This window comes from Curtobacterium sp. GC_Cur_3 (genome assembly GCF_026544205.1).
Taxonomy (GTDB): domain Bacteria; phylum Actinomycetota; class Actinomycetes; order Actinomycetales; family Microbacteriaceae; genus Curtobacterium.
Window position 1 is genome coordinate 1 of record NZ_JALNUI010000028.1, and the last position, 45,030, is coordinate 45,030.

At 70.1% G+C, this 45,030-nt stretch carries 39 protein-coding genes and 1 pseudogene; 16 read left to right on the forward strand and 24 right to left on the reverse strand.

What is annotated here, in order from left to right; translation table 11 throughout:
- Window positions 1-217: 217 nt before the first annotated feature.
- Together OXR63_RS14360 and OXR63_RS14365 are read right to left on the reverse strand one after the other, a co-directional pair.
- Window positions 218-778 carry a sortase gene (locus OXR63_RS14360; protein WP_267424370.1) on the reverse strand — a complete coding sequence of 187 codons (561 nt, stop codon included), beginning with the start codon at window positions 776-778 and terminating at the stop codon, window positions 218-220.
- 387 nt (window positions 779-1,165) lie between these two features.
- A complete protein-coding gene (locus OXR63_RS14365) occupies window positions 1,166-2,920 on the reverse strand; it encodes a DUF4012 domain-containing protein (RefSeq protein WP_267424371.1) in 1,755 nt (584 codons plus the stop codon).
- Between the two features lie 659 nt (window positions 2,921-3,579).
- On the opposite strand from OXR63_RS14365, the pseudogene OXR63_RS18560 reads away from it, so the two are divergent.
- Window positions 3,580-3,723: pseudogene (locus OXR63_RS18560) on the forward strand (DapH/DapD/GlmU-related protein); the annotation flags it as partial.
- A 15-nt stretch (window positions 3,724-3,738) separates the two neighbouring features.
- On the opposite strand, the gene OXR63_RS14375 reads toward OXR63_RS18560, so the two are convergent.
- The 8 genes from OXR63_RS14375 to OXR63_RS14410 form a co-directional block, all read right to left on the reverse strand.
- The gene (locus OXR63_RS14375) at window positions 3,739-4,926 is read right to left on the reverse strand and encodes a hypothetical protein (RefSeq protein WP_267424372.1); all 1,188 of its coding nucleotides are present in this window, start codon (window positions 4,924-4,926) and stop codon (window positions 3,739-3,741) included.
- Window positions 4,927-5,040: 114 nt separating this feature from the next.
- A complete protein-coding gene (locus OXR63_RS14380) occupies window positions 5,041-6,252 on the reverse strand; it encodes a hypothetical protein (protein WP_267424373.1) in 1,212 nt (403 codons plus the stop codon).
- The gene (locus OXR63_RS14385) at window positions 6,249-7,517 is read right to left on the reverse strand and encodes a hypothetical protein (RefSeq protein WP_267424374.1); all 1,269 of its coding nucleotides are present in this window, start codon (window positions 7,515-7,517) and stop codon (window positions 6,249-6,251) included. Before OXR63_RS14385 ends, OXR63_RS14380 begins: the two co-directional genes overlap by 4 nt.
- The gene (locus OXR63_RS14390; RefSeq protein WP_267424375.1) at window positions 7,514-8,470 is read right to left on the reverse strand and encodes a glycosyltransferase; all 957 of its coding nucleotides are present in this window, start codon (window positions 8,468-8,470) and stop codon (window positions 7,514-7,516) included. Before OXR63_RS14390 ends, OXR63_RS14385 begins: the two co-directional genes overlap by 4 nt.
- A complete protein-coding gene (locus OXR63_RS14395) occupies window positions 8,467-9,567 on the reverse strand; it encodes a glycosyltransferase (RefSeq protein ID WP_267424376.1) in 1,101 nt (366 codons plus the stop codon). The genes OXR63_RS14390 and OXR63_RS14395 overlap by 4 nt, the downstream gene beginning before the upstream one ends.
- On the reverse strand, window positions 9,567-11,033 hold the full coding sequence (locus OXR63_RS14400; protein ID WP_267424377.1) for a sugar transferase: 1,467 nt from the start codon (window positions 11,031-11,033) through the stop codon (window positions 9,567-9,569). The genes OXR63_RS14395 and OXR63_RS14400 overlap by 1 nt, the downstream gene beginning before the upstream one ends.
- Window positions 11,030-11,986 (reverse strand): hypothetical protein, encoded by a 957-nt coding sequence (locus OXR63_RS14405; protein WP_267424378.1) that lies wholly within the window; start codon window positions 11,984-11,986, stop codon window positions 11,030-11,032. Before OXR63_RS14405 ends, OXR63_RS14400 begins: the two co-directional genes overlap by 4 nt.
- Before the next feature lie 13 nt (window positions 11,987-11,999).
- Entirely contained in the window at window positions 12,000-13,436 is a 1,437-nt protein-coding gene (locus OXR63_RS14410) for a polysaccharide biosynthesis tyrosine autokinase (RefSeq protein WP_267424379.1), read from the reverse strand.
- 158 nt (window positions 13,437-13,594) lie between these two features.
- Here OXR63_RS14410 and OXR63_RS14415 point away from each other — a divergent pair, with 158 nt between their 5' ends.
- From OXR63_RS14415 to pip, 3 genes are all read left to right on the forward strand, one after another.
- On the forward strand, window positions 13,595-14,350 hold the full coding sequence (locus OXR63_RS14415) for a CPBP family intramembrane glutamic endopeptidase (RefSeq protein ID WP_267424380.1): 756 nt from the start codon (window positions 13,595-13,597) through the stop codon (window positions 14,348-14,350).
- Window positions 14,351-14,479: 129 nt separating this feature from the next.
- Complete coding sequence (locus tag OXR63_RS14420; RefSeq protein ID WP_267424381.1) at window positions 14,480-15,772, forward strand: PP2C family protein-serine/threonine phosphatase; 1,293 nt, start codon at window positions 14,480-14,482, stop codon at window positions 15,770-15,772.
- A gap of 118 nt (window positions 15,773-15,890) precedes the next feature.
- Window positions 15,891-16,862, forward strand: a complete 972-nt coding sequence (gene pip, locus OXR63_RS14425; RefSeq protein WP_267424382.1) for a prolyl aminopeptidase — start codon at window positions 15,891-15,893, stop codon at window positions 16,860-16,862.
- Between the two features lie 9 nt (window positions 16,863-16,871).
- On the opposite strand, the gene OXR63_RS14430 is transcribed toward pip, so the two are convergent.
- Window positions 16,872-17,318: a hypothetical protein gene (locus tag OXR63_RS14430; protein WP_267424383.1), complete on the reverse strand. Its 447-nt coding sequence runs from the start codon at window positions 17,316-17,318 to the stop codon at window positions 16,872-16,874.
- Between the two features lie 86 nt (window positions 17,319-17,404).
- On the opposite strand from OXR63_RS14430, the gene OXR63_RS14435 reads away from it, so the two are divergent.
- Entirely contained in the window at window positions 17,405-18,382 is a 978-nt protein-coding gene (locus OXR63_RS14435) for a hypothetical protein (protein ID WP_267424384.1), read from the forward strand.
- 57 nt (window positions 18,383-18,439) lie between these two features.
- Here OXR63_RS14435 and OXR63_RS14440 read toward each other — a convergent pair whose 3' ends face one another.
- Together OXR63_RS14440 and OXR63_RS14445 are read right to left on the reverse strand one after the other, a co-directional pair.
- A complete protein-coding gene (locus OXR63_RS14440) occupies window positions 18,440-19,060 on the reverse strand; it encodes an arsenate reductase/protein-tyrosine-phosphatase family protein (RefSeq protein ID WP_267424385.1) in 621 nt (206 codons plus the stop codon).
- A complete protein-coding gene (locus OXR63_RS14445) occupies window positions 19,060-20,358 on the reverse strand; it encodes an adenylosuccinate synthase (protein WP_194627786.1) in 1,299 nt (432 codons plus the stop codon). Before OXR63_RS14445 ends, OXR63_RS14440 begins: the two co-directional genes overlap by 1 nt.
- Window positions 20,359-20,670: 312 nt before the next feature.
- Here OXR63_RS14445 and OXR63_RS14450 point away from each other — a divergent pair, with 312 nt between their 5' ends.
- The 3 genes from OXR63_RS14450 (at window position 20,671) to OXR63_RS14460 (ending at window position 23,187) form a co-directional block, all read left to right on the forward strand.
- Window positions 20,671-21,966: a hypothetical protein gene (locus tag OXR63_RS14450; protein ID WP_267424386.1), complete on the forward strand. Its 1,296-nt coding sequence runs from the start codon at window positions 20,671-20,673 to the stop codon at window positions 21,964-21,966.
- A gap of 74 nt (window positions 21,967-22,040) precedes the next feature.
- Window positions 22,041-22,925 carry a L,D-transpeptidase gene (locus tag OXR63_RS14455; protein ID WP_267424388.1) on the forward strand — a complete coding sequence of 295 codons (885 nt, stop codon included), beginning with the start codon at window positions 22,041-22,043 and terminating at the stop codon, window positions 22,923-22,925.
- A gap of 88 nt (window positions 22,926-23,013) precedes the next feature.
- Window positions 23,014-23,187 carry an antitoxin gene (locus OXR63_RS14460; protein WP_267424389.1) on the forward strand — a complete coding sequence of 58 codons (174 nt, stop codon included), beginning with the start codon at window positions 23,014-23,016 and terminating at the stop codon, window positions 23,185-23,187.
- Window positions 23,188-23,255: 68 nt separating this feature from the next.
- Here the strand turns inward: OXR63_RS14460 and OXR63_RS14465 are convergent, their stop codons facing one another.
- The 3 genes from OXR63_RS14465 to OXR63_RS14475 all read right to left on the reverse strand — a co-directional run bounded on the left by OXR63_RS14465 (window position 23,256) and on the right by OXR63_RS14475 (window position 28,251).
- Window positions 23,256-24,173: a glycosyltransferase gene (locus tag OXR63_RS14465; protein ID WP_267424391.1), complete on the reverse strand. Its 918-nt coding sequence runs from the start codon at window positions 24,171-24,173 to the stop codon at window positions 23,256-23,258.
- A 141-nt stretch (window positions 24,174-24,314) separates the two neighbouring features.
- Complete coding sequence (locus tag OXR63_RS14470; protein WP_267424393.1) at window positions 24,315-24,485, reverse strand: hypothetical protein; 171 nt, start codon at window positions 24,483-24,485, stop codon at window positions 24,315-24,317.
- 166 nt (window positions 24,486-24,651) lie between these two features.
- Window positions 24,652-28,251, reverse strand: a complete 3,600-nt coding sequence (locus OXR63_RS14475) for a S8 family peptidase (RefSeq protein WP_267424395.1) — start codon at window positions 28,249-28,251, stop codon at window positions 24,652-24,654.
- 151 nt (window positions 28,252-28,402) lie between these two features.
- Between OXR63_RS14475 and OXR63_RS14480 the strand changes: the two genes are divergently transcribed.
- From OXR63_RS14480 to OXR63_RS18470, 3 genes are read left to right on the forward strand one after another with little or no spacing between them, the layout of a single operon-like run.
- A complete protein-coding gene (locus OXR63_RS14480) occupies window positions 28,403-29,065 on the forward strand; it encodes a TetR/AcrR family transcriptional regulator (RefSeq protein ID WP_267424397.1) in 663 nt (220 codons plus the stop codon).
- The gene (locus OXR63_RS14485; RefSeq protein WP_267424399.1) at window positions 29,062-29,757 is read left to right on the forward strand and encodes a hypothetical protein; all 696 of its coding nucleotides are present in this window, start codon (window positions 29,062-29,064) and stop codon (window positions 29,755-29,757) included. Before OXR63_RS14480 ends, OXR63_RS14485 begins: the two co-directional genes overlap by 4 nt.
- Entirely contained in the window at window positions 29,754-31,985 is a 2,232-nt protein-coding gene (locus OXR63_RS18470) for a YhgE/Pip domain-containing protein (protein WP_267424400.1), read from the forward strand. The genes OXR63_RS14485 and OXR63_RS18470 overlap by 4 nt, the downstream gene beginning before the upstream one ends.
- A gap of 41 nt (window positions 31,986-32,026) precedes the next feature.
- On the opposite strand, the gene OXR63_RS14495 is transcribed toward OXR63_RS18470, so the two are convergent.
- A complete protein-coding gene (locus OXR63_RS14495) occupies window positions 32,027-32,827 on the reverse strand; it encodes an NAD-dependent epimerase/dehydratase family protein (protein WP_267424402.1) in 801 nt (266 codons plus the stop codon).
- Between the two features lie 272 nt (window positions 32,828-33,099).
- On the reverse strand, window positions 33,100-34,551 hold the full coding sequence (locus OXR63_RS14500) for a sugar porter family MFS transporter (RefSeq protein WP_308202164.1): 1,452 nt from the start codon (window positions 34,549-34,551) through the stop codon (window positions 33,100-33,102).
- A gap of 189 nt (window positions 34,552-34,740) precedes the next feature.
- Here OXR63_RS14500 and OXR63_RS14505 point away from each other — a divergent pair, with 189 nt between their 5' ends.
- A complete protein-coding gene (locus tag OXR63_RS14505) occupies window positions 34,741-35,748 on the forward strand; it encodes a LacI family DNA-binding transcriptional regulator (protein ID WP_267424404.1) in 1,008 nt (335 codons plus the stop codon).
- A gap of 145 nt (window positions 35,749-35,893) precedes the next feature.
- Here OXR63_RS14505 and OXR63_RS14510 read toward each other — a convergent pair whose 3' ends face one another.
- Complete coding sequence (locus tag OXR63_RS14510; RefSeq protein WP_267424406.1) at window positions 35,894-36,583, reverse strand: TrmH family RNA methyltransferase; 690 nt, start codon at window positions 36,581-36,583, stop codon at window positions 35,894-35,896.
- Window positions 36,580-37,269, reverse strand: a complete 690-nt coding sequence (locus OXR63_RS14515) for a TetR/AcrR family transcriptional regulator C-terminal domain-containing protein (protein WP_267424408.1) — start codon at window positions 37,267-37,269, stop codon at window positions 36,580-36,582. Before OXR63_RS14515 ends, OXR63_RS14510 begins: the two co-directional genes overlap by 4 nt.
- Before the next feature lie 96 nt (window positions 37,270-37,365).
- Between OXR63_RS14515 and OXR63_RS14520 the strand changes: the two genes are divergently transcribed.
- Window positions 37,366-38,163, forward strand: a complete 798-nt coding sequence (locus tag OXR63_RS14520; protein WP_267424409.1) for an HAD-IIA family hydrolase — start codon at window positions 37,366-37,368, stop codon at window positions 38,161-38,163.
- 4 nt (window positions 38,164-38,167) lie between these two features.
- Window positions 38,168-38,974 (forward strand): methyltransferase domain-containing protein, encoded by an 807-nt coding sequence (locus OXR63_RS14525; RefSeq protein ID WP_267424410.1) that lies wholly within the window; start codon window positions 38,168-38,170, stop codon window positions 38,972-38,974.
- Window positions 38,975-39,468: 494 nt separating this feature from the next.
- On the opposite strand, the gene OXR63_RS14530 is transcribed toward OXR63_RS14525, so the two are convergent.
- The gene (locus OXR63_RS14530) at window positions 39,469-41,043 is read right to left on the reverse strand and encodes a phosphatase PAP2 family protein (RefSeq protein ID WP_267424411.1); all 1,575 of its coding nucleotides are present in this window, start codon (window positions 41,041-41,043) and stop codon (window positions 39,469-39,471) included.
- A gap of 103 nt (window positions 41,044-41,146) precedes the next feature.
- Window positions 41,147-42,076 carry a CPBP family intramembrane glutamic endopeptidase gene (locus OXR63_RS14535; protein ID WP_267424413.1) on the reverse strand — a complete coding sequence of 310 codons (930 nt, stop codon included), beginning with the start codon at window positions 42,074-42,076 and terminating at the stop codon, window positions 41,147-41,149.
- Between the two features lie 21 nt (window positions 42,077-42,097).
- On the opposite strand from OXR63_RS14535, the gene OXR63_RS14540 reads away from it, so the two are divergent.
- Window positions 42,098-42,787: a metal-dependent transcriptional regulator gene (locus OXR63_RS14540; RefSeq protein ID WP_267424415.1), complete on the forward strand. Its 690-nt coding sequence runs from the start codon at window positions 42,098-42,100 to the stop codon at window positions 42,785-42,787.
- A 54-nt stretch (window positions 42,788-42,841) separates the two neighbouring features.
- Here OXR63_RS14540 and OXR63_RS14545 read toward each other — a convergent pair whose 3' ends face one another.
- Window positions 42,842-43,486 (reverse strand): HEAT repeat domain-containing protein, encoded by a 645-nt coding sequence (locus tag OXR63_RS14545; protein WP_267424417.1) that lies wholly within the window; start codon window positions 43,484-43,486, stop codon window positions 42,842-42,844.
- A gap of 91 nt (window positions 43,487-43,577) precedes the next feature.
- Here OXR63_RS14545 and OXR63_RS14550 point away from each other — a divergent pair, with 91 nt between their 5' ends.
- Window positions 43,578-44,531: an aldo/keto reductase gene (locus OXR63_RS14550; protein WP_267424419.1), complete on the forward strand. Its 954-nt coding sequence runs from the start codon at window positions 43,578-43,580 to the stop codon at window positions 44,529-44,531.
- A gap of 70 nt (window positions 44,532-44,601) precedes the next feature.
- Here OXR63_RS14550 and OXR63_RS14555 read toward each other — a convergent pair.
- Window positions 44,602-45,030 (reverse strand): hypothetical protein (locus OXR63_RS14555; protein WP_267424421.1); only part of this gene is annotated, 429 nt, incomplete at its 5' end.

The window sequence follows — 45,030 nt, forward strand, 5'->3', positions numbered from 1 at the left end:
CCTCGTGATCGTCCCCGTCCTCCGACCCGACCCGGCACGCGGCCGTGGGTGTTCGTCGTGATCGCGGTGCTGGGTGTCGTGGCGGTGGGGCTCGTGGTGGTCGCGCTGTTGTCGCGCTGACGGGAGCCGTTCATCCGGAGTTCCTTGCTGACGCTGTTCCGGGAACGACGAAGCCGCCGGGACCGAGGTCCCAGCGGCTTCGTTCGTGCAGAGGTGCTCAGGCTGCGATCTGGCCGTCGCGCTGGCGACGAACCGAACCGCGGACCACGAGCAGGCCGCCACCGAGGACGACAGCGCCGCCGCCGACCCAGAGGGCGAGAGCGGAGATGGTGCCACCCGTGAAGGCGAGCGAGCCGGTGCCGGAGCCCGCGGCGCCGACAGCAGCAGCGCCGGCGGCCGGGGTCGCGGTGACGGCGGCCGTGCCGACGTTGCCCGAGGTGGCGCCCGTGGCGGTCAGCGTGTAGGTGCCCGAGGCACCGACCGGAAGCGTGACGCGCGGGGTGACGGCACCGGTCGCGGAGGCGGTGTACGCCTTCGAGACGGTGGTCGTCGGGAGGGCACCGAGCGTGACGGCACCGGCACCGGTGACCGAGATGTTCACGGTCTCGTTGCCGACGAACGAACCCGGGCCGAAGTTGATGACCGTGGTCCCGCCGGCAACGGAGCTGCCGGAGACGGAGACGTTGGACGTCGGGACGTAGCCGGCGGCGTTGGCAGCAGCCGGCGTCGCGATGAGTGCGGCGCCAGCCAGCACGACCGCGGCAATGAGCTTCTTCATGAAGTTGTTCCCCTAAGAATCTGATCCTTCAGACCCTGAGACCCAGAGCCCTGACCCCTCGCAAAGCAACCGATCGACACTGGTTCCCTGAAGTGCGGTTGGCGAAGTTCCCTCAAAGTACCGGACGTTCACAGCTTCCACGCAAGAGATTTGTGACGAACACGTGAACTCTCGTGTTGGCAGAAGACGCGGTCTACAGGGTCTCCTGCACTCGAATCCATCGCGCACGCGATGTTTCCCCTGATCAGGGCCATTCAGAGTCCTTCGGGATGGTCGTCGTCGGTTGATCCACACCACCCGACAGGCTCCGCCCCCACGCGCAGCAACACCCCCGTCTCCCCCGGAATGGGGGCACGATCCGGGACGGAAAGTCCAGAATCCGTGACGTCAACCCGCAGGTTTCCCGCAATCGACGGCCGCGGGCTGCACTGCGGACTGCGTGATGGTCGGCGTCGACACGGCCGTGACGGCTGCCTTGGCCTGCTTCGCAGACCCCAGGAACGTCACGCGGAAGGTCGTGCTCTGGCCGGGCGCAAGCAGGGTCTGGACCTGCACGACCGGGTGGTCACCGTCCACCGCGGTGTGCGGGGCGGCTGCCTTGCCGTCCTGCGTCGAGCCGAGGTAGATCTCGTCCTTCGCGGCGTAGACCGCGAGGTTCGTCTGGACCTTGCCGGGCGCCACCCCGAAGTTCCCGGCACCGGTCACGTAGGCGGGGAGTGCGGTCGCCGCGTCTGCCGGCGCCGTGTTCTTCAGCGTGACCTGGACCACGGATGTCGGCCGGCCGTCCGCCCGACACACGGCGCTGCCCACGGCGACGGTCTTCTGCAGGTAGAAGTCCATCTTCGCGCCGGTGGCGTCGTTGAGGTAGATGCCGAACTGCCGCTCGGAGGCACTGCTCGTCGGCAGTGGGCCGGTCACGGCGGTCCCGGCGAGCTGGGGCTGCTCGGACTTGTCCGCGCTCCACAGGCGCAGCCGGTTCTCCTGCACACCGTCGGTGAGGGCCGTGATGAAGGCCTTCGGGTCGAACGCGCCGCTCGACACCTTGTCGAAGACCGCACTCGCGGCCGAGGCGAAGAAGGCGTCCTGCACCTTCGGGTCCGGGTACTTCGCGTAGACGTCGCTGAGGAGCAGCTTGACCGCGTTGTCCGACGTCAGGGTGTCACCGGTCGGCAGCTGCACCGGCCCGGTCGCCTTGAGGATGGAGGCCAACGTCACCGGGTCCATCGCGAGGACGCCGTCGACCTGCTGCCCGTACTTCTGCTTCCACATCTCGCGGGCGAGCTTGGCAGACACGTCGAAGCGCGGAGTCAGGGTGACGTCCTGCATGTACTCGCCAGTGATGGCGCCGTACAGGCCCTGGGTGTCGGTCGACAGGGGCAGGACAGGTTCGCCCGTGGGGAGGAAGTCCGCGGAGGAGGCCTGGGCCGACAGCTTCACCGCGCCGTCCTTGACGTCGAGGAGTGCCACCGCGCCAGGGATGCCTCCGCCGGCGCGCAGCTCCGCGTTGTTCTGGAACAGCAGCAGGTACCGCCGGTCACCGTCGTGCCCGAGCATGGCCGGTGCGAGCTGCACCGCCCGGTTCGCGACGTCCGCCTGAGCCGCGACCGACGCGACCGCGTTGCGGAGCTGGTTCACCGCGCCGGTCACCGGCGACAGCGTGTCCGAGGTGTCGATCGCCGTGGCGTCGCGGTCCGCCTTCGCCAGCGTCGTCGTCGCGCGCTGAACAGCTGGTTGCGCCGTGACGAGCGGCGCGAGGTCGACCTTGCCGTCCTTCGGCGCGAACGCCTTCACGTTCACGTCACCGATCACGCCAGCGACCGGCTTCACCGCTCCCGTCGCGACATCGTCCACGACGACGGCGACTTCACGCACCGCGCGCAGGTTCGAGCCGACGAACGGGAGGACCTGGAACGCGCTCCAGACCGGGTCACCAGTCAGCGACCGGGCCGCCGCGGCGTGGTCCTGCAGGTCGCCCGCCGTCTTCTGCGCCGCGGTGCTGTTGCCGCTGACCAGCTCCGACCGGAGCGTACCGACGAGTTGCACGGACTGCTCGAGGTCGCGCTTGGCCATCAGGCCACGCACGCCGACCCAGGCGACGGCGAGGATCAACAACAGGACGAGCGCGAGCACGACCCACAGCACTGGCCGGCCCCTGGAACCCCGGCGTGCTGTGGTCCGTCGCGACTCGGGAAGGTCGGACATGGGTTCACGATAGCGGGCAGCAAGCTGAACACAGGGGATCGATGGCGCCCCCTGGTCTGCTGTGCCGTCGAGTTGTGTTTGCTTGTTAGCCCAGACAGACTTTCGCCGCAAGCCCACTCAAGGAGCGTCCGAGCATGATGCGATCACTGGCCGATGCACTACGCCTCGATGCGGAACCCCCTCTGCTGGCTGTGGAACGACTTCTCCGAAGAGCGGCCTCGAAGGCGAAGAGTTCCGTCCTCAGCCGTCAGTTGCACGCGCCTGGAGCAGTGTTCGGCCCTCGAAGTGAAGTACGGGGCGGACGTCACATCACGTTCGGAGCTGATTTCTCCTGCGGAAGCGATCTGTGGCTGGAAGCGGTGGCCTCTTACGAATCGCGCACCTTCAGACCGGCAATCATCCTTGGTGCCGGGGTGTCGCTTTCGAACCGAGTACACATCACCGGAATTGACTCCATCGTCGTCGGGGACGGGTGCCTCTTCGGGAGTGGAGTCTTCGTCTCCGACCACAACCACGGTTCGTACACTGAATCAGCCGGGTCGTCTCCGGCCACCCGACCGGCCGTACGCCCCCTCAGTCCCGGCGGTCCTGTCCGTATCGGAGAGAACGTCTGGCTCGGTGACAATGTCACTGTTCTGGGACCCGTGGTGATCGGAGACGGCGCGGTCGTAGCCGCGAACAGTGTGGTCACCCGCGATGTCGAGCCCGGAACCATCGTCGGCGGGACGCCTGCGCGCTTGTTGAAAGAGTGGACCGGGTCAGGCTGGAAGAGAGCCTGACGGCGCCGAACCGTCCGGCTCCTCGCGGGCTTCACGAGAGAGCCGTAGGAAGAGCATGCTCTCGAGGACCAGCGCCAAGAGCTCCCCGATGCCGAAGCCAGTCACCGCGCCAGATGCTCCCAGCGCCGCCGCGCCGACGAGGGTGAGTGGCATACCGACGACGGCACCGATGAGGCTGTAGCGCGCGTACTGCCGAGCGGCGCCGAACGACAACAGGCCGATCAGACCAATCACCTGCGCTGCGACGAAGAGCCCCAGAACCGCTCCGAAGGCGACCGCCAAAGGCAAGTCGATGGACACCAGACCGTGACTGAGAACGCCACCCACAAGGGCCGCAAGGAACATGAAGGCGATGCTCCCCACAGCTGCCACGACGAGCCCGAAGCGAGCAGCACGCCGCGCCCGCTCGACCCTGTCCATCCCTCTGACACCTGGCACCCAACCCTGCAGGTACTGCAACACCGGTGAGAACCCGGTTGTCGCGAACCGGAAGAGCTTGTCTGCAAGCGTGTAGGCCGGCAGCGCGGCGGGAGCTGTCAGTGCCACGAGGACCGGCGGTAAGGCGGTCACCAACGCTGACACCCCAGACAACAGCATTCCATGCGACTGACTCGCAAGCGCTGTCCGGACCGCGTTCACGCTTCTTGGTCCGCGGAACTGCCCGTCACTGATCCGCCAAACTGTGACGACGACGCCGACCAACACACCAATGAGTTGCACCCCAGAATATGCGATCAGAGGGCTTCCGAAAGCGACGAGGGTCGTACCCACTGCAGCGCCGAGCACACGTGGGGCCGTGTCGAGGAGCAGGAACGACCACGGCCGGGCCACACCCGTGAAGTACCAGCCGCTCAGCAAGCCGGTGATCGTGTACGACAGCGCGTTCAGCGCAGCGGCCGTGTCGGAGACCTGAACCGAGAACACCGTCACGGTCACGGCTGCTGCGGCGACCGGCGCCGTGAGGGCGAGGCGGGCCCACAGAGAATCGAAGAAGAGATTGAGCCTCGCAGGCAGGTCTGCAGAGGCGACCGCGGTCGGACCAGTGATGCCCCAACCGAAACCGACGATGATCGCACCCGCCGTCCCAACGGCTTGAGCAACAGCCAACGCAGCCCACGCCCCCGCGCCTGCGCTACCGATGATGATCGGGATGCTGACAAGGGTCACGAGAGCAGTGAGCCCGACCGAGAGCCCGTAACCGAGCAGAGCAGTCGATCGAGCGCTAGACACTGCTACCCATCCGGACCCCGGTGGTGACCAGGACAGCGCCGCCCTCGCTGTTCATCGGCGGACTCGACCCGCTGTCAGCAGACGTCCCCGAATCGCCGAGAAGCCCGGCATCTTCTTCTTCACCACGTTGAACTCGTCCGGGAGCGCGTACTTCGCAGCGATCGCGCCGTCAGAGAGAGTGATGCCGACACGCGCGAACAACGCCCGTCGTTTCCACTTACCGAAGGCTCCGACCTCTGCCTCGATGAACGGAGACGGCATTCTGAGACCCTCACGCATCTCGAGTAGTTGCTTCCGGTAGGCGCGACGAGTCCGCTTCGTCAACCGTTCACCGTGGGCATCCTCAGCGAACCCGTACTTCGGCGCGCTTCCGAGGGCAGCTTGCGCGGCAAGAACGTCCCGCGCGTAGTGCCGGCTGAGTTCACCGAGAGCAGGTGAAGCTTCGCCGACGCCCCGGAGGTCGACAGAGAGCCTGACACTGATTGCCTCTGGGTCGGCCGGATTGAAGCCGCTGAAGTGCATGAGACGCAGTTCGTCGCCAGTCGAGTCCATGACGAGCGCCGAACCCACGTTCCTGAACCGCCGTTCATGAAGATTCCAGGGGCCGACATTGTACCCAGAGTGCCGGAGTGCGTGCGCGCTGTAGTACGTAGCTCCGACATCCACCCACTTCTGGTCGACGAACACTCCGAGCAGTGGGTAGATGAGGCACTCCCTGCGAAGGTGGCCCCACCACCAGTCGAGGAACGGCAGCGCCGTACGATCCACCGCGCAGAAGCCGAGGTTGAAGATACCAACGGTCAGATCGTGTCCCTCGGTGATGTGCTCGACTGAAGAGGGAATCGGCTCGAGGAAGTGGGGAGTGAGCACGATTCCATGTTCGTCGAGGAGCGCGGGAAGCTCGCTCAACGGCGACACCACCATCATGTCCGGGTCCAGGTACGCCACCCGTTCCGACTCCTGTAGGAGCGCTTTGAAGAACAGCGGCTTGACCGAAGTTGAGAACTCGACGACATCGTAGATCGCAGCGAGTTCCAGCACATCTCGCCGGCTCAGGCCGAGGATTTCGGTCGTAGCCACCCGAAGCCCTGGGCGTCCCGCTTCGAGGTCTCGACGATCGCCGTCTACAACCAGGATCACGAGGTCCTTGTGCGGCTCGATCCGCTGGATGCTCTCGTACAGTGCGAGCGCCTGGGGCAGGTAGTTCTGTGCGACAACTGTGCAGTAGATCATCTGCTTCGAGGTGATCGGCGAGTTGGTCATCGAAGAGGCTCCACTGGGTTGTTGATGGGCATTGCTTGTTCCGGTTTTCCAACCGCAGCTGAGGTGGTGAGTCGGGCGATCCAGGCCGCAACGGCGACTATCAGGACAAGGAAGACGATGTTGCCGGTGTTGAAGAGGTAACCACGCCAGTACTCGAGGAACCCGTATCCGATGACGCCCGACATTGCGGCTACAACCGAATGGTAGTGGCGGAAGTGCTGAAAAAGTACGGCAGCAACACCAAGCACGATCAACGTGTACCCGAGGCCCCACCATCCCCATTGCGCATAGACGTCCGCGAAAGACGAGTTCGCATTCAAGTTCGGAGCGATGTCCACTTGGTACGCGTAGAACCCGAGATCAAGTGCCGCGGACTTGTCCCCTTTGTTCACCTGAAGGAACGTGGGCACGACTGCCTGCAGCGCATTGAAAGCAGAGACTGAGACCGGAAACCTTCCGCCCACGATCGCGTCTGCCACACCAACCGAAACCTGGGAGGGCGCCCCGACGTAACTCAGGATCTGGTAGACATTCATGAGAAGTGGATTGTCGACGCCGAACGACCGGTAGTAGTTGGCATTGCGCGTGTAGTTGAACACGGCGAGGACAAAGAACAACACCACCCCGGCAAAAGTGGTCACAGAAAGCCGAAGGGAATTGGAGCGCCGCCGCTGGTAGTAGAGGAAGACGAACACCGCCGTGGCCATCACCAGCGAGAGCCGCGAACTCAGGAGCACCACGGAGAGCAGCAACACGACGTTCAGCGCGGCGAACCACCAACTCGACTTCCGCTCCATTGCCAGGACAACCCCGACCGGCGCAGCGACGGTGACGGCGTATCGCAGCGTTCCGACGGAGGACCCGTCCAGCAAGGACTCGGACAAGAGGTTCGCTTGGTCCGAACTCAATGCAGTGATGATCGACGTCTGCCGTGAGATGAGGTAGTAGGCCCCCGCGACACCGACGATCGCGAAGAGCGAGACGATGCGGTAGAAGGCTCGCTCGAACTTCGCATCTCCTTCCACGGCGAGGAGCGCTCGGCTTGGCTTCCAACTCCGCCCAACCGCAACCCCGAAACTGATCACGAGGACGCAGACGAGGTACCACGTGACAAGCACGAAAGCAGCAGCCCAGGAGAAGTCGCTGCGCACTGCGAACCCTCGTAGGTAGGTCCCATCCCCTGGGACCGACCAAGCGAGAAGACTGGCGAGCACCGGGAGCACAAGCAGGATCCAGGGCTGGAAGAGGCGGAAGGGGCGGATCATGTGCGCCTCACCAGCTCGTCGTCGACGATCCGAGCAACTGACGACCAGGGGCGCTGTACGGGCCGGATCGTCGACACGTCCCACTCCGCGAGTCGACGGAGTGCTGCATTCCACTCCCCCGCGTCCGTCGCACCCTCCACCGCGATGCCGTTCCTCTGAACGATCTCCGCGACGCTCTCGCATCCACTCCAGAAGGCAACTGGCCGCCCAGTGGCAATCGCCTCCGCTGCGGGCAGCCCGAAGCCCTCCACGGTTGAAGGCATGATCAGGCCGATCGAAGACCGGTAGATCGCAGACAGCTCCTCGTCTCCGATGCCACTGACAACCGTCACCCGCGATTGCAGGGCGCGCTTCTCGACGGCCGCGAGAGCCCTACTCCGATCAGCAGTGACCATCACGAGCCTGAAGTCGTCCGACATTGCAATCGCCTCGAGCATGACGTCAGTGTTCTTGTGCTCACGAAGATTACCGACGTACACGAAGTGTTCATGGCCCTGCGCCGACAAGCGTCCGCTCGGAACGAACTCCTCAGACACGCCATTACCGGTGTTGACAACCTGGACACGATCATCATCGAGCCACTCGAGCAACCTCCTCCTCGAGGTCTCAGAGACGGTGAAGGCGAGACCAGCCTTCATGATCGCAGGACGTACGACGTGGTCGTAGTAAGCGGTCCGTAGGACTGAGCCTTCAGAAGGCACTTCGAGGTGGATGAGATCGTGGATGGTCAGGAACTGGCGCGCACGTGTCATGCCCGCGTTGAACCCCGGCGCATAGACCACGTCCCGCGACGAGAGCTTCATTCTGCCTGGGCTCACGACGTCGAGGGGAAGTGGTCGTCGAAGTCGATGACCGAGATCGGTCCAGGGGACCTCCAGCCGTCCGACGACTTCCCGAGAGTATCGGCCAATTCCGTGAAGCCCGATTCGGCTCGTGTCGACGTGAAGGCTCATGCGATCTTCCCCTCCGCCATCCAAGTGGTGAGACGTGCACGGAAGGTGGAATCACCGAAGGCTGCCTCCACGGCGTCCGGGACGAGCTGCATGTCGAGTTCGATCGCCCGAAGCAGACCCTTGGCGATGTCCAGGCCTTCCAGGGACTCGACGACCACGCCGCCGCCGACGAGTTCCACGCTCTCGCTCGCACCGCCCTCGCGGTAGACGACCACGGGCGTACCTGCGGCCATTGCCTCAACGGGCATGATCCCGAAGTCCTCCACGGCGGGGAAGACGAACACTGACGCGCGTCGATACAACGTACGCAGGAGACCATCAGACGGTGCCTCGACGATCCAGGTCGGCACACGGGCTTCGTTCGCGAGCCGCCGTAGGTCATCAGCGAGGGGTCCAGCTCCTGCGATCACCACTGGCAGCTGCGCTGCTTCGCCCGCCGCGATGACGAGGTCTAGGCGCTTGTAGGGGACGAAACGGGACGCCCCCAGGATGAACTCATTCGGCAGACCCTCGACAGTCCTGGACTCACCGTCGCTGAGCATCGGCAACTCGCCTCGGGAACCAGTGACATCGACAGGCGGGTAGATGACCGTCGATTCGGCGTTCCAGACGTCGCGGATCCGCTTCCGGATGTAATGACTGTTTGCCGCATAGGTGACATCTGCATTGACGAAACGTCGGTCGAGCGAGCGGAACGCGGGCGCTAGCGATCGGACCAGGGGGTTTGCACCCCGCGAGTCTTGTTGCGGTGCCCAGATCGTTCGGGCGGGAGTGTGGACGTACGCGAACTTCTGCACCGCACTGTCACCACCGATGTGGTGCGCGAACACATGGGAACTGGCCAGGACGAACTCGTACTCGGAGGTGTCGATACGAGACCAAGTAGGCGACATGAACGGCAGCGCCGCCGCTTTGCTCCGGCGCAACGGAGACCGGGCCATCCAGGTTTCGGTGACTTTGTGGCCTACGAAGCGTTCCGGGGCGTCGTTCCAGAGCGCCACGACATCGGCATCCGGAAAGGCTCGGCCCATGGCCTCTGCAACGTTCTCTGAGCCCCCGTGCGGAGCTATCCACTCGTGCGCGATCAAGCCGACCATCAGTGAGCCTCGTTACCGGGGGCCAGAACTGCGCGAACTGTGCGCCAGAGGATCACGATGTCCCCGAGGAGCGACCAGTTCTCCACGTAGTACAAGTCCAAGCGAATGGCGTCCTCCCACCCAAGCGCCGAACGTCCGCCGACCTGCCAAAGACCGCTCATCCCAGGCTTCAGCAGCAGGCGACGTCGCGCAGCTGCGTCGTAGAGCGCAACCTCCCCCTCTCGCTGAGGCCGGGGACCCACCAAGCTCATCGTTCCGAAGAACACGTTGAAGAGCTGCGGGAACTCGTCGAGGGAGTGCTTCCGCAAGAACCGCCCGATCGAAGTGACACGAGGGTCGTTCTCGACCTTGAACAGCGGAGAATCCGAACGCCCCTGTGCGGCGAGCAGCGCAGCGAGCTCATCGTCAGCGTTGACGCGCATCGACCGGAACTTGAGCATGTCGAACGGCTCGCCGTTCAGGCCGATGCGCTCCTGCCGGTACAGGACAGCACCGGGGCTGGTCAGCCGAACCGCTAGGGCAAGGACGACGAGCAGCGGTGAGAGGCCGATGATCAAGAGGGTGGACCCGATGATGTCGAAGGCACGCTTCGTGAAGAGCGTCGATCCCTCGTACCGGGGCATCTCGACGTGGATCAGCGGCAGTCCCGCCACTGGTCGCGTGTGGATACGCGGACCGTTGATCTCCGTGAGGCTGGGCGCGACGATCAAATGTTGACGGCCCCCTTCGAGTCCCCAGCTCAACTGGCGAACAGCTTGTGCTCCCAACTCGTCCGAACTCGTCACAGCGACCGTGTCGGCTCCCGTCCCGGGCAGCACCCGGAGCGCATCAGCAATCCTCCCCACAACGGGTATGTCGGTGCCGGGGAGCACAGAGCCAACTGGCGCACTGGGAACACACGCAGCAACCACGCGATATCCCTCCTCAGGATGTCGCGCGAGCTCACGAGCGAGATGCTCGACGCTCCCGTCGGAGCCCACGAGGAGCATGCGGGCGGAGTACTCACCGGCGTGACGCTTCGCGTTCAACCACTGGCGCCACATCCATCGGCTGAGCAGCAGAACCAGAATCCCGAGCGGGAATGCAATGAAGATGTAGCCCCGGGCGAGGTCGATCTTGAAGGCGTAGGCGACGATGGCCACGAAGGCGAAGAGTCGTATGGAGGCGTCGATGATCTGTCGGTACTCGGCCGAGCCCGAACCGACGTATCGCGCGTCCCGTGTGTCGTACAAGGCGAGGACGACGAGCCAGGCCGCAATGATCGAGAACGACACTGCGGTGTAGCCGACGGCGAGGTCGGCAACGCTGCCGTCAACAGAGACTCGCGAGCTGTCCAGCCCGAACCAGGCGATCTGAACGCCGAAAGCCACCCAGATCAGGACCAGGACGTCCGTGACGACCAGCCGACGTGCATATCGATCGGCCCAGGCGACTTCGCGCTGTGCGGGACGGCTCGCGACGGTCACCACGTGGCACCGCCGTCGGAGGAAACGGCAACAGATTTTCCCGCCCACACCCACACGTTCGTGCCGCTGCGGGCGACGGTCACCGCTCCGTCGGTATCCGCATCTGCGTCGCAACCGACAGCGGTCGCGGTCGACGTCCGCGTGACCTTCGCGGCACCGACGGATGCGATCTGCACGCCATCGCAGTCGTCAGCGCCGACCACGGCGATCGTGTAGCGGTCACCGGCATCAGCGAGCGAACGGATGCCCTGCATCGGCGCTTCGACCCATGCACCGGTCCCCGAACGCCACTCCATGACGTCCTGGCAGATGACCGCGGTGGTGTAGTCGCCCTGGAACACCTCGGTCGGGTCCGAGCACGGCGGGTCGACGGTGCCGGTCTTCAGCACGAGTCCGTCGGGGCCGATCCCGGCGCCGGCAGCTCCAGCGGTGCCCGCACTCCAGGTCGCGCCGTCGTCCGCGCTGGTGCGCACGACGACCTCGCAGTCGGGGCCGGCGGCGACGAGCATCGAGATGGAGGACGAAGTGGCTCGGAGCGCAAGGATCGACTCGACGTCGTCACCGAGGCGCACCGACTGCCAGCTCGCTCCACCGTCGGTGGTGTGCTGCAGCACTTCCCCAGAGCCGCCGCAGACACCGGCCGACGCGCGCCAGGCCACTGATCCGTCGACCGCAGTGAGCAGGTGCCGGCCAGACGAGGACTGCATTGCGTCGGCCGGCGCAGACGCGGCTGCGGTGCTGGAAGCCGAAGGGGTCGGACGCGGCGACGGGGTGCTCGTGAAGGTCGGGATCGGGCCGGGTTGCCCGCCGTCCTGGGGAGCGGTGCGACCCAGAGCCACCGCGACCAGGACCACGTCGAGGACGACGAGCAGCACCACGGCCGCTGCGATCCACAGCAGGGCGTTGCGCGACAGTGAACCCCCGAGGCCTCGGGCCCCCCGGCCAGACGTCATCGGATGGTCGCCCTCACCGCTCGGAGCGACGGAGGATGCCGAGCTTGGCGCTCCGCTTCTCCGGCTTCACGCGGGCGTCGTCCTCGTCAGTGCCGTAGCCGTACCCGTAGCCGTAGCGGCCGTAGCCGTACGCGCGCGGGCCGCGCACGGGCATCATCGTCATGACGAAACCGGCGATCGGCGCACCGACGTTCTCGAGCGCGGCGACGGCACCGGCCAGCTGGCCCTTGTGCGTCTTGCCCGAGGCGACGGCGACGATGGCGCCAGAAGCCTTCTTCGACAGGATGGCGGCGTCCGTGACGGGCAGGAGCGGCGGCGCGTCGAACAGGACGTAGTCGAACTCCTGCTCAAGTCGCTCGATCAGCTTCTGCATCGCCTGCGACCCGAGGAGCTCGGACGGGTTCGGCGGGATGGGACCCGCGGGGAGCACGACCATGTTGCCGCGGCCCCAGGGGTGCGCCACGTCCTCGAGCTCGGCACGGCCGATGAGCACGTCGGTCAGGCCGGCGTTGGTCTCCACGTCCATGTACTCGGCCACGCGGGGGCGACGCAGGTCGGCGTCGATCAGGATGACGCGGAAGCCGGCGCTGTCGAGGGCGATCGCCAGGTTCGCGATCGTGGTGCTCTTGCCCTCGGACTGGACCGACGACGTCATCACGAACGTGCGCGACTTGCTGCCGATGTCGAGGAACTGGATGTTGGTGCGCAGGGTACGGAACGACTCAGCACGCGGGCTGCGCGGGTCGACCTGCACGATGAGCGGCCGCTCGGACGCCTTGTTGTCGAAGGCGATGCCGCCGACGACAGGCTTGGCGCTGATCTTCTCGACGTCCTGCTCGGTGCGAACGCGAGTGTCGAGGGTCTCGCGGAGCACGGCGATGCCGACGCCGAGGGCGAGCCCGATGAGGAGCCCCAACACGACGTTCACCGGGACGTTGGGGCTGACCGGCTTGCTCGGGACGTCGGCCTGCTTCACCCGGGTGAGCTTGACGGTGCTCTGTCCGTTCGCGTCCGTCGCCTCGATGTTCTGCACGACGTTCGTCAGGCTCTGCGACGCCGCGTTCGCGATGTCTGCCGCCTGCACCGGGTCCGTGTCGTTGACGGAGATCGCGATGAGGGTCGTGCTCGTCGGTGCGGTGGACGTGATCATGCCCGCCAGCTGGTCCGTCGTCATGTCGAGCTTCAGGCTCGAGATGACCGGCAGGAGCACGATCGGCGTGGTCACCAGGTTCGAGTAGGTCAACACGCGCTGCTGCGTGAAGGTGTTGCCCTGCGCCAGGTCACTCGCGCTGCCGCTCGTCTGCGTCGAGACGAAGACCTGCGCCGACGTGGAGTACACGGGCTTCTTCAGCAGTGAGTACCCCGCGGCCGCGGCCACCCCGATCAGTGCCAAGACCAGGATGAGAGCCCATCCCTTGCGCAGCACTGTGATGTAGTCGCGTAGTTCCACGCGGCCCGCCTTCCCCGACGATGAGCCGCATCCCTGTTCTGTCCCGAGAACAGGCACACCGGGGTAGTCCCAGCGAGCGGCATGGAAATAGTGCCACACGAATGAGTCGACCTCGGCTGTTTCCGTGATGTGGGCCCCGCGTCCTCTACGGTGTCGCCATGAGCAGCGCCCCCGACCGGACGACCACCGACGTCGAGACCGCCCGCCAGCGCGACCTCGTCACCCTGCTCGTCGCGGTCGGGGTGGCGGTCGTCCTCGCACGGTTCGTCACCGGCTTCGCGCGGGGCGGCGGCATCCCCGCGCCGGTTCTGCAGATTGTGGCCGCGGACCTGGCGGTGTGGGTCCCGCTCACCGTCGGCGCGCTGTGGGTGCTGCGCCGAGCCTCCAGGCCGGACATGGCCCGCGAAGCCGGCAGCCCGACGGCCCCCAGCCGTCTCAGCTTCGGCCTCGGCGTGGGCGACGCCATCGCCGCCCTCGGCATCGTGATCGTGTGCCGCGCCGTGGACGCAGCCATGTCGATCTCGTTCTTCGGCACGTCCGGGCTGAGCCCGGCGCCCACACTGGGCCAGCCGGACGTGGTCCTGCTCGTCGTCTCGGCGATCGGGGTGTGCGTGGTCAGCCCCGTGCTCGAGGAGGTCGTGTTCCGCGGGCTGTTCCAGCGCCGGCTGGCTGATGCGCTGACGCCGCGCACCCGGTTCCTCGCGGTCCTGCTCACCGCAATCCTCTTCGCACTGCTGCACGTCCTGATCAGCAGCCCGGCGTCCTCGCTGGTCGGCTTCGAGGTGTTCACCACCACGTTCCTGCTCGGTCTGCTCACCGGCGCGCTCGTGGCGATGACCGGGCGCATCGGCGGCGCGATCCTGGCGCACGTGCTGTTCAACACGGTCGCCGTCGTCCTGACCTGGCCGCGCTGACCCGCAGCAAGCGGCAAGCGGCCTTCGGCAAGCGGCCCGCGGCGGCCCAGGCCGGCCCCCGTCAGGCCCCCGCCAGGCCCCCGAAGAGGGGCCAACGCCCGCACTGACGATCCCTAGACTTCAGGGAGCATGCCAAGCCGAACCAGCATCTACGACAACCCGCTGGTCCGTCAGGCCCCGATCAGCGCGTTCGTCGCACTCTCCGCGTTGCTCACCGTGGCGCTGCCGGTCCTCGAGATCACGCACGCCCAGGCCTTCCTCGCGAGCTTCGTCGTCACGGCGATCGCGACCCTGGTGGCGGCGACCGCGGCCGGACTGCCCCGGCTCGTGCTGCTCGGCGCGGTCCTGCCCGCGATCGACTTCATCGCCGTCGCCCTGCTGCGCGCCGGCACCGGCAACGGTGCCTCGGTGTTCACGTCGCTCGTGATCCTGCCGGTCGTGTGGGCAGCGTCGCGGCCCGGTCGGTGGAACATCGCCTACGCCGCGGTCGGTGTCGCCGTCGTGATCCTCACGCCGTTCGTCATCAACCCGGACCAGCCGCCGGCCGGCAGCGAGCTCGTCCGCCTGGGCATCACCGTCGTCGTCTTCGGCACGGTGGCCGTCATCGTCCACGAACTGGCGAGGAACGCCCGTCGGAGCGTCGCTGCTGCTCGCATCGGCGAGGACGCCGTCCGGGCCGAGATCGACCGGGCAGCCACCGTGCAGCGCTCGCTCCTGCCGAGCACCAGCCTGGACGCCGCCCACTCCGTCAGCATCGCCGGTGCGTGCCTGCCAGCGAAGACCGTCGGCGGCGACTTCTTCGACTGGTACCCGACCCCGGGCGGCATCGCCTTCAGCCTGGGCGACGTGATGGGCAAGGGCGTCGGAGCCGGTCTCATCGCTGCCGCCGTCCGGTCGACCCTGCGGAGTGCGCGCACGGTGGACGACGCCTCCGAGGCACTCAAGCGCGCCTCCGACGGGCTGGCCGCCGAGACCCTGAGTTCCGAGGTGACCTTCACCACGCTCTTCCACGCCCGCGTCTCCGACGAGGGCGTGCTGCAGTGGGCTGACGCCGGCCACGGCCTGAGCTCGATCATCCGCGCGAACGGTGACGTCGAGCGGCTGCTGTCGGGCGACCTGCCACTCGGCCTCGGGCTCGAGCTGCTGAACGCCTGGCGCACGACCACCACGGTGCTGCAGCCGGGCGACACGCTCGTGACCTTCAGCGACGGTGTCCTCGACCTCTTCGAGGGCGACGCGGTCGAGGCCGTCGCGGCGCTCACCCGCGAGCACCGCGACCCGCAGGCCCTGGTGCAGGCACTGTCCGCGCGAGCGGGCGAGGTCCCGCACGACGACGACGTGACGGTCGTCGTGCTCCGGCGCGAGGCAGCGCAGGTGCCCGCGGTCGCCCCCGTCGTCGACGTCTCGGCCCGCACCGTCTGACCGACGGACCACCGGACGGGAGGCTCGGTGCCAGCTGGCACCGAGCCTCCCATCCGTCACCGGGTTGCGCCACAGCGGTACGGTGACCGGGTCCCGTGTCGTTCCGAGAGGACCCGTCGTGCGCCAGCTCTACCCACCGCTCGAACCCACCCGCTCCGGCATGCTCGACGTCGGCGACGGACAGCAGGTGTACTGGGAGGAGTGCGGCTCCCCCGACGGCAAGCCGGTCGTGTTCCTGCACGGTGGGCCGGGCGCCGGGTGCTCGCCGGACCACCGCCGCCTCTTCGACCCCGCCCGCTACCGGATCGTGCTGTTCGACCAGCGGAACTGCGGCCGCAGCCTGCCGCACGCCGGCGACCCCACCACGGACCTGTCCGCGAACACGACGTGGACCCTGGTCGAGGACATCGAGCGGCTGCGCGAGCACCTGTCGATCGACGCGTGGCAGGTGTTCGGCGGCTCGTGGGGCTCCGCGCTCGCGCTGGCCTACGCCGAGACGCACCCGGACCGGGTGACCGAACTCGTGCTCCGCGGGATCTTCACGCTGCGGCAGAGCGAGATCGACTGGTTCTACGAGGGCGGAGCCGCGAACGTGCTCCCCGACCTGTGGGAGGGCTACCTCGCTCCGGTGCCGGAGGACGAGCGGCGCCCCGGCGGGCTGGTCCGGGTGTTCGAGCGCCTGCTCGCCGATCCGGACCCAGCCGCGCACGGGCCGGCGGCCGTTGCGTGGGCGAGCTGGGAGGCGGCCTCGATCACGCTCCTGCCCCGCCCGGACCTCGTGGCGCAGTACGCAGACCCGACGTACGCGCTGGCGTTCGCCCGGATCGAGAACCACTACTTCACGCACGACGGCTGGTTCGAGGACAGGCAGCTGATCCGCGATGCCGCTCGGCTCGAGGGCATCCCGACCGTCATCGTCCAGGGGCGCTACGACCTGTGCACGCCGGCGGTCACGGCGTGGGACCTGCATCGGGCGCTGCCCTCCGCCGAGTTCCGGATGATCGACGACGCCGGGCACGCCTTCGACGAGCCGGGGATCCTCGACGCCCTCATCGAGACGACCGACCGGTTCGCGGGCACCGCGGGCTGACCGACGCGGTCAGGTGCGGTCGTCGGCCGTCGTCGACGGGGACTGCTCGTCGCGGGCCCGCTCGACCTCGGCGTCGACTGCGCGCCGGCGCCTCAGGAAGCGCACCACGAAGAGACCGACTGCGGCCAGGACCATCAACACCCCGCCGAGGACCGCACCCGGGACGACGCTGTCCGTTCGGTCGTCGTCGTTGCTCAGCCCGACCGCCCCGAGGACCAGCGACAGCCCGACGAGCAGGACCACCATGGACGCCGACACCCACCACAGCGTCGGCTGCCGCAGGTCGATCCGCCGGCGGTCCGGGAACGAGGTCCCGGCGAACATGGCCCAGCCGATCGCCGTGGAGGACGTCGCGCGGAACCACGGTTCGAGCAGGGCACCCGCTCCGATGCACACGACTGCGCCCCCGACGGCCCAGAGCCACCAGCCCCTGGTTCCCGCCTGCCGTTCCGTCATGCGCCCCACCGTACCCAGGGCGGAAGCGAGCGGACGCGCCGACGCGGGACGAGCCTCCAGGCCGGTCCGCATGGTGTGGTGGTCCCATGACCGACGCCTTCGTGCCGTGGGTGGTCGCCGGGGGGCTCGCCGTCGTGGTGGTCGTCCTGGTGCTCCTCCTGCAACGCCACCGATCCACCGCCCGCACCGCACTCGAGGCCGCCGAGCGGGCCCGCCGCGACGAACTCGCGCGCCGTGAGTCGGAGCACCGCGAGGCGACCGCCCGCGTCGAGGCGGACCGCGACCGGCAGGTCGCCGCGGCGGACGCGGAACGGCGCGACGCCCGGACCGAGGCCGAGCAGAGCCGCGCGCTCGCCCGCACGGGCATGCAGTGGGAAGAGGCATCGGAGCAGTCGATCCTGCGGGCCTGCCGGGGTGCGGGCGTCAACGGCGTGCTGATGACCAACGTCGTCTTCATGCCCGTCGGCGAGACGGAGACGGGCTCGCAACGGCGGTTCGTCGCGCAGGCGGACCACGTGCTCGTGTCGGACTCCGGCCGGGGCCTGGTCATCGAGAGCAAGCGCTGGGGCGGCATCGTGTTCGACGGCCGCAAGCCGAGCGCGGTGCACCCGGCGTTCCGGAACCTGGTCGACGAGTCGTCGCTCGTGCCGCCGTTCGCCGTGCAGGTGCAGAGCCGGAAGGTGCTCAACCACGAGGAAGAGGCCGAGAACTGGTGGCGCGTCCGGGTGCAGGCGAAGGGGGCGTCCCCCGCGCAGCAGGTCCGGACGCAGGCCCGGCGGCTCGCGAAGTTCGTCGACGAGCACCTGGGCACCGCCCGCACGTGGTTCGACACGTGCGTCTACTACTCGTCGCCGTCGGCCACCGCGTTCGTGCAGTCGGAGGACCGCAGCGGCACCGTGACGACCCGGGTCGTGACGAACGACCACGAGCTGCAGTCCGCGCTCGCGGCCTGGGCCGCGAAGGACTCGGTGCCGAACCGCGCCCGGGCGGACGCCGTGGTCCGGGTCCTCGCCGGGCAGGGTGCGCACGCGGTCACGGTCGGGTCGTACCGGCTGCCCGAGTGACGGCGTCGCCGACCGGGCGGACGAGCCGCCTCGGCGACGCCGCCCGCGTCGGTTGGTCTAACTGACCGCCCGCAGCGCGTCCGCGACCGTCGCCAGCGCGGCGTCGATCTCGTCCGCGACCCGCTCGTGCGTGGCCTCGGAGCGGCGGTAGGGGTCGTCCACGTCGTCGTCGGCGGGATCGGCGGGCGGCGGCACGACCCCGCGGAGCCGGGCGACCCGGTCGACGAGGTCCTGCGGGGACTGCACGTCTGCCAGGTCACCGGGTTCCAGCCCGTCGAGCACCCGGGCGAACTGCTTGATCGTGAACGTCCGACGCGAGGCCCGGGGTGCGAGCGACACGACGGCCGCCCGGTGCGAGCGCTCGGCGGTGAGGACGAGGTCCGCAGCCTCGACGATCTCGGCGGTCAGGTACCGGGACCGGTGCGCTGACGGGTCACCCCCGAGCCGACGGGACTGCGCCGCTGCCGTCTCGTCCATGGCGGCGCCGTCGTCGGCGATGGTCCCCGCGGACTCCACGACGAAGCCGGACGCAGCCCCGGACTCGGACGCAGCCATGGACTCGGACGCAGCCCCGGACCCGACCGCCGCCGATGTGCCGGGCGTCAGCCGGGCCTCCAGGACCTGCGCGCCCAGCGGCGACCGACAGATGTTGCCGCTGCAGACGAACAGGACGCGCATCAGGCCCCGCGCTCGCCGAGCAGGTCGTGGCGGACGACGATGGCGTCGCGGCCCGGGCCGACGCCGATCGCGGAGATCCGCGCGCCGGACATGGCCTCGACCGCGAGCACGTAGTCCTGCGCGTTCTTCGGCAGGTCCTCGAACTCGCGGACGCCGGTGATGTCCTCGGTCCAGCCCGGGAAGTCCTGGTAGACGGGCTTCGCGTGGTGGAAGTCCGACTGCGAGACCGGGACCTCGTCGACTCGCTGGCCGTCGACCTCGTAGGCGACGCAGACGGGGATCGTCTCGAGCCCGGTCAGCACGTCGAGCTTGGTGAGCACGAAGTCGGTCACGCCGTTGATGCGCGCCGTGTAGCGGGCGATCGGGGCGTCGTACCAGCCGCAGCGGCGCGGTCGACCCGTGGTGGTGCCGAACTCGAAGCCGTTGGCGCGGAGGAACTCGCCCGACTCGTCGAACAGCTCGGTCGGGAACGGGCCGGCGCCGACGCGGGTCGTGTACGCCTTGACGATGCCGATGATGCGCTCGAGCTTGCCCGGGCCGATGCCGGAGCCGGTCGCGGCGCCGCCGGCCGTCGCGGACGAGGACGTCACGAACGGGTAGGTGCCGTGGTCGACGTCGAGCATGGTGGCCTGGCCGGCCTCGAACAGGACGGTCTCGCCGCGCTCGAGCGCTCGGTGGATCTCGAGGGCCGTGTCCGCGACCATCGGACGCAGGCGGTCGGCGAAGGACAGCAGCGACTCGACGACCTCTTCGGCGTCGATGGCGCGGCGGTTGAAGACCTTCACGAGCAGGTGGTTCTTCTGGTCGAGTGCCGCCTCGACCTTCTGCCGCAGGATGTTCTCGTCGAAGATGTCCTGGATCCGGATGCCGACGCGGTTGATCTTGTCCGCGTAGGTCGGGCCGATGCCGCGACCGGTGGTGCCGATCTGGCGCTTGCCGAGGAAGCGCTCCGTCACCTTGTCGATGGTGCGGTGGTAGTGCGTGATGACGTGGGCGTTCGCGGAGACGCGGAGCTTCGACACGTCGACGCCGCGGGCCTTGAGTGCGTCGAGCTCCTGGAACAGGACCTCGAGGTCGACGACGACGCCGTTGCCGATGACCGGGGTGACACCGGGCGTGAGGATGCCGGAGGGCAGCAGGTGCAGCGCGTACTTCTCGCCGCCGACGACGACCGTGTGGCCGGCGTTGTTGCCGCCGTTGAACTTCACGACGTAGTCGATGCGGCTGCCGAGGAGGTCGGTGGCCTTCCCCTTGCCCTCGTCGCCCCACTGGGCGCCGATGATGACTGCTGCGGGCATCTGGTTCTCCTCACGTTGGCGGAGGACCTCACACGGCGTCGGGCCGGTGGTCCACCCGAGTCTATCGGACGTCCATCTCCGCGTCGGGGCCCCTGACCCACTCCGACCCCAGAACGGGGGACAATTCGTTCCGAGTCGGAACGATCGCCCGGTTCCGACGTAGTGTTCGGAGCGCGTCGTTCACCTGACGATGCCTCGGGGTTTCCCGCCCCGTCCTCCCGGTGCCACACCCGTGCGGCATCAACCGGCGCTCGTCCGAGCCCCGGTGCCCGATCGCCGTGCCACCTGCCGCACGGAGAGAGCAGTTCAACGATGAACACGTCCTTCTGGACCAAGAAGGCCATGGCCCTGCCGGTCTGCGCCGCCATCGTCGTCGGCGGCGTCGCCCTCGTCGCCACCCCCGCCAACGCCGACCCGGCCGACCTCAAGGTCACCAGCCAGACCGTCACCGGCGGCGTGCTGACCCTCACGGGTCTCGGCACCCCCGGCGAGAACGTGATCCTGCAGAAGGGCTTCCCGGCGGAGCGCTTCGTGATCGCCGCCGACGGCACCTGGAAGATCACCTACACGCTCCCCGACACCGCGGCGCACACCTACGAGCTCGACCAGCAGAACGGTCTGAACTCCGACGGCAGCACCACGATCACCGTCGCCGCGCAGCCTGGCTTCGCCATCACGAGCCACACGGTCTCCGGCCGCACGATCACGGCGTCCGGCACCGGCACCCCCGGCAACACGGTGCAGATCGACCCGCAGTCGGCCCCCATCGCCCGCACGCGCATCGACGCGGCCGGCAACTGGTCCTTCACGTACGAGATCCCCGCGAGCGCCGGCACCACCCCGGTGACGTACAACGTGCTCGAGGAGAACAACAACCTGCAGATCCAGGCGCAGGGCAGCTTCACCGCCGCCGCCGAGGCAGCGACCCCGGCCGAGCAGTTCTCGCTGACGACCCCGAAGAACGGCACGACCGTCGGCTCGCGCACCGTCACCTTCACGGGTACCGGCACCCCGGGCGACCTCGTCAACACCCTGAACGCCGCGGGCGACCGCGTCGCGCCGCAGGTGCTCGTCGCGGCTGACGGATCGTGGACCACCACGGGCACCTTCGCCGACGACGCCCCCGTCGTGCAGAACCTCTCCGTCAACCAGGTCGGTGGCGGCCAGGGTCAGGGGACCGTGTCCTTCACGATCACCCTCCCGGCAGCGGAGACCGCCCCGGTCGCCACGCCCCTGACGCTCGTCACCCCGACCGACGGTTCCAAGGTCGCGTCGCGCACCGTGACGTACTCGGGCAAGGGCACCCCCGGCGACGCGATCGCCGTGGTCAGCGCCGACGGTGACGTCGTCGCCCCGGCCACCATCGTGGCGGCGGACGGCTCGTGGACCACCACGGGCACGTTCTCCGACTCGGCGGCGACCACGCAGGACCTGACGGTCGGCGAGGTCGACGCCGACCTCACCGTCGTCGACTCGATCGACTTCTCGATCACCCTGCCCGCCGTCGCGACGGGCACCGCGCCGGTCACCGGCACCACGCCCGGCACCGGCACCGCGCCGACCACGGGCACCCGTCCCGCCGGCACCCTCCCGGTCGTCGCAGGCTAGTCACACCAGATCCGCAGACGGGGGCACGACCATCGGTCGTGCTCCCGTTCGCGTTCCACCGGAGGAACCACCGCATGCCCCGCACCCGCACCGTCCGGGTGGCGAGCACCACGCTCGCCGCCGCGCTCCTGCTCACCCTCGGGCTGACCGCCTGCACCGCGCAGAGCACCACGACGAGCACGAAGCCGACGACGTCCCGGAGCGCGACCCCGACCCCGACCGCTGACCCGTACCGGTCGCCGAGCGCCGCGGTCGTCTCGACCCTGCCCGAAGCGCAGTACGCCGCCGTCATCGGCGGGCTGCTCCCCTACTACGACGCCACGATCCCGAAGACCGCTGACGAGTCCTACACGATCAGCGCCGACGCGCCCCTGTACGGCGACGACCGCACGAAGCCGGTCGCTCGCCTGGCGGCGAAGAACTTCCTGGGCGACCCGACGGTGGTCGTCCCCGTCCAGGTGTCCGGCGCGTGGGCGATGGTGATGACGCCGGCGCGGCAGGCGCTCCCGTCCGCGGTGAAGTCCGGCGCCGCCGCGCAGAGTGCCGCGTGGATCCGCCGCGACCTGCTGACGAAGAAGACGGCGCTGGCGGACCACGTCGTGATCTCCGTCGGCAAGCAGACGGTCGCCATCGTCGGGACGGACGGCACGACCGTCAAGGAGTTCCCGGCGGGCGTCGGCGCGGGCGGCACCCCGACCCCGACGGGCGTGATCGGGTACATCCAGGCCCGCTACCTCGACCCGGCGCAGAACCAGACGGTGCACCCCATCCAGCTGACGACGCTGCACTCGTCCGCCGCGGACGAACCGTACGGCGGGCACGACGGCGGCCTGATCGGCGTGCACTACGAGTCCGTCGCGCGTGGTGCCGTCTCGCACGGGTGCGTCCGCCTCGACGGAGACGCCGTGGACGCGGTCAACGCCCTGCCCCTCGGCACGGTCGTGCAGATCGTCGCGTAGCGCACCGACGTCGTCCGACGCTGGACCCGTACTCGGGACCCGGCGAGCAGCGTGGGTGGTCCAGACCCACGACGACAAGGAGCACCACATGAGTGACCTCGGTGACAAGGCGAAGGACTTCGCGAACAGCGACAAGGGCGAGAAGGCGACGGACGCCGGTCTCGACAAGGCCTCGGACGCGGCCGACAAGGCCACCGGTGGTGGCCACGGCGACCAGATCGACAAGGCTGCGGAAGCCGCCGACGACAAGATCGGTCACTGACCGCCACGACGGTCGGAACGACGGACGGGAGGCCCGGTGCCAGCTGGCACCGGGCCTCCCGTCCGTCGTCATCCCGGATCCGGGGCGAACCGCTCGACGTCACGCCGGAGACCCCACCTGGCCACGGACCGCAAGCGGGCCCGGCGCGCGGTCCGGCCTGCGCGGTCCAGCCGACCGGGAACGAGCCCGAGCAGCGTCACCGCGAGCAGTTCGGCGCGCTGCAGGAGTGCGACCCGCCGGGCGCGATGGAGCGTGGTGACGCGGATCGCGCCGTCGGCGCGGGCGGCCTCGACCACCGGGTGGAACGAGGCCTCGGAAGCCGAGCGGGCGTGTTCGATCCGCGCGGTCGGGACGAGCAGGGTGGGGATGCCAGCCGCATGGGCTCGGCGGGACAGGTCCGCGTCCTCGCAGTACATGAAGAACCGCTCGTCGAACGGTCCGAGCAACCGGAGCAGGGCGGTGTCGGCGAAGAGTGCTCCGCCGCTGACCTTCTCGACCGGGACGGGCCCGCTCGCTGCTGGGTCCAGCGCCCATCGCGCGCGCTTGCGGAGCCGCTCCACGGAGAAGTCCCAGTCGACGTAGGCGTCGATCTCGACCTCGCCCGCGCGGCTCATCAGGCCGACCATGAGGGCGGTTCGATGCTGCTCGCCGGCCGAGACGAACCCCGCGAGCGCGTCGTCGGCGAGGGCGGCGTCCGGGTTGAGCACGAGGACCCACCGGGCGGTCGCTTCGCGGACACCCCGGTTGACGGCCCTGCCGAACCCGACGTTCCCACCGGCGTCGACCACGCGGCAGTGGATGCTGCTCGGGACCAGCTCGACCGGGACCGTCCCGCCGTTGTCGACGATGACGAGGTGGACGCGCAGTCCGGCGGCCGTTGCTGCCCGGTCGATCGAGGTCAGGCACCGAGCCAGCAGTGCACGATCCGAGTGGAAGTGCACGAGGACGATGTCGACGTCGGGGACGACGGGCAGAGCTGATCGCATCGTGCGATCGTACCATCTGGTATTTCAGATGTCGATGCTGGAGACGGAGCGACGGGAGGCCCGGTGCCAGTTGGCACCGGGCCTCCCGTCGTCCTCATCCGCGGTCCGCGACCCGAACGCGTCCGCGGTGCCCTCCCTGGTTCAGACCCGGAAGAAGTCGGCGTAGCTGGGGTCCCCCACCGGCTGGTTGTGGCCGGGTTCCGCGAGGCGTTCTGCGACCATCGCCTGGATGACGTCCGGCGGCGTGAGCCCGCGGCGACGCCACTCGAGCGGGTTCTGCCGGAGCTGCATCAGGGGGTTCGTCGCTGCCATGGCTCCACCGTGCCACGCGATCACTAGTTTGTCTAACTACCTGTCCGGGAGCCGCACTGGGGCCGCGTTCTCGTGCGGCGTTCTCGTGCCGCACGAGAACGAAGGAGCAGAAATCGTCGAGCCCGGACCTGCGACCCGACGATTCCTGCTCCCTCGAAGTGGCTGACTAGCGCTTGGCCATCGGCGCGGTCGGCGCGGAGGTCGCCGTGCCGTCCTGGTACCCCGTCGCCGATGCCGTCACGCGGACCTGGAAGCGGTGTCCCGCGTCCGAGGAGCCGAGCTTGTACGTCTTCTCGTCGGCACCCTCGACGGCCACACCGTCACGGAGCCACTGGAAGGCGTACGTGACACCGCGGGCGTTCCAGTCGCCGGGCTTGGCGGTCAGCTTCTTGCCGACCGTCGGCGTGCCCGACACGGTCACCGCGCTGCCCTCACGGAGCGCCAGGACCGGTGCCGCGACCGAGGCCGACAGCACGTCCGCCTGGTCGCCGACCGCGTTGTGCAGGTGCAGCAGCAGGATGCGCGGCGTCGTCGTGCTGTCCGCGGCACGGGTCACCTGGAGCGACCCGGCGTCGGAGAACAGCACACCGGCGGTGCCGCCCTGGGCGAAGGTGAGCCCGGGAGCGGACGGGTCGAACGTGGCCGTGGAGGTCTCGTCGACCACCGCGGAGCCGCTCGTCGCCTGGGCCGGTGCGTACGCCGACTCGGTGAGCACCGAGTAGTCGAACGCCCCGGTGACGCCGATCGCCTGCTGCGAGACGGTCAGCACCTTCACCGCGCTGTCGAACGTGTTGACGTCCTGGCCGGGCGCCCCTCCGTTCAGCGGCTGCGCGTCGAGCGTCTCCCCCGTGGCGAGGTCGATCGTCGTCGCGAGGGTGGCGTCCACCGCTGCCGACTTCGCGTCGTACACCAGGTAGTCCGGCGTGCCGTCGCGGTCCGTGTCGATGAGCACCTCGACGTTGGTCACGGCGCCCGGGTTGGCGTCAGGACCAGCCGTCTGCACACCGAACGCCAGCGTGCCGTCAGCCGCGCTCGCACCGAAGGTGCGCACGTCGGCCGCCTGCAGCGACTGCTTCGCCGAGCCGTCCGGGAACGACTCCTGCGGGTCGGTGCCGCCGAGGACGAACGGGGCCACGAGGGCTCCGTTCACTCCGCGACCGGCGAGCGCCAGGTCCGCCGTGGACGACGTCGCCGCGAAGGTGACGTCCGAGCCGTGCACCGCACTGACCGCCTTCGGGGCCGCGTAGGTCGCGAGGCGCAGCGGGTTGTACCGCTTCTCGGTCGGCGTGAAGGTCACGAGACCGGTGGCCGCTGCGACGAATTCGCGCTGGTAACCCTGCTGGACCGACTCCTGGGTGGGGTCGATCGTGCGGGTCAGCTTGGTCGGGTCGGCGATCGTCATCGTCAGGGTGACGGTGGCGGTGCCGTGCGGGACGACCGTGACGCGGGGCTTGTCGATCGAGAACGCGACGCCGCCCTGGGCGACGCGGGACTCGTAGGCCACGTCGTACGTGTGTGGTCGGCCGTCGGTGTTCTTGATCTGCAGCGTGCGCTTCTCGGTGGTCGGCGAGGCGACCTCGACGACGCCGAACGACGCCGTGACGAGCTGGTCGTTCTCGACGCTCCGCACCGTGGTGCCGGCGGTGACCGCCTGGAGCGCGTCGACGCGGCCGGTGCCCTGGCGGAGCAGGGTGGCGGTGCCGTCACCGTCGCGGACGTCGTGCGTCGCCGTGTTCATCAGCGTCGCCTTGACGTCGGGAGCCGACCACGTCGGGTGGGACTCGAACGTGAGCGCGGCGATGCCGGCCACGTCCGGGGTCGCCATCGAGGTGCCGCTCATCGACATGCGGCCGTCACCGGTGCCGTTGGCCGCGGAGATCACGTTGACCCCGGGGCCGGCGATGTCCGGCTTGACGATGTCGTCGAACGACCCGTGGACACCACGGCTGGTGAACTGCGCGAGCGTGTTCACCGCGTCGGCGTCGGTCGCGAGCTGGAAGCCCTTGAGCTCGTCGGCGAACTGCACGTGCAGGGTCCCGGCCTGGGCAGCGGCCTGGAGGTTCGCCGCGCTGTCCTTGGTCAGCTCGGCACCCGGGATGGTCGTGTTCCCCGCGATGCCGCTGTCGAAGGTGTTGATCGTCCCGGCGAGCAGGACGCCGACACCGCCGGCGGCCTGGACGTTGGTGAAGCGGACACCGGAACCGCACTCGAGGGCGCCGTCCGTCCACTTCAGCCAGACGACCTTGCCCGCGATGGCTGCGGCGTCAGCGGCGCTGAAGGCCGTGCAACCGTCGACGTTGCTGGTCGGGACGACGACGTCACCCTCGACCGGCAGCGTGCCCTGGTAGTTCTGCGAGTACTGCGCGGCGTAGGTCTTCGCGACGTCCGCCGGGGCGGTCGCACGGACACCGTCGAACAGGCTCTGGCCGGTGGCGCTCGCGGCGACCGTCAGGGCGCCCTCCGCGTTGCCCGGCGAACCACCGATGTCGGTGAAGTCGTCGGCGTTGCCCGAGGCGATGACCGGCAGGACACCGCGTGCGGTGAGCGCGTCGATCTTCGCGTTGTCGGGGTCGTCCGGTGCGCCGTAGTCGGAGCCGAGCGACAGGTTGAGGACGTTGATGTCCTTGCCCTCGGTCAGCGCCTGGCCCACCCAGTCGAGCGCCGCACCCGTGACGTCGGTCGAACCGCCGGCGTCACCGAACACCTTGAGGGCGTAGAGGCCGGCCTCGGGCGCGGTGCCCGGACCGATCCACATGTCCTGCACCTGCTGCGTGGTGAGCTTCTTGTAGCTCCCGGTGAAGGTCGTCTTGTCGGCGGCCAGCCCGTAGCCGGCGATGGTGCCGGAGACGTGGGTGCCGTGGTCGCCGCCCTTGCCGTCGATGGGGTTCTCGTCCGGCTGCGGGGTCGGGTCGTACGCGGGGCTCGACGGGTCGGCGTTGTACGTGGGGCCGGCGAAGTCGTGGCCACCGAGGAACTTGTCGGCGTCGAACCAGCTGGGGTCCGGCGCACTCGTGCTCGCCAGCGCCGCGTCGTAGGCCGCCGTGGTGCCGGGGCCACCGAAGTCGGCCTGCGTGTAGTCGAGGCCGGTGTCGAGCACGGCGACGTTGACGCCCTTGCCCGTGTGGCCGGTCTGCTGCCAGGCGTCGAGCGAGCGCGTGTAGATGTCGCTCGCCGCGTTCTTCGGGGTGACGCCGTCGACGCCGGGCTTGACCGCGTCGGGGTCCACGCCGCTCGGGGTGGCGCCGGCGGGCTCGCTGCTGGTCGGGTCGACGATCTTCTTCGGCGTCAGCGGGATGACGCTGGCGACGTCGGAGCGCTCGGCGATCTCCTTGAGCGCCGACACGTCCGCGACCACGGCGACACCGGGGACGGTGTACTCGGTCGCGTAGAGCTCGGTCGCGTCATCGTCGGCCTGCTGCACCGCGGCGCGCACCTTCGCGACCGTCGAGGTGACCGCGGACAGCCGCTGCTTCGCGGCCGCCGACGGGGTCTTCGAGCGGGTGAGGTCGCCGCCCTTGGCCTTGGCGTCGACCGCCAGGACACCCTCGCCGGTGGTCCGGACGAAGGCGGCGACGGTCTTCTGCGGCTTGGCGTCCCGCAGCGGCGCCGCGAGCTTGAGGTCGGCGGCCGAGAGGCCCGCGGGTGCGGCGGACGCCGTCCCGCCGAGGGCCAGGCCGCCGCAGGTCAGCGCGCCGGCCGCGGCGAGCGCGACCGCGATCCTGCTGATGCTGCGTCGTCTGGGGTCTGATGGAGTGGGTTGGCGCACGTGTTGCTCCGTCCGGAATGCTGGGGGAATTCCCCTGAAGCTATGTGTCTCCTCTCAGGGCAGGGAGTCGGCACTTTGGGGGACGGCACCCGAACGGGGCACGCGGAACCGTTAACTTGCACAGGTGTGTGCACGTTATTACGATGTCCACATGACCGGATCCGAGACCCCTCCGCGCGCACCCCGCCGCGACGCCACCGAGAACCGGGCGGCCCTGATCGACGCCGCGAAGACAGCACTCCAGCGGGATCCGGACGCATCGCTCGAGACGATCGCGGCCGACGCCGGGCTCTCGCGCCGTGCGGTCTACGGACACTTCCCCTCGCGCGACGACCTCGTCCGGGCCGTCGTGACCGCGGGTGCCGCCCGGATCCTCGCCGCGATGCCGACCACGACCGACCTCGGGGAACTCCCCCCGGCAGCGCGCATCGCGGCCATCGCCGTCACCCTCTGGTCCGAGGTCTCCCATGTCCGGTCGATGGCGCGCATCGCCGTGCGGGACCCGTTCGGCGCCTCCGTCGCCGAGGTCTTCGCGCCGCTGCGGGCCCAGGTGCGCGAGGCCTGCGCGCTCGGCATCGCCGACGGCTCGATGCGCTCGGACGTGGACGCGGCCACACTCGGACGCCTGGTCGAGGGCGCGTGCATCGCGGTGCTCGACGAGGCCACCCGCTCCGGCACGTCGGACGAGGACGGCCGCCGCATGGTGGTCGTCTCGGCCCTCGGCATGGCGGGCATCGACTGGCGCACGGCGATGCTCACCGGACCCGTCAGCTCCGTCAGCTCCGCCCGCTCCGTCCCCGAGGAGTCAGCATGACCACCATCGAGATCGACCACGCCGGCATCGGCGACGAACCGGGCGCACCCCTGCCCGTCGTCTCCGCCGTCGCCGGCCCGCACCGCCCGGGCATCCTGGCCGTGGAGACCGAGCAGGCCCCGGTGCTCGCGTCGCTCGTCGCCGGCGGGCGGATGCAGCCCGACAGCGGCCGGGTGCTCCTCGACGGACACGAGGACGCCGCGGCACTCCGTCGCGCGGTGGCCCTCGTCGACACCCCGGGCATCGCCGAGCCCTTCCCGGTGATGACGCTCCGCCGCATCGTGCGCGAGGAGCTGGCGTTCGCCGAGCGCCGCCCCTCCCGCGAGCACGTCGACACCGTGCTCGACGAACTCGGCATGTCCGCGTACGCCGACACCCACGTGCAGCGCGTGCCCACCGACGTGCGGGTCCGGCTCCTCAGCGAGCTCGCCCTGCTCCGCGAGGGCGTGACGGCCCTGGTCATCACGTCGCCGGAGCGCCACGGCGGTGTCGTGGCCGACTGGTTCGCCGTCGTCCGTGACGTGGCGGCACGCGGCGTGACCGTCGTGCTCGTCACCTCGAAGGCCGCGGCCGAGACGGCAGCGCAGCTCCTGGCGACCATCCCCGTGCCGGCCGAGCCGAGCCTCCCGTCCGATCCTGTCCCTGACCCTGACGCAACCGCAGCAACCGCTCCCCTGGAGACCCGCTCGTGACCACCACCTCGCTCGTCCGCGCCGAACTCGCGCGACTCACCGCGACCCCGCTCGCACGCCTGGCGTTCATCGCGCTCATGGTCGTGCCGCTGCTGTACGGCGGCGCCTACCTCTGGGCCAACCGCGACCCCTACGCCAAGCTCGACCAGGTCCCGGCGGCGATCGTCGACCAGGACGCCGGCGCGACGCTCGACGGCCACACCGTGGACTACGGCAAGGACGTCGCGAAGCGTGCGATCGACGGCGGCGACTTCAAGTGGGAGCGGGCCTCGGCGGCCGAGGCACGCTCCGGCGTGCGCAACGGCACCTACGACTTCGTCGTGACGATCCCGCACGACTTCTCCGAGTCGCTCGTGTCGGCGCAGTCCGACGACCCGAAGCGCGCCCGACTCGTGATGACGACGGCGGACACGAACTCCTACCTCGCCTCCACGATCGCGGAGCAGGCCGGCAAGACCATGCGCACCGCGGTGGCCGAACAGGTCGGCAGGCAGGCGGCGAAGACCCTGCTCGTCGGGCTCGCCGACGTGCGGGACAGCCTCGGCGACGCGGTCGACGGCGCCGGGACGCTCGCGTCGGGTGCGGCCTCCGCGTCGAACGGCGCGGACCAGCTGGCAGCGGGGACGTCGCAGCTCCGGGACGGCGCGGCACAGCTCGCGTCGGGCACGAAGGCGCTGCCGGCGCAGACCACCAAGCTGAACGACGGCGCGCAGCAGGTCGCGACCGGGGCGGCGTCGCTGTCCTCCGGGCTGTCGACGCTGCAGGAGCAGACGGCGTCCCTGCCCGCGCAGACGAGCCAGCTCGACACCGGGGCGAAGCAGCTCCAGTCCGGGCTGCACCAGCTGCGCGACCAGACCGCGAGCCTGCCGGAAGACTCCGCGACGCTCGCGCAGGGAGCGACCCGCGTCGCCGACGGCAACGCGCGGCTGGCTGACGACGCCGCACCGTTCATCGCCGGCGTCCAGCAGGTCGCGAAGGACTCCCCCGCGCTGGCGGCACAGCTGCGTCCCCTCGTCGAGGCCTCGGCGCTGCCTGCTGACCAGAAGACGGCGCTGCTCGCCACGCTCGACCAGTTCGCCACGTCGGGCCAGCAGCTCGGGACGGGTGCGACGGCACTCTCCGGCAGCCTCGGCGCGCTCCAGACGGGCAGCGCGCAGGTGGCCGCAGGGGCGTCACAGCTCGCGACCCAGGCCCCGGCGCTGACCTCCGGCGTGCAGCGGCTCTCCGACGGCTCGGACTCCCTGGCCGCGGGCACCGGGAAGCTCGCCGCAGCGGCACCCGCCCTGTCGAACGGCATCGGGACGGCGGCCTCGGGAGCGTCGACGCTGTCGAACGGGGCCGCGCAGGTCGCCTCGGGCACGTCGACGCTCGCGGCCTCGGCACCGACGCTGACGAACGGCGCCCAGTCGCTCGCGACGGGGACGGCCACGGCGGACGACGGCGCGAAGTCGCTCGCGACCGGGCTGCACGCGCTGAAGTCCGGGTCGTCGACGCTGGCGGACTCGCTCGATCAGGGGCGGACGAAGATCCCGGCGTCGACCGCGTCCCAGCGCGCGTCGCAGGCGTCGGTCATCTCCGACCCGGTGCGGGTCGGCGACGACAACGTGGCGGCGGCTGACAACTACGGCGCCGGCCTGGCCCCGTTCTTCATCTCGCTCGCGGCGTGGATCGGCATGTACGCGCTGTTCCTCATCCTCCGACCGATCTCGAAGCGTGCGATCACCGCGGTGCGGAAGCCGCTGCGGATCGTCCTCGGCGGGTGGCTCACGCCCGTGGTGCTCGGTGTCGTGCAGATGGTGGCGCTGTTCTTCATCGTGCGGTTCGCCCTCGACCTCGGCGTGCAGTGGCCCGCGGCGACGATCGGCGTGATGGTGCTGGCCTCGGCGACGTTCGCGGCGATCCTGATGGCGCTCAACGTGCTGCTCGGGTCCGTCGGGCAGTTCCTCGGCCTCGTGCTCATGCTCGTGCAGCTCGTCACGGCCGGTGGCACGTTCCCGTGGCAGACCCTGCCCGGGCCGTTGGCAGCGCTCCACTTCGCCCTGCCGATGTCGTACTCCGTCGACGCCCTGCGCCAGACGATGTACGGCGGGTCGACCGGTGCGGTGTGGTCCGACGCGGGCGTGCTGGCGTGCTGGATGCTCGGGGCGCTGCTCGTCACATACGTGGTGGCCGCTCGCCAGGGTCGCTCCCGCACGCTGCGCGACCTGCGCCCGAGCCTGATCGGGTAGCGGGCGCGGGCAGCGAGGCGCGCGGGTTGGTCGCGCGCTCGTCAGGGACGGGGGCGGCCGAGGGGGTCGACGGCCATGGAGCCGCCGAGCCAGCGGGTGTCCTCGTCGGGGAGCGCGTCGACCTCGTCGGCGTCGAGGACCGTCCGCGCGTCGTCGACGGGGTGGAAGCCGATCGCCTCCCCCGCGGCGAAGTCGGCCGGCGTGCCGCTGTTCCGCGACAGCGCCCACACGACGTGGTGGCCGGGCTCGGTGAGGTCGACCGTCGCGAGCACGAGCCGTGCGAGGTCGTCGGCCGACGTCCACATCAACAGGGCCCGGCGCGACGATGGTCGTTCCCCGAAGGCACCGATCCGGGCGGAGACGATCGACATGCCGAAGCGGTCGGCGAACAGGCTGCCGAGGAGCTCCATGCCCGCCTTCGTGACGCCGTAGTAGCAGTCCGGCCGCGGGAGCCGGTCACCCGGGACGCTCCCGGCGGGGACGTCCTCCTCGACGCGACCGACCGCGTGGATGGAACTCGCCTGCACCACGCGGAGGACGCCGTTCTCGCCCGCGCGTTCCAGCACGTTCTTCGTCCCAGTGAGGTTCGCCGTGACGAGGGCGTCCCAGTCGGTCTCGGACGGGATGCCGGCCAGGTGGACGATCGTGTCCACACCGACGAGTGCGTTCTCCAGGGCGTCGGGGTCGTTCACCGACCCGAGCACCAGCCGTTCCCCCGCCACGACCGGGTCGTCGGGTGTCCGCTCGTCGAGCAGCACGAGGTCGTGTCCAGCGGCACGGAGCCGAGGGCGCAGGGCCGTCCCGATCCGCCCGGCCGCACCGGTGATGAGCAGCGTCGCCATGCCGCGGAGGCTACGCGGACCTCCCGAAGAGCGCCGCCAGGTGTCCCAGTGTCACCAGGTGTGCCAGTGCCGCCGGGTGTGCCCGTGCCGCCAGGTGCGCCAGGGCCGAGGAGGCATCCCGAAGCCGTCCTCGCCCCGCCCGATGACGGATCCGGTTCCGGGAACACGGGGAAGGAGCGCCGGATCCGTCGACGCCGCGGACGAAGTCCGTCGTGCAGCGAGGCCGCGCGACGCCCCGCGCCGCACGGCCCCCACACGTTCCCGTGGAGCCCCTACCCGCGCGCCTTCTGCGTGTAGATCGCGCCGGTGGAGAAGTCCTCCTCGAGCTGCTCGAGCGACCGGCCGTTCGTCTCCGGCACCTTCGTGATCGCGAAGACCAGCGCCAGGGCGTTCAGCACCGCGAAGATGAAGAACGTCGTCGAGATGCCCGTCGCGCTCACCACGATCGGGAACAGCGTCGACACCGCGAAGTTCGTCAGCCAGAGGATGAGCACCGTGAGCCCCATGCCCACGCCGCGGAGCTTGAGCGGGAAGATCTCCGAGAGCATCAGCCAGACGAGGGGCCCGATCGTGCCCTGCATGGTGCCGACGAAGCAGATGACGAACACCAGCACGACGACCGCGCGCAGGGTTCCCTCGGGCAGGACGAGCGACGACAGCCCGATGAGCAGGTGGAACACCGTCGTGCCGGTGAACCCGAAGACCAGCATCGTGCGCCGCCCGAAGCGGTTGATGACCCGCAGTGCCACGACCATCGCGAGCACGGCGATGATGCCCGAGCCGACGTTGGCGATCAGGGCCGTCGAGCCGGAGAACCCGGACTCGGTGAGCACCTGCGTGCCGTAGTACATGATCGAGTTGATGCCGGTCAGCTGCTGCGCGACGGCCAGCCCGATCCCGATGAACAGGATCTTCCGGAGCCACGGTGCCGCCAGCAGGTCGCTGATGCGGGCCCGCTTGGCCTCGGCCTCCTGGGCGGCGAGCTCCTCGACCTCGGCCATCTCGGCCTCGGCCCGGTCGGACGCACGGATCTGCTTGAGGACGGCGAGTGCGTCCTCCCTCCGGCCCTTGCCGAGCAGCCAGCGCGGGCTCTCGGGAACGGTGAACATCCCGATGAACAGGGCGATCGCCGGCAGCACCGCGACGGAGAGCATGTAGCGCCAGACGTTGCCGTCCTCGCTCCAGATCGTGCCGATGACCGCGTTGATGGCGAAGGCCGCGAGCTGCCCGGTGACGATCATCAGCTCGTTGCGGCTGACCAGCCCGCCGCGGTTCTCGGTCGGGGCGAGCTCGGCGAGGAACACCGGCACGGTGACCGACGCACCGCCGACCGCGACGCCGAGGAAGAGCCGCGACACCATGAGGAACTCCCACGACGGCGCGAGGACGCAGGCGACCGCGGCGAAGAAGAACAGCACCGCCAGGGTGTTGATCGTGGGCTTGCGGCCCCAGGCGTCGGAGATGCGTCCGATGAAGAACGCCCCGATCGCGGCGCCGATCAGGATGGACGAGGTCATGAACCCCTCGGCCGTGGCGTTCGGCACGAAGCCCGAGTCGAGCATCGGCTGGAGAGCACCGTTGATGACGCCGGTGTCGTACCCGAAGAGCAGCCCGCCGAAGGTCGCGATGACGGCGACGATGCCGAGTCGCTTGGTGTGCGGGCCGTTCACGAGCGGGGGCAGCGCACCCGTTCCGGGTGCTGGGCTGGTCTGCGCGGTTGCCACTTGTCCTCCGTTGGTCAAGGAAACGGTCTCACGTCGGGCAGCGGTGCTGCGCCGTCGCGGGCTCATGTCATGACAATAAGACCAAGTTGCCGAAAAGGGAAACCCCTGATCAGCGTTGGAGCGCGCCATCGGCATCGACATCGCCCCAGGACGCACCGCTACGATCAGGTCACCCGAGCCGAGAGGTCGATGATGACTGTGGGAGACGCCAGACCAGCGACGATCTACGACGTCGCCGCCCGAGCAGGGGTGTCGAAGTCGCTCGTCTCGCTCGTGTTGCAGCGGTCCCCGCGCGTGAGCGACCAGCGCCGCGCGGCCGTGCTGCAGGCGATCCAGGAGCTCGACTACCGCCCCTCCACCGCAGCCGTCTCGCTCGCGGGCACCCGCAGCCGGACCATCGGCGTCGTGCTCGACGACTTCCGCAACCAGTGGTTCGTCGACCTGCTGACCGGTCTCCGCGAGTCCCTGCAGGACCAGGGCCACCGCCTCGTCGTCGCCGACCGGTTCCTCAACACCGGGCTCGACGCCTCACCGGTCGAGGGCTTCCTCTCGATGCGCGTCGAGGGCATCGTCATCGCCGGCGAGCCCGAGACCGACCTCGCCGTCCCCGCGTCCACCCCGATCGTCATCGCCGGCGGCCGCGTCGCGATCCCCCGCGCCGACACCGTCGCGAACGACGACCGCGCCGGCGGCCGGATGGCCGCCGAGCACCTGCTCGGCCTCGGCCACACCACGCTCGGCTTCGTCGGCGCGCGGTCCGCAGCCGCCGTCGAGCGGCGGGCCGGCTTCGAGGCCGGGGTCGCGGACGGCCGCACCGGCGCGACGGTCGTCACCACGATCCTCCCGGAGGAGCTGACCGAGGACGCCGGCATGCGCGCTGCCCGTGCGCTCTTCGACGAGCACCCCGACGTCACCGCGGTCTTCGCGGCGAACGACGTCATGGCGCTCGGCGCGATGTCCGAGCTGGCCGCCCGCGGCCTGCGCGTCCCCGAGGACGTCTCCGTCATCGGCTACGACGACACCCCGATCGCCGCGACGCGGTTCGTCGGCCTGACGAGCATCGACGACCGCAGCGTCGAGATCGGCCGCGGGGCCGGCGAGCGACTGCTCGCCCGGATCGCCGATCCGGGCCTCGTCGCCACGGAGGTCCTCGTCGAACCCCACCTGGTCGCGCGGCGCACGACCGCCCCGCGCTGACCCACACCCGGGCTGGAGGCCCGTCCCGCGTCCGTCACGCCAGCCCGGTCTGCCCCGCGGATCCGGCCCGTGATCCGGCCCGTGATCCGGTGAGATCGCACTTCGTGTCGTCTCCGCGCGCCGCGAGGCGACACGGAGTGCGATCTCAGCGGCCTCCGGGACCCGGCGCCTCGCCGGGCGTCGCGTGCCGGACGATCCACGTGTGCATGACGATCGCGGCGGCGGCCGAGGCGTTGATGCTCCGCGTCGACCCGAACTGAGCGATCTCGAGGTGCCCGTCGGCGCCGACGACGGCCTCGTCGGTCAGCCCGGGGCCCTCCTGCCCGAAGAGGAACACGCAGCGCTCCGGGACCTCCGCGGTCTCGATCCGTTCGGCACCCGGGGTGTTGTCGATCGCGATCACCGGACGGCCCTCGGCACGCATGGCCTCGAGGAACGCGGCCACGTCCGGGTGGTTCCGCACGTGCTGGTAGCGGTCGGTGACCATCGCGCCGCGGCGGTTCCAACGGCGGCGCCCGATGATGTGCACGGTGCCGGCCAGGAACGCGTTGGCGCTCCGCACGATCGACCCGATGTTGAGGTCGTGCTGCCAGTTCTCGATCGCCACGTCGAACCCGTGCCGGCGGGTGTCGAGGTCGGCGACGATGGCCTCCATCGACCAGTACCGGTAGGCGTCCACGACGTTGCGGGTGTCGCCGAGCCGCAGCAGCTCCGGGTCGAGCCGGGGGTCGTCCGGCCAGGGCTCCGGGTGCGGGCCGACCCCGTGCGTGGTGCGCTCGTGCGAGGGCTCGGGCGCGTGCTCGTGCTCGTGCGAGGGCTCGGGCTGGTCGATCACGACTCCGAGGGTACGGCGGCCACGGAGCCGACGGCGGCCACCCGGGCCTCGATGCCCGCGAGCAGGATGTCGAGCCCGAGGGCGAAGCGGTCGTCGTACGAGTGCTCACCGAGGATCTCCCCCACGAGCTGCTGCCGCTCCGGGCGACCGGCCTCGGTGTCGCCGCGCCCGACCTGGACGCCCGCGTGCCCCACCACGAAGTCGTAGACGACGAAGAACGTGTACATCGCCTCGGCGTCGGGCAGTCCCGCGGCACGGAGCGCCTCCACCACGGTGGCGAGGACGTCGTCCGACTCGCTCGACACCAGCGGCGCGCGGCGGCTGTGCGACTCGAGCACGAGGGGGTGCGTGGTCATCAGCTCGCGGAAGGTCACGGCGAAGGTCCTGACGACGTCCTGCCACGCGGCCGGCCAGACGAACGTCGCGGTGAACTCGTCGACGGTGCGGCGGACGAGCTCGGCGTGGAGGTCGTCGAGGCCGCCGATGGTCCGGTGCACCGTCATCGGGGCGACGCCGAGCCGGAGCCCGAGCGCCCGGAAGGACAGACGGTCGAGGCCGTCCTCGTTCGCGATCACGGTCGCGGCGTCGATGACCTGCTCGCGGCTGAGGACGTTCGGGCGCCCGCGTCGACGCGGCTGGGTGGCGGGACCGGGGGACGTGGCCGTGGCGGTCGGGTCGACGAGCACGAGCTCCTCCTCGGATCGGGACGTGTCCGGAAACCCTAGCCGGGGTCGGTCTTGGTGCACCTGAACGTGGCAGGGAGGGCCAGTAGGGTGTGCCCCATGGCATCCCGCGACGAGGTCGAGTGCTGGCTGACGGACATGGACGGCGTGCTCGTGCACGAGAACCACGCGCTGCCAGGAGCACCCGAGCTGATCCAGCAGTGGCTCGACGAGGGCACCGAGTTCCTGGTGCTCACGAACAACTCGATCTTCACGCCGCGCGACCTCAGCGCCCGGCTCCGCGGGTCCGGCATCCACGTGCCCGAGGACCGCATCTGGACCTCCGCCCTCGCGACGGCCGACTTCTGCAAGTCCCAGATGCCCGGCGGCTCCGCGTTCGTGATCGGCGAGGCCGGCATGACCACCGCCCTGCACGAGGCCGGCTTCATCATGACCGAGACCGCCCCCGACTACGTCGTCGTCGGCGAGACCCGGAACTACTCGTTCGAGGCCATCACGAAGGCCGTCCGGCTGATCCGCGACGGCGCCCGCTTCATCGTCACCAACCCCGACGCGACGGGCCCGAGCGCCGAGGGCGTCCTGCCTGCCACCGGGGCGATCGCCGCGATGATCGAGAAGGCCACCGGCAAGCAGCCCTACGTCGTCGGCAAGCCGAACCCGATGATGTTCCGCTCGGCGATGAACCGCATCGGCGCCCACTCGGAGAACACCGGCATGATCGGCGACCGGATGGACACCGACGTGCAGGCCGGCATCGAGGCCGGACTGCACACCGTGCTCGTCATGACCGGCATCAGCGACCAGGCCGAGATCGACCGCTACCCGTTCCGCCCGAGCGAGGTCATCTCCGGCGTCCACGAGCTCGTCCGCGCGGAGCCCATCGAAGTCGAGATGTAGGACGGTGCGCTGGGACCCGGCCCGCTACGCGGCCTTCACCGACGAGCGGTCCCGGCCCTTCCACGACCTGGTCGCCCGCGTCACCGGTCCCTTCCAGGACGGCCGGGAGGCTCCCCGTCGCGTCGTCGACCTGGGCTGCGGTCCCGGGACCCTCACCGCCACGCTCGCCCAGCGCTGGCCGACGGCCCGGGTCGTGGGCGTCGACTCCTCGGCCGAGATGCTGGCGGACGCGGCGCCCCTCGCCGCGGACCTCCCGGACCTGTCCTTCCGACTCGGCGCGATCGAGGACTGGACACCCGGCCCCGAGGACGACGTCGTCGTGACGAACGCCGCGCTGCAGTGGGTGCCGTCCCACACCACGCTCCTCCCGCAGTGGCTGGCTACGATGCCCGACGGCTCGTGGTTCGCGATGCAGGTGCCCGGCAACTTCGACTCCCCGTCGCACGCGCTCATGCGTGCCGTCGCTGCCGAGGGCCCGTGGGCATCCGCGCTCGACGGCGTGCTGCGCGCCGACCCGGTCCTCGACGGAGCGGGGTACCTCGACCTGTTCGAGTCCGCCGGCTTCGCGACGGTCGCGTGGGAGACCACGTACCTGCAGCTGTTGGCGGGCGAGGACCCGGTGCTCGCCTGGGTCCGAGGCACGGGGCTCCGACCGGCCCTGGCCGCGCTCGACACCGCCGACCCCACGGGCGAGATGACCGCCGCGTTCGAGGTCGCCTACGCCGCCCGACTCCGGCAGGCCTACCCGAGCGGCCCCCACGGCACGGTCTACCCGTTCCGCCGGGTCTTCGCCGCCGGCCGCAAGCGCTGACCCGACGTGCGGCGGCATCCAGAGCCGTTCTCCCACGACGCGATGACGGATCCGGTTCGCTGACCACGGGCCGAGACCGCCAGATCCGTCAACGACGAAAACAACACGTGCCCTCCTCGCCCTCGCCGTCACCGTCGCCGTCGCCGTCGACGTGACGGCGACCCGGATGCCGCGGTGCCCGAAGCGACTGGAGCGACTCAGGTGACTCAGATGACTGAGGCGGGCGGGAACGCCGTGGCGGGACGGACGAACCCACCCGTTTCCCTCCGGCGCGATGACGGATCCGGTTCACGGAACACGGTTCGAGACCGCCAGATCCGTCACCGCCGAAACCGAAGTGCGTCCTCGGCGGCGGTGATGGTGGTGATGCGACGGACGCAGCGGTGGGGACCCGCTCGCCGGCGGGTTCCTGTGGGGACGAACCGAGCCTCCTGGCCGGGTGGGACGCGACCGGCCGACCGACGCGAGGTGCGCGTCGGTCGGCCGGTCTCCGCTCAGCCGCTGACGACCGGCAGGTGGACGCCGGTGGGGACGGTGCCTGCGGTGCCCGGGTCCGACACCGGAGCCGGTGCGACCGGGGTGACGGGCGTCACCGGAGTCGTGGGCGCCGGGGTCGGCGCGGGCGTCGGTGCGGCGGCGAGGACGCGTGCCTGCCCACCGGTCGAGACGACGCGCACGGAGCCGTCCTGGGCGACGGCGACCGTCGCGCTGGTGGCGGCGGCGAGGTCGAGGCGCTCCCACGACCCGTTCGCGGACCCGGTCTGGTCGAGCGGGAAGCCCGACGCGATCTCGGTCTGCGCGAGCACCGAGGTGCGCTGGGCGTCGGTGAGGGTCGGGAACGTGGTGAGCAGCAGGTTCTCGGCGCCGACGGGGACGCTCGCGGGCAGGCCGGTGGTGCCGGTCTTCGCGAACCCGTACGTCAGGCGCTCCTGGTAGACCTTCACGGCCGAGGCACGGTCGGTGACGATCTGTGCGGTACCGCCGGGGATCGCTGCCCCGCCGTACGGGTTGTCCTGGTACGGCTTCTCGGCGGTGATGCACTGGGAGAGCGTGGTGCTGCAGGCGGCCTCGAGGTAGCTGACGAGCTCCTTGCGCGCCGGCTCGAGGACGTCCGTGCGGTACGCGGTGTCGGACCAGCGGGCTGCGAGTGCCGCCTCGCCGTCGATCCGGCCGCCCATGATGTCGAGCGGGTAGTGCACGCCGAGGACGATGCGGTCGTTGCCGGCCTCGGAGGTACGGGCCAGGATCTCCGGCGCGAGCTCGGGCAGGAGCGTGGCGAGGGTGATGCCCGCCTGGTACGCGGTGGTGGTGTGGCCGCTGGGGAACGAGCCGCCCGTGCAGATGCCCTTCGTGCCGTAGCCGGCGTCGAGCACGACGTCGTTCGGGGAGAACTCCTTCGTGGTGTCCGTCTGCGGGGCCACGCGGGTGATGTCGAGGCTGCCGTCGGCGCTCGCGTACGGCTTGCCCACGCGGTTCGGTGCGACCGAGGAGCTGTTCACCGTCGCGGGTGCACACCCGGCCTGGTCGTCACCGGCCGGCAGCGTGGCCGTCGTGGACGCGGGCAGGTAGGGCCGCGGGTAGCTGAAGTGCGCCTTCGCGGTGCCGGTGCCGACGTACGCGCCCGACGTGCCGTTCGAGCTGTTGATCAGCGCGCTCGTCAGCGGGAGCGCTCCGGTCGCACGGCCCTGGACGTAGGCCTTCTCGAGGACGTCACCGAGCCCCTGCGACACCGTGGACGACTGGTCGTACGAGGTGTTCGTCGCGTTCTCGTACTCGGCGTCCTGCAGGGCCGTGAACTGCTGCGCCGACGTGGCGTGCTGGTTGATCCAGGACGTCAGCGCGTCGTTCTGGGCGAGGGTCGCGGGGCCGACGACGGTGCCGTGCAGGTCGTTCGTCCCGCTGGAGTGCCAGAAGGAGTCGTAGCCGCTCAGCAGCGAGACGAGGTCCGGCGGCGTGGAGTCGCTCGGGTAGGTGGCGGCGGAGGCTGCGAGGGGGTTGCCGACGACCAGGGAGGTCGCGATCGCTGCGACCGTCACCCCGGTGGCGATCGCGCGTGCAGATGAACGCATTCGTGGTGGCCGCCTGCGACGCAGGCGACGCTCCTCTCTGTGGACCGACTGGGATCCCGGCCATGGTGCGGAGATCGGGTGTCCAGCAGGAGAACAGTCTCCGTCAGGCGGGTGAACCGCCCGGGGTGTCTGTAGGGGTTCGCAGGTCGTTCCACGCCGGAACGACCTCGGGTGCGCGGAGCGGCTCGGCGTCGGGGTTCCGCGGGACCTCGCGCCAGCGACGACGGAGCCGGCGTGGGCGGTCGTCCCGCCAGGCCACGATGCCCCCGGCGACGATGCCGAACGCCAGGACCGCGAAGGCGAACAGCCCGATGCCCCCGGCTGCGACCAGGTCACCCGAGCCCTGACGAACCGTGGCAGACACGGCGATGGAGCCGAAGTCCCAGAACGCGTGGAGCAGCACGGGCAGCAGCAGACCCCGGCTCAGGCGCCGCGCGACGTAGAGCGTCGACCCGAACGACGCCGCGAACACGACCTGGATGACCGTCGGGCCGATGCCAGCGCCGGCGAGCGCGTTCAGCAGGTGGAGCAGCCCGAAGAGCACGCAGGAGACGATCCACACGCCGAACTCGGGCAGGCGTCGGCGGAGCCCCACGAGCAGCACGCCGCGGGTCATCAGCTCCTCGAACACCCCGACGAACAGCACCCCGAGGGCGAGCAGCGCGAAGTAGTGCCAGGGCAGCGCACCCCACCCGACGAGCGGCAGCCGGGCCAGGCAGACGACGACGATGAGCGCCGGGGCGATCCAGGCCCAGCGCGGACGACCCCGGGTGGTGTCGACCGTCGCGATGCGCCACCAGCCGAGCCCGGTGACGATGACGGCGAGCACGAGGGCCGCGATGCCCTCGGGGACGACGAGCGCGGAGACGACGCTGTCGACCGTGAGCCCGAGCGATGGGTAGTCGTCACTCGGTCGGGCACGCCAGGCGCTGACCGCCGCGAAGAGCACGAGCGGGGCCAGTCCGACGAGGAGTGACGGCGGGACGGGCCACCGACGACGGCGACGCCGGGTGGTCGTGGGATCGACGGGCATGCCTGTTTGTACCATTGCGGTATGCGCCTCCCTCCGCTCTCCACCATGGCGGAGGACTACGTCAAGCTGATCTGGAAGGCCGCCGAGCGCGGTGACCCCGGCATCGCGACGCGGGACATCGCCGCTGCGCTCCGGGTGTCGGCGTCGACGGTGTCGGGCAACCTCCGGAAGCTCGACCGCGACGGCCTCATCGAGCACACCCCGTACTACGGCGTCGTGCTCACCCCGCTCGGGCACCAGGTCGCGGTGGCGATGGTCCGACGGCACCGGCTCATCGAGTCGTTCTTGGTCGACCGGCTCGGGTACTCGTGGGACGAGGTCCACACCGAGGCCGAGGCGCTCGAGCACGCGGTGTCGGAGACGTTCCTCGACCGGGTCGACGCCGACCTCGGGCACCCGACGCACGACCCGCACGGCGACCCGATCCCCCGCGCCGACGGCTCGCTGCCGTCCTCGCCTGGCGCCCTGCTCACGACGGTGGCGCCCGGGGCGTGCGGCACCGTCGACCGGGTCTCCGACGACGACCCGTCCCTGCTGCGGTACTTCGACGAGCTCGGTGTGGGGCTCGGCACCCACCTCCGGGTGGAGCAGGTCCGCGACTACGTCGGCGTGGTCGCCGTGGCGCGTCGGGACGCCGACGGGACGGAGTCGCTCGTCGACCTGCCGGCAGCGGCGGCCGCGGCGATCTGGCTCGCGCCGGACGACGACTGACGCCGACCGCCAGCCGTCGACCACCGGCAGCCGCTTGCCAGCACGACCCTCCGGTCAGCCCTTCGCGGACCGGGTGCGTCCGAGTGCGACCTCGCGACGAGCCCGCTCGAGCGCCAGAGCGGACCCGGCGTCCGGGTCGTGCAGGAGCCGCTCGGTGTCGGCCGCGTGCTCGCGGACGTCGGCGTTCCGGTGCTCGGCCGCCGCGTCGAGGACGGGGGTGACGACCTCGGCCCCGAGCCCGGCGAGCGCCCGGCTGAGAGCGAGCCGCGTCTCCCGGTCGCCCTGCCCGAGCTGCACGGCGAGCGCCCGGGCGAGCTCGGCGCGGGACGTCTCCGGCACGAGCACGACGGCAGCGCGCCAGGCGGTGCGGACGACGCCGGGGTCCAGGTCCTCCAGCCGGGCGACCACCTGCGGGTACACCGACCCGTCGCGGATCTTCGACAGTGTGTGCAGCGCCTGGCTCCGCGCCTGCGGCTCCGCACGGTCGAGCTCCCGGAGCACCCGCGGCACGACGACCTCGGCGGGCAGCCGGAGGAGCGCCCACGTGAGCATCTCCCGCACCTGCAGGTCTGGCTCGAGGGCGCACTGCTCGACCAGCAGCTCGAGGTCGTCCGTCGTGGGTTCGGTGCCGGCGGCCATCACCGCCCGCAGGCGCACGGCGGGACGGGGGTCGGCGAGGTACGAGGTGAGCGTGGTCATGTCCCGGTCCACGACACCCTGACGCTGCGACGTTGTCAAGCGCACCGGCCTAGCGTGGACGACGACCCGTTCCGACCTGAAAGGAATCCGCATGCCCCGCATCGGCAGCAGCGACCTCCACGTGTTCCCCCTCGCCCTCGGCGGCAACGTCTTCGGGTGGACCGCGGACGAGTCCACCTCGCACCAGGTCCTCGACGCCTACACGGCCGCCGGTGGCGACTTCATCGACACCGCCGACGTGTACTCCGCCTGGGGCGACGGCAACTCCGGCGGTGAGTCCGAGACCGTCATCGGCTCGTGGTTCGCGGCGTCGGGCAAGCGCGACGACGTGACGATCGCCACGAAGGTCTCCCAGCACCCCGAGTTCCCCGGACTGTCGGCCGACAACGTCGCGAAGGCCGCCCGCGCCAGTCTGCAGCGCCTCGGCACGGACCGGATCGACCTGTACTACGCGCACTTCGACGACCAGGACACCCCGCTCGAGGAGACCGTGCGGGCGTTCGACCAGCTCGTGCAGGAGGGCCTGGTCCGCTACACGGCGATCTCGAACTACTCGCGTGAGCGTGCCGCCGAGTGGATCCGGATCGCCGAGGCGAACGGTCTGGCCCGACCCGTCGCGATCCAGCCGCACTACAACCTCGTGACCCGCCAGCCGTACGAGTCGGAGATCGCCCCGCTCGCACACGACGCCCGGCTGGGCGTCGTGCCGTACTTCTCGCTCGCCGCCGGCTTCCTCACGGGCAAGTACCGCACCAAGGACGACTTCGCCGGCAAGGACCGCGAGGGCCAGGTCTCCGGCTACTTCACCGACGCCGGCCTGGCCGTCGTCGACGCCCTCGAGGGCATCGCGACCGCCCACGACGTCGAGATCGCCACCGTCGCGCTCGCCTGGCTGCAGGCCCAGCCCGACGTGGTCGCACCGATCGCGTCGGCGCGGAACACCGAGCAGCTGCCGGCGCTCCTCGCCTCGGCAGACCTCGAGCTGGACGTCCAGGAGCTGCAGACGCTCTCCGACGCCTCCGCGAAGGTCCCGACCACGGTCTGACCGCGGTCCACGACAGACGGGAGGCTCCCCACCGGTCCGGTGGGGAGCCTCCCGTCTGTCGTTGGGCTGGCTACGCCGTCGAGGCGGGCGGGCCGACCGTGGTGACGATCGCTGCGGCCGCCGGCGACTTCGTCGGCGTGACCTGCTCGTCGAGGGTGTTCGACCGGATCCAGAACGAGATGAGGACCACCGCCAGGAGCATCAGGAGGATGATCACGACGGCGCCGCCGATGAGGAGCTGCTTGCCGCGCCTGCCCTCGTCGCGCAGGCGGGCGAAGCCCTCGTTGATGAAGTTGCCGCCGTCCGCTGCCGACGGTCCGGCGGCGCCGACCTGGGACGTCGACCTGGCGGGTGCCGGCGACGGGGTGGTGACGGCCGGCATCATCTGCGTGCCGGTGTCGTGCGGGTCGTACCCGGTGGAGCCGAGCTGCTTGACCGCCTGGGTGCCGAAGAGGTCCTTGATCGCGCTCGTGTCGCTCGTCTCACGGCCGTCCCACTC

What these genes read in the sequence shown, in the direction of transcription:
- OXR63_RS14360 (WP_267424370.1), bottom strand. Translation starts at nt 778, where the DNA reads ATGAAGAAGCTCATTGCCGCGGTCGTGCTGGCTGGCGCCGCACTCATC.
- OXR63_RS14380 (WP_267424373.1), bottom strand. Translation starts at nt 6,252, where the DNA reads ATGACCAACTCGCCGATCACCTCGAAGCAGATGATCTACTGCACAGTT.
- OXR63_RS14385 (WP_267424374.1), bottom strand. Translation starts at nt 7,517, where the DNA reads ATGATCCGCCCCTTCCGCCTCTTCCAGCCCTGGATCCTGCTTGTGCTC.
- OXR63_RS14390 (WP_267424375.1), bottom strand. Translation starts at nt 8,470, where the DNA reads ATGAGCCTTCACGTCGACACGAGCCGAATCGGGCTTCACGGAATTGGC.
- OXR63_RS14395 (WP_267424376.1), bottom strand. Translation starts at nt 9,567, where the DNA reads ATGGTCGGCTTGATCGCGCACGAGTGGATAGCTCCGCACGGGGGCTCA.
- OXR63_RS14405 (WP_267424378.1), bottom strand. Translation starts at nt 11,986, where the DNA reads ATGACGTCTGGCCGGGGGGCCCGAGGCCTCGGGGGTTCACTGTCGCGC.
- OXR63_RS14415 (WP_267424380.1), top strand. Translation starts at nt 13,595, where the DNA reads ATGAGCAGCGCCCCCGACCGGACGACCACCGACGTCGAGACCGCCCGC.
- OXR63_RS14420 (WP_267424381.1), top strand. Translation starts at nt 14,480, where the DNA reads ATGCCAAGCCGAACCAGCATCTACGACAACCCGCTGGTCCGTCAGGCC.
- OXR63_RS14430 (WP_267424383.1), bottom strand. Translation starts at nt 17,318, where the DNA reads ATGACGGAACGGCAGGCGGGAACCAGGGGCTGGTGGCTCTGGGCCGTC.
- OXR63_RS14435 (WP_267424384.1), top strand. Translation starts at nt 17,405, where the DNA reads ATGACCGACGCCTTCGTGCCGTGGGTGGTCGCCGGGGGGCTCGCCGTC.
- OXR63_RS14440 (WP_267424385.1), bottom strand. Translation starts at nt 19,060, where the DNA reads ATGCGCGTCCTGTTCGTCTGCAGCGGCAACATCTGTCGGTCGCCGCTG.
- OXR63_RS14445 (WP_194627786.1), bottom strand. Translation starts at nt 20,358, where the DNA reads ATGCCCGCAGCAGTCATCATCGGCGCCCAGTGGGGCGACGAGGGCAAG.
- OXR63_RS14450 (WP_267424386.1), top strand. Translation starts at nt 20,671, where the DNA reads ATGAACACGTCCTTCTGGACCAAGAAGGCCATGGCCCTGCCGGTCTGC.
- OXR63_RS14455 (WP_267424388.1), top strand. Translation starts at nt 22,041, where the DNA reads ATGCCCCGCACCCGCACCGTCCGGGTGGCGAGCACCACGCTCGCCGCC.
- OXR63_RS14460 (WP_267424389.1), top strand. Translation starts at nt 23,014, where the DNA reads ATGAGTGACCTCGGTGACAAGGCGAAGGACTTCGCGAACAGCGACAAG.
- OXR63_RS14465 (WP_267424391.1), bottom strand. Translation starts at nt 24,173, where the DNA reads ATGCGATCAGCTCTGCCCGTCGTCCCCGACGTCGACATCGTCCTCGTG.
- OXR63_RS14470 (WP_267424393.1), bottom strand. Translation starts at nt 24,485, where the DNA reads ATGGCAGCGACGAACCCCCTGATGCAGCTCCGGCAGAACCCGCTCGAG.
- OXR63_RS14480 (WP_267424397.1), top strand. Translation starts at nt 28,403, where the DNA reads ATGACCGGATCCGAGACCCCTCCGCGCGCACCCCGCCGCGACGCCACC.
- OXR63_RS14485 (WP_267424399.1), top strand. Translation starts at nt 29,062, where the DNA reads ATGACCACCATCGAGATCGACCACGCCGGCATCGGCGACGAACCGGGC.
- OXR63_RS14495 (WP_267424402.1), bottom strand. Translation starts at nt 32,827, where the DNA reads ATGGCGACGCTGCTCATCACCGGTGCGGCCGGGCGGATCGGGACGGCC.
- OXR63_RS14505 (WP_267424404.1), top strand. Translation starts at nt 34,741, where the DNA reads ATGATGACTGTGGGAGACGCCAGACCAGCGACGATCTACGACGTCGCC.
- OXR63_RS14520 (WP_267424409.1), top strand. Translation starts at nt 37,366, where the DNA reads ATGGCATCCCGCGACGAGGTCGAGTGCTGGCTGACGGACATGGACGGC.
- OXR63_RS14530 (WP_267424411.1), bottom strand. Translation starts at nt 41,043, where the DNA reads ATGCGTTCATCTGCACGCGCGATCGCCACCGGGGTGACGGTCGCAGCG.
- OXR63_RS14535 (WP_267424413.1), bottom strand. Translation starts at nt 42,076, where the DNA reads ATGCCCGTCGATCCCACGACCACCCGGCGTCGCCGTCGTCGGTGGCCC.
- OXR63_RS14540 (WP_267424415.1), top strand. Translation starts at nt 42,098, where the DNA reads ATGCGCCTCCCTCCGCTCTCCACCATGGCGGAGGACTACGTCAAGCTG.
- OXR63_RS14545 (WP_267424417.1), bottom strand. Translation starts at nt 43,486, where the DNA reads ATGACCACGCTCACCTCGTACCTCGCCGACCCCCGTCCCGCCGTGCGC.
- OXR63_RS14550 (WP_267424419.1), top strand. Translation starts at nt 43,578, where the DNA reads ATGCCCCGCATCGGCAGCAGCGACCTCCACGTGTTCCCCCTCGCCCTC.